The following is a 57,671-nucleotide window of genomic DNA, read 5'->3' on the forward strand; positions in this document are numbered from 1 at the left end:
ATGTCTTCTCATTTGCTCCTCATTTGTTTCTCTTTGTGGATTATTTCTTAATTTAAAAAGCTGCGCTTTTCACGTGAGCAAGCTCTACGCCTACCACCAAGGTGTAGGTATGGGTTTTACTTTTAGACGCCAAGCTTGCTTGCGTGACGGGCAAAGCCCGTAAAGTGATTTATTCACAAAGAGGGTAAGAGACGCTGCGCTTTCAGAGGAATTGTTAAAGCTAAAAAGATTATTGCTTTTATGTCTTCTCATTCGCCTCTCTTTGTGCAGAATTTTTGGCTTTTCTATAGTAATGAAGTTATATAAAACAAAAAACGCGATACTTTATTGCTAAAGCATCGCGTTTTAAAAGTGCTCTACACAAATTTAAATTACATGCTTTGTGCGTAATTATATAAAGCCTTTAAAATGGTCAGGTTCTTTTCGCTGTCGTCGTGCTCATGGGCCAAGTTTTCAAGGGTGATCATAAAATCTTGTGCACTGATAGAAGGTTGATCTTCTCCGTGCATTAGCTTGTTTTGACAATACTGACGCCATTGGTCAAGTTCTTGTTGGTTTAGTGTTTCTGGCCAGTTTCGTGCACGGTATCTAAATAGTAATGTATTGAACTTTTTATCTTCAAAATCTAAATTTAAGCCAGCGAGTTCCTCTGGTTTAGCATCACGTATAATCGCAAATTTAGCTTTGTCGGCATGGCTGGTAAAGCCATCGTAAAGTAGGTAATCAACGTTAGTGGTGGCACTGTAATCGCCTTTTTCGTTAAACACTTCAGTTACTTTATCGCGAAGTTCAGTATTGGCTTTTAAAATAGCTAAATTAGCGAGGCATTGCTCGCGGTCAATGCCTAAACGGGCGGCGTTTTCAGGCAATAATGTTTTAGCAGGCGCTAAAATAGGGCACTTGTTTAAATGCACCAGTTTTAAACCAACAGGTAAATCACCCTCGGCTAAATCAATACGTTTTGTATATAAACGGGTGCGTAACTCTTCTACATTTAAATCAATGAGTACTTGCGGGCTTTGGGTTAAATCAAAACAAATAACCGCGTTTTTATTTACCGGGTGAAAGCTCATAGGCGCAACCCATGTGGTACAGCCTTGTGTGGCTGGAATGCGTGACGAGGTATGTACCAGCGGCGTCATATTAAATACATCTACTAACTCACCGAGCGCTTTTTTATTACGCAGCCCAAAAAAGAAGTTATAAAGCTTTGGCTGTTTTTCTTTTATTAGTTTAGCCAGTGCAATAGTGGCGGTTACATCGCTTAGCGCATCGTGCGCAGCAGCGTGTTCAATACCATTCGCTACCGTTAAATGCTCAAGCTTAAAGCTTGGGCTACCGTCTTCTTTTAGTGGCCATTCAATACCCTCAGGGCGAAGCGCATAGCAAGCACGTACTAAATCAATAATATCCCAGCGGCTATTATTGTTTTTATATTCACGCTCGTACGGGTCGTAAAAGTTGCGATAAAAGCTATAACGGCTAACTTCGTCGTCAAAGCGAATACTGTTATAACCAGCCACACAGGTGTTTGGCACACTAAATTCGGCATGAATTTTTGCAATAAACTCAGCCTCAACTAAGCCTTTTTTCATCGCCACTTGTGGTGTGATACCCGTAATTAAACACGCCTCAGGGTGGGGCAAGTAATCCGCTTGCGGCTTACAATATTCAATAAGCGGCTCGCCAATTATATTTAAATCAAGATCGGTACGAATACCCGCAAACTGGCTCGGCTTATCCTTTTGAGGGCTTGCTCCCCATGTCTCATAATCGTGCCAGTAGATTGTTGCTTGATTTTGCTCTTGATATGCCATGGTAAAACCCTGAATAGTTAACTTAAATACGCCTAAATACGCGCCAAGTTACTAAAATAATGAATTATTTAGATTATGGCATATGGGCGAGGGAGTTTATAGGTTTGCGATTGATAAGGGAGTTAAATTAGGTGGTGTTTACTAATTATAGTTAATGCACTTGCTATGAATTGCTTACTAGTTTGGCATTAGACTAAAGTCTATAAGTTAATTTTCTTCACTTATTGGTTTTGTTTTAATCGTTTGTCGTTTTTATTGTAATTCTCTAAAGTTCAGTTGTCGGCAACAAGCACGACTAACTCAACAGGAATATAATCATGAAAAGCTCACTTATCAAAACCATCGCTCTTGGCTCTTTATTAACTTGCTCAGCTGCTGTAATGGCTGATACAAGTGACTACAAATTAATGGTTATCGAACAAGCCACTGCACCACAGCCACTTGAGCAGTCATTTAACAGCTGTGCTCTTAATGTTAAATCTAAGAATTATGCTGAGGCTGAAGCAATTTGTACAAAAGCAATTGCACTATTAAAAGATGCAGATGGCCCTAAATTTAAAGTACGCCAACTTACGTCATTCGCGTTAAGTAACCGAGGGGTTGCGCGCTTAAAATCAAATAATGACACAGCAGCTATTGCTGATTTGTACGAGGCAGCGCAAATGTCTAACAGTACAATGGTATCTCATAATTTAACACTTGCTAAAGAAGAGCTTGCACTATAAAAAAGTGCTAAACATGCTTTAATTAAGCCAGTGTATAAAAAGCCCATGTTAAGTTTGTACTTAACATGGGCTTTTTACGTTACGGGGCTTAAAAGGGCAATGTAAAAAGTGAACACTAGTTGGTTTATACATATAAGAGAGTAAGACTATGGATGTCACGAGTACGTTGAGTATATTTGAAATCAGCGCGATTTTTTTAACAATAACCGCATTACTTGCTTATATTAATAACCGGTTTATTGGCTTGCCAACCACCATTGGAGTGATGGTTATCTCGCTTTTGGTATCTATTGCTGCGATATTTTTGGGCTTTTTAGGGTTTGATAAACTTATTGATTACGAAGTAAGCCTACTTGATCAACTCAATTTTACTCACGTTTTGCTCGATGGCATGCTCTCCATGCTGCTTTTTGCAGGGGCGCTGCACGTAAATGTAAGTGACTTAAGGCGTTATAAATTACCCATAGGTATTTTAGCGTGTGCCGGTACGCTAATTTCGACAGTTATTATTGCTGCTGCGTTATACATTGTGGTGCCTTTATTAGGGTTTAACCTATCGTTTATATGGTGTTTATTATTTGGTGCGTTGATTTCGCCAACAGATCCCATCGCAGTAATGGGGATTTTACGCTCTGCGGGCGCCCCTAAAAGTATTGAAACTGTTATAGCGGGGGAGTCGTTATTTAATGATGGTATAGGCGTGGTCGTGTTTGCGCTTTTATTAGGCATTTTAACCAGTGGTGAAATACCTACTACTTATTCTGTTGCTCATACGCTCGCTGTTGAGGCAGGCGGCGGTATTGCATTTGGTTTAGTATTAGGGGGCGCTTTAAATTATTTATTAAAGGCGATAGATAGCTACCAAGAAGAAGTATTACTTACGCTCGCGGGTGTTATAGGCGGTTATGCATTGGCGAGCCACTGGCACTTATCGGGGCCACTTGCAATGGTTATGGTGGGGTTAATGGTGGGTAATCACGGCCGTAATTTAGCAATGAGTGATAAAACCCGTCACTATGTTGATTTGTTTTGGGAACTTATTGATGAAATTTTAAATGCCATTTTATTTGTGCTAATTGGCCTTGAGGTGGTGATGATTATGTACTCCGCTAATCTGCTGGTGGCGGGCGTTTTAACTATTTTTATTGCGCTAGGCGCACGCTTAATTGTGGTTGGCTTAACAACAAGTGTTTTTAATAAACAGCTTGAACTGCCCTGCGGTGCATGGAAAGTGTTAACCTGGGGAGGTTTACGTGGCGGGATTTCAGTGGCGCTTGTATTGCAGTTACCTGATGGAGCGCAGCGTAATATATTACTTGCTTTAACATATGCAGTAGTGGTTTTTTCAATTTTAGTGCAAGGCTTAAGCGTAGGAAAAGTCGCAACAAGCATAAAAGCTAAATAATTTTAACGCTTTATTTTTGTACAGTTTAGTGGCGTGTGTGCATAGCCACTGCATACCACTTGTTTTAAAACTTTTTTCAAAACAAGCAGTAACTACACTAGTTTACATGCTGTTAAACATTTAAGTTTGTACGTATATTAGACTAAAGTCTATAGGTTAAATTTCTTCACTTATTGAGTTTGTTTTTCTCGTTTGTCGGCGCTGAGCTATTACTCTAAAGTTCAGTTGTCGGCAACAAGCGCGACTAACTTAATTAGGAAAGATAAACCATGAAACGTACACTTTTAAAAACCATCGCTCTTGGCTCATTACTAACTTGCTCAGTAGCTGTAATGGCTGATTCAAGTGACTACAAACTAATGGTTATTAAAACCGAAACTGCCCCGCAGCCTCTTGAACAGTCATTCAATAGCTGTGCGCTTAATGTTAAATCAAAAAACTACGCTCAAGCTGAAGAAATTTGTACTAAAGCCATTGCACTGTTAAAAGATGCACAAGGCCCTAAATTTAAGGTACGCCAGCTTACATCGTATGCGTTAAGTAATCGTGGTGTTGCACGCTTAAAAGCACATAACGATACCGCAGCATTAGCTGATTTATATGAAGCAGTACAAATTTCTGAAAACACATTAGTGTCTCATAACTTAACTCGTGCTAAAGAAGAGCTTGCCTTATAAAGCAATTTACTTAGCGAGAGTCACAAAAAAGCCTCTACCTATTTATATTAGGTAGGGGCTTTTTTGTGTGTTATTACGCCCTTAAATGGCCTTATAAATTTTGGGCTTACTTATGAGTAAGAAAGATTCTACGCGGTTCAATTAAACACAACGAGATTATTAGATAGGCTTTGTTTAAATGATTAGCTCTAAGTGCGGAAATAAATTTATAAAAATGCTGACTGATATAAATCAACGTTTTGATTAAGTGTATTTTGCTATTGTATTATTCTGATAAGCTTAGCTTGTAAAAGCAGGTTAGTTTAATTTCAAAATTAAAGAGTGAGTAGTATTTATGGGCTCTAGCAAAAATCAGCTTAACTTAGACTTAGGACAAGAGCATATTACTATCCAACGCCGTTATGAAGCATTGGGCGCAGTTAACGATTTTTTAATTGCGGTGTGGTTTTTAATTGGTAGTTTTTTCTTTTTAAATGAGTCATTAATTGAAAGCGGTACCTGGCTTTTTATAGCGGGCAGTGCGCAATTAATTATAAAGCCTGTATTAAAATTAATGAGTTTAGTGCACGTTAAAAAAGTGTTTCATTCTAATAATACTCACTAGGCGTTAAGGTATTGTCATTAATAATTTAATGACTATTTGCAACAAAGGGAATGCAATGAGAGTCTTAAAGTGGACTTTGGGCGCAGTTTTAATTTTGTTAATAATGGGTTTACTCATTCCTGAGAAGCTAGTAATTCCTGTGCAAGGCGCTACAAGTAAGGATTGGAATCACAATACATTTTGGTATGCGCCATGGGGGCGCTCAGGTGTGCATAAAGGCATTGATATTTTTGGCGCTAAAAACACGCCTGTGGTTGCTGCAACAAGCGGTATTGTTATTTTTTCAGGCAAACTAAACCAAGGTGGCAAAGTGGTTGCGGTATTAGGTGCAAAATGGCGCGTGCACTATTTTGCACATTTAAATGACTACCATGTAAGTGCAGGGGATGTAGTTAACATAAACAGTCAAATTGGCTTACTGGGTGATACCGGTAATGCTGCAGGAAAGCAACCTCATGTGCATTATTCTATACTATCGCTTGTGCCTATACCGTGGCTTTATACAACACAAAGCCAAGGGTGGAGACAAATGTTTTTTTTAAACCCGCATAAAAAGTTGACTGCTCACTAACCCAGTTTTATGCATAGATGGCTTTTACTAATTAACTGCCATAGTAGCTAAATCGTTTGTTTTTACAGTATTTTTTAAAAGTGAAAGAAACGCTATTTACAGTAGGCATTAGACTAAAGTCTATAAGTTAGATTTTCTCACTTATTAGGTTTGTTTTTATCGTTTGTCGCTGTAACCAAAATTATCTAAAGTTAAGTTGTCGGCAACAAGTACGACTAACCAAACAGGAAGATAATCATGAAACGTACACTTTTAAAAACCATCGCTCTTGGCTCATTCTTAACTTGCTCAGCTGCTGCAATGGCTGATCAAAGTGACTACAAATTAATGGTTATTGAAGATTCTGTAACCGCAGCGCCGGAGTTTGAACAGCCATTTAATAGCTGTGCACTTAATGTAGAGTCTAAAAACTACACAGAAGCGGAAGCCATTTGTACACAAGCAATAGCCTTATTAAAAGAAAGCCGCGGCCCACGTTTAAAAGTACGCGAACTAACATCGTTTGCATTAAGTAACCGTGGAGTAGCTCGCATGATGGCCAAAAAAGATACCGCAGGCCTTTCAGATTTATACGAAGCGTACCAAATCTCTAAAAACTCACTGGTATCTCATAATTTAACGCGTGCTAAAGAAGATTTATCTTTATAAAAACCGTTATAGCGCGATAAAAAAGCCGATGAAAGGATAACCCTGCATCGGCTTTTTTGTATTCAATTAAAAGTGTTATAGCGTGTTTTTATCGAATAGGCCAAAACTGTTATAAATAGATTTTTGTTTGGGAAATTGGCTTGTTTGAGTTGTTGAGCAACTATTATTAGTTAATAGGTATAGCGCCTCGCTTAGAAGAGGGTCTTTGGTATCGCCCCAATCAGAATTAATTGTATCTTCGGCGTAACAATCTGCAGGTAAACCATCAAAGTAATCACCATAACCAGCTGAGTTAGTCATTTTAAAGTTTATTGCAAACACAACGTGGTCACAAAGTTGATTAATATCCATGCCAACAGGCTTTCCTCCTGTGCTTGTGCCAACTACCTGAACATCAATGTAAGGTTCTAGCGCATTTATTACCACTTCGCTAGCAGACAATGTTTGTTCAGTGGTAAGTATTACTACACGAGGTAAATTAAGGCGTGGTTGGTTATTATTCAACTCAAAATCTACGCTGTTAGTTTCACGGTTTTTATTATATTCGTAATTAAACATAGGCTTGCCAAGCACGTTCTCAGCAGCAATTTGGCTTGCTAGCTGTTTAGCTACATTAAGGTAACCGCCGCCGTTGTAGCGTAAATCAAGTACTAGCTCTGAAACGTCCTCTTGTTCGAATAACGAAAATGCGTCATCTAAGTCTTGTGCACTGCGTTCAATAAAGCTATTAAAGGCCAAGTAGCCAACCTTACCTGTGTTAGATTCTAAAATGCGGGCATCTAGTACAGTGTTTGTGGTAACTGTGGCGCGTGCCATACTGCCGGTTTGTTCTTCGCCGTTTAAATCTATCCATGTTACGTCTACTGTATAGCCTTCTTCTTCAGGCCCCAATAAGGCATCGTAGTCAAACGTATTGTTGGTTATTGCTTCTTCAATATTTATACCATTCATTATGGTAATTAATGAGCCTCTGGTTAACCCCATAGCTGCTGCGTTACCATTGTCAAATACATACTTTACAAGAAGACCGTTAGATTCTATTTTGTTTGCTAAACCATAACCAAAATAACTCGCGTTAAGGTATCGGTCTTCATATTCTTGCGCGGTGACTACATAACTGTATTTATCTAATTCTACTTGCGATTTAACTTCGGTCATTAAATCGCTTAATGAATCAAATGTAGATGGGTTTGTTGAGGTATTTAGCTGCTCACTCCAAAGGTAATCTGTTTGAAGGTAGTCCCAAAGGGCTTCGTTTTGTGCGGTTTGACTAGCGCATACTGCAGGGTCGGAACTTATAGCATTGCCTTCGTTTTCTGAGGAACCCCCACATGCACAGAGTAATAAAATTGAGCTAGATAAAATTATATTTTTTGTTTTTTTAATCATGACAATCCTTGTAAGTTTTGGGTTAATTAACAAACCTACAACACTAATGCTTTTATGGCAACAGGTAACTATTGTGTAAATTATTGAGTTTATTATCGCTTTTATAAGATTAATTTTTTAAAAAAACGAGAGGTTTTACTAAAGGCTGTGCATATATCAATATGCTAAGAGTATTAAATTTCTTTATATTTGCGGCTATTTTCATTAAAGTACCTAAAATAACAAATTCAGTTAATATTAATTTTTGTAAACAAGCTTATGTTTAATGACATTTAGCTGTTTTGTGCATTTTTCTAATTAAAACTAAAGATAAATAAGTAATTGCACTTTGAATGGAACTGCGTGATTTTAGCGCAGATAAAAGGATTTAAAATGAAACTCAACTTCAATCGCATTGTTGCCTCTTTTGTTGCAGCAACTGTTAGCCTCTCTGTAACTGCTGAAGATATAGAGCTGTACGTTAACCATAACGTAGAAACCGATGAAAACCCCCGCGTAGTGATTATTTTTGATACCTCAGGAAGTATGGGAAGTAAACTTCCTAACAACGGGCCTAAAAAAATAGATGCGGCTAAAGATGCCATGACCCAACTAGTCAACGATAATAACACCATCGACTTTGGATTAATGCGCTTTAATGGTGACCACGGGGGCTATGTTATGGCTGGCTTGGGTTCATCACATGACACTATTTTATGGCAGATAAATAAGCTTCCTGCCAGTGGTAATACCCCAGTTACAGAAACCCTCTGGGAAGCCTACCTATACATGACAGGGCAAACCGTTTGGTATGGACAAAATACTAATCAACGAGACTTTAGCGTAGAGACCAATGATAACCCCTTAACGCCACCGGACTATATATCACCTTTTAAACAAAAGTATGGAGCAGCGGAGCGCTGTGATAACTCTATAAATTTAATTTTAATGACCGACGGCGACCCGACTCAGGATAATAACCGTAATAAAGATATTAAAGATTTATACAAACAAAAATTTGGTTACAACCCCAGTAAAACAAGTAGTAGTTATTTAGCGGCTCTAGCCCAAATTATTCATGGTACAAAAGATGTTGAAATAGATCTTTACGAAAACACACCCGAGGTGGCAGACACAGGACGCGTATTTACTATAGGCTTTGGTAGTGGCATGAGCAGTAAAGGTAAAACGCTACTTGAAAAAACCGCTGAACTTGGTGGAGGCGAGTATCTTCACGCAGATACCTCAGCAGAGCTCTCCGAAGCATTAAATAATACCATTTCTAGAATACGTGAAGTAAACGATAGCTTTTCATCGCCTACGGTTGCCAGTAATAACGTTGACCAAACCCGCAGCCGAGACGCAATTTATTTTGCAATGTTTTATCCTGAAACAGGCGCTCGTTGGGGCGGGAATTTAAAAAAACTAGCTATGTCGGGCTCTACCATTGTTGACTCAACAGGTAATGAGGCAATAGGTGACGATGGCTTAATTAAAGAAGACGCTCGCACGTTTTGGCTACCCTCAAATAAACCGGCCGATGGTAATTTAGTCGCACAAGGGGGCGTAAACTACTTACTTTCAAGTTTAGATTCACAAAGCCGTAAGCTGTATATAGATTCAGGCGGCAAAATTGTTGATTTTACCTTTGATAGAGTAAAAGAAATTTTAAATATAGTGTCAGATGCCATCGGGGGCATCATACCAGGTACTGATATTGCTATATCGAGCACTGATATTAGCTGGGCAAGAGGCATGGATGTAGATAACGAAGATGGTGATGCCTCATCAGTAGATCAGCGTGCTAATATTTTTGGTGATCCTTTGCACTCTAAGCCGGTATCTATTGATTATGGTGATGGCAACATACGTATTTTAGTGGGTACTAATGCTGGCTTTTTACACATGTTTAACGATAAAGGTGACAGCATTGAAGAAGAGTGGGCATTTATACCTGCTGAGCTTTTAAAAAATATACCTGCACTTCGTACCAATCAAGCCAATACCAAAGTGTATGGTATGGATGGGCCCATTAGTGTGTTTTTTAACAATAAAAGTTTAAACAGTGACGGCTTAAATGACGGCGTAATAGATGCCACTAAAGGTGATGAAGTATGGGCGTTTGCTGGCATGCGCCGCGGGGGGGAAAACTATTACGCACTTGATATTAGCTCACCAGATAAACCAAAACAGTTATGGAATAAACCTATTGTTGGTGGCTCGCAAGGGTTTGAATACTTGGCTCAAACTTGGTCTAAACCGCAAATAGCCTATATTAAGGCGTTTGGCGATGAGCCTTTACTGGTATTTGGTGGCGGATACGATACAAACAAAGACAACGCAATTCGAAGTGAGGATAACTCTGGTACAGCCATTTACATTGTTAAAGCTAAAACCGGTGAAAGAGTATGGGCACTAACACCCGATGATAACAATTTTCAAGGTAAGCACAGTATAGCTGCCGATATAGCAACGCTTGACTCCGATTACGATGGCTATATTGACCGTTTATATGCCACTGATACTGGGGGGAACATTTGGCGTGTTGATATGCCAGGTGCTGACAAAAATAGTTTTTCTCATTACAAATTAGCAGAGCTTGGCAGTTCATTAGCAACGCAAGACCGACGCTTTTTTTACAAGCCATTAGTCGCACGAACTATGTTTAGTAAAGTAAGTAAAACGAGCTATGGTGGTGAGGAAATAACCACACGGTTAGACACACCTTACGATGCAATTGTGGTAGGCAGTGGTAATCGCTCAAACCCGCTTGCAACCAATGAGCAAGATCACCTTTACATGATTCGTGATGAGCATACCGTGACTCAAACCTTCGATTCACAAAATACACCAGAGCCCATACTGCCAGGTGATTTAATGCTTATGAATGACGACCCATTTGGTAATGCACTAGATAATGTTGATGAGTTTGTAGAACTTGAAGCCGATTTAGCTGGCTTTAAAGGGTGGCGATATGAGCTAAGTAATGGTGAAAAATCATTGGCTGCAGCCACCGTGGTAGGAGGTGTAGCTTATTATACATCGTTTACACCTGCTCTGGAGTCTGATAAAAATCAGTGCTCTTTAACGGGGGGCGGAGGTGCAATGTACGCTTTTCATTTACACTATGGCACAAAAGTGTACGACCAACTTAAATTTACTACCAGCTACGATGTACCCGATACCGCTCAGTTGTATTTTGGTGAAGGCGACTCATGTATAGATGCTAACAATAATGGATTATGTGATGTGCCAACACCTGATGATGGTATCCCAGGTGATGGCTACGAGTACGAAGAAACAGTACCTGTTAGCCAAGTGAGCCAGTTTTATTTAATTGGCCCAAGCCTAACTGGTGAAGGCGCCGTAAACCCAATCAAACCGCCTGAAATTAACGGCCCAGGGCTAACTGTTGTTGATGGTAAAGTGAAACTTGTAAATGACAGCGATACATTAGGTTTTGGCTTCAAAACACAGCAAACTTATATCTACAAGCGTGAAGAAAACGACTCGTCGTCTGATTAGGTTATCTTAAGCTTTAGGATTACGTGTTGTTATTATTTACTGCGCATGCCTTTAAAAGGCATGCGCTAACTTACTCGCTAATACGACTGGAGCCCAAAATAAACCTTGCTACGTTAAAGTGTTCTGATTAAGAAAGATCACCGCAGCGCCTTCTATCTCAAATAAATTACCTACCACAGCCTGTGGCTATAAATAAAAGCTCAGCTCTTAGCCGCTACTAAATTGCGTTAGCTCATAAAAAAAGCGCATTATCCTAATATTAAAAATAGATATACGTATATCGGCTTGTTTATGAATTGAACGTAAATAAACCAGTTTATGTGTAAATGAATATTAAATAAGTCACTAAATAGTAAAGCAATATTTGCATAACATGACTAAAAAAATGTTTTATAAAACTTACCAATTTTAATGGTTGCTAGTGCTTAATTTTGCCGCTATTTTAAGGTTAAGTTGTATTAGATGGAATTAGTATGAGTTTCAAATTGATCTCTTTTTGCTATTGTATTCCCGTACTCTTTTTAAATGGTTGCGATGAGGAAGTGGGTTTATTTAGTAGCAGTAAAACACCGTTAGTGGCTAAAAAAGAAAACGCTAATTTACCGGTGGCTGCTGTAGAAAAACAGCGACTTGCTGTAGAAGGCCTAATAGAGGGAGTTGTACCAAGTCATTGTAAACGCGGGGAAACAGCCTATATAAATGCTAAAATGCAAAAGGTGATACGAAACCCAACCGCAAAAGTGACTTATACACTAAAACCCACTGACAATATTTTGTCTGTGTGTGTGGCTAATGATAACTCGGCTATTACTTATCGTTATGGCACGGAGCAAAAAATTGGCCTAGAGTACACTGCCACAGCAGCGCAGCCATTTGGTAGCTACTATCGCCAAATAGGAAAAATAGGCGAAAGCATTTTGTTTTTTAACAAAGGCAATTACTATTACTACATTATTAATGCTGGTGGTATGGGCAGTGGTGTTACAGTGAATGTATATAAAAATAAAACGCTTATAGGGGAGTTTTTCTCCGGTAATGAAGCCTATAACGATTTTGTTATTGCCAGCAATTTAGACCTACCAAAGTCGTTAGCTAAAGAGCTAAAACCACATATAAACACAATGCAATGAAAGAACTTAGCAAAGCACAGTGTCACATTATTGAACAAGGGCAGTGGTTTTCTGGCCGAGATACACACTTAAAGCAGTTTTTACTAAGCCACGCAAAATGTTTGAGCCTTAGCGCGCACCAATCCCTTTTTTTACGAGGTGATAAACACGACGGTATTTATGCTGTATTAAGTGGTGTGGTGCGTATTAGTGGGGTAAGTAATAATGGTAAAGAAGCTGTTTTAAGCTTTGTTGACGCCTCGCTGTGGTTTGGCGAAGTCACTTTATTTGACCGCGGAATGCGCACCCACGATGTTTATGCGCAAACCGATGTAACACTGTGTTTTGTTCCTCATCGTGCACTTGAGCAACTGTTAAAACAATATCCGCATTATTGGCAAGACTTTGGGTTACTCCTTGCCCAAAAATTGCGGGTTATGTTTACTAGCATGGAAGATCACGCACTATTAAGCGCCGAGCAACGTGTAGCAAAACGCTTACTCATATTGTGTGCACACTTAGCGCAAAGTAATGGCCATACGTTTACTCTGTCGCAGCAACAATTGGCTGATATGACATACCTTACACGGCAAACCGCCAATCAAATCCTCAAAAAATTAGCAAAGCAGCAACTCATCGAACTTGGCTATAACAAAGTAACCATTTTAAACCAATCAGCTTTAGAGCAACTTTGTAGCCAGTAAATGTCGGCAACCCGACAGAGTCATATTTTAAAAGCCTGATATAGTGTAAAAAAACACAATAAAAGGCACACATATGAAAACCCTACAGCAACAACTTGGTACATATGGTTTGTACCATCGCTCTAAACGCAACGTCTTAACTCATTTTTTTGGCATTCCGCTTATTGTATTTGCCGTGCTGTGCTTGTTAGCACGTATTCAAATACCCATTGGCAGCTTACTTATTGATGGCGCGCAGCTTTTTGTTTTTGCAAGCGTGGTGTATTACTTAATGCTGAGCGTGTCGCTTGGTTTAATAATGGGCGTACTGTTTACATTATTACTTTTAGCGGCGCAGCCAATCGCGGCAATGACTTTTTGGCCTTGGTTAAGTATTGGCGCTGGCGTATTTGTATTTGGTTGGGTATTACAGTTTATTGGCCATTATTATGAAGGTAAAAAGCCCGCGTTTGTGGATGATTTAATCGGTTTAATTATTGGCCCTTTATATGTAACCGTTGAACTTTTATTCTTAATGGGTTTTTATAAAACCTTAGAAGATGAAGTTAACGCCATAGCAGGCCCAACTAAAGCATAATAATAAGCGACCTAATACGATAAGTATTAGCACCAGAGAACATAAAGGTAAATAACGCATGGATTATATAAATAAAACCGTATGGATCACAGGTGCATCATCAGGTATTGGTAAAGAGCTCGCAACTCAGTTTGCCCAGCTTGGGGCTAATGTTATTTTATCCGCCAGAAGCGTTGATAAACTTAACAAACTAAAGCAAAGCTTACACGGCGATGGCCACATTGTACTGCCACTTGATTTGTCAGCACCGGAGGCTGTTTTGGATCAGGTTACTAATTTACTCGAGACATTACCTGCTATCGATATTTTAATTAATAACGGCGGGGTGTCACAGCGCAGCCTATTTTTAGAAAACGACTTTAATGTTTATCGCCAATTAATGGAAGTTAACTACTTTGGCCTAATAGCACTTACCAAAGCGGTAGCGCCTAGTATGGTAGCAAGGCGCAGCGGCTCTATTGTTTCTATTAGTAGCGTTGCGGGTAAAGTAGGCTCTAAATTTAGAACGGGCTATTCAGGCTCTAAATACGCGGTAGTAGGCTTTATGGATTGCCTGCGGGCTGAGCTTGCAGAGCATAACATTCATTGCTTAACTATTTGCCCTGGCTCTATTAAAACCGCCATTGCACATAATTCGTTAAACGAGCAAGGCATAGCGCAAAACAAGCCAGAGCACTCAATAGAAAATGGCATGGATGTAAGCGTAGCCGCTAAAAAAATGATCCTCGCAATTGGTAATAAAAAAGACGAAGTAATTGTTGGTAAAGGCTTAAGTGGCTGGGCCCCGACCATTAAACGGTTTTTCCCTCGCTTATTTAATCGATTAACCGCTAAAACAAACTATAGGTAGCATCGGGCGATTTAGATATATAAAATGCTGTAAATTCAATCAATTTAGACAAGGATTCTAAATGAAGTATTTATGGCTTGGCCTGTTTTTTATTGTATTAATTTGGTCCGGAATTAACCCAAAAGATCAGTTTACTTGGCTGCTTGAAGTTATCCCCGCAATCATTGGTTTAGTACTTATGGCAAGCAGCTATAAGCATTTTAAACTCACCCCCATTTTATATGGCTTTATATTAGCGCATTGCATTGTGCTAATGGTTGGCGGGCATTACACCTACGCCGAAGTCCCTTGGTTTGATAACTTATTTGGCAGTGAGCGTAACAACTACGACAAAGTAGGGCACTTTTTTCAAGGGTTTGTGCCTGCATTATTAGCGCGTGAAATATTACTACGCAAAAACGTAGTAAATGGTAAAGGCTGGCTAAATGTGTTCGTTGTATCGATATGTTTAGCGTTTAGTGCTTTTTACGAACTAATAGAGTGGTGGGTTGCAGTATTAAGCGGTGAAAACGCAGAAGCATTTTTAGGTACGCAAGGGTACGTATGGGATACTCAATCTGATATGGGAATTGCGTTACTTGGGGCTATTTGCTCGCTGTTAGTGCTTTCAAAAGTACACGATAAACAGTTAAAAAATGTTAAAGATTACTGATTCAAATTTTATGATAAAAAGACAATAAGCTATGACTGTAAATACCCGCAATTTCACAATAAGCACAGATAAAAGCAAGCTTAATATGAGCCTTATTTATAACTTTATTGCTAATAGCTATTGGGCTAAAGGAATACCCAAAAGCGTGATGCAAAAAGCGATTGATAACTCAATGTGTTTTGGTGTTTACAGTGCTAATAACGAGCAAGTAGGCTTTGCCCGTGTAGTAACCGACAACGCCACTTTTGCCTATTTGGCTGATGTATTTATTATCCCAAATTTGCAAGGTAATGGTCTGAGCAAGTTACTTGTTAAAACGATAGTAGCGCACCCTGAGCTGCAAGGGCTTAGGCGTTTTTTATTAGCCACTTATGATGCCCATGGCCTGTATGCGCAATACGGGTTTAAACCGATAGACAACCCAGTGCTGCTAATGCAAATTAATACTGAAAATGTGTATAGTAAAAATAATAGTGAGATCTAATAAATGGGGTGGAGAGTTTAAGAAGTTTTCTGTGTGCCTAATTTACCAAGACTATATTGTTCTATACTACCAGCGGAAAAACAAATACCAACATAAAGCCAAACAGTACTCGCTACAATTTGCCAAGTATCTAAACCTGAAGGCGTTACAAATGTAGGAACAGCAATTAATCCCCGCAATAAGCAGATCATTGCAATGGTAATTAAAGCTGATTTGAGCAGAGGAACTTTGCGAATTAAACCAACTGCTGAAAAAGCAAAAATAGTACAAGCAAACATTAAGCTTGCAACGATTATTGTGCCAATTGGAGCAAGTAAAGTTCCTTGAATCGAAGAGTCGATTATTTGTTGAGGTGCCCGAGCAAATGCAAACCAACTAGGACCGCCCAAAATACAGAGTAGGTGCCAGATCGCAGAAGCGGAAGCTATAACACCTGCACTAATTAATAATTTGGATTGGATATTAAGACTCAATGCCAACTCCATTTTGCACTGGCTTGTTAGGTGCTTTTTGGTGTAAGAAGCACAAAATCATGCTTACTCTCCCAGCCAATAACATTTCTCTCCGCCATTCTCAGCAAATAGGAGGTTCTATGTGTGCCTTCTATAAGATGATTAGGCCTTCCATAAACTCGCCAACCATTAACCTTTAAGTTAGAAGAATCTAGAATGATTGGAGGAAATGGTGGCGTCTTATTTTTAGACATTTCCTGATAGATAGGATATGGATAGTCCCTTTTCTCGAAATCATCGTATTGAAGGCCCCACATCTCAGACAAATCAGGGCTGGGAAAAAACCGAACCTTTTCTCTAACTTCGGAAACGCTTAGTTGAATTAACGAATATTCATAATCTTCGATTTCGAAATCTGGATAATGATTATTATGGTGCTCAAAGTGGTCATAGACTACATGCCGGAAAAATTGCCGCTTAGCTTCATCATCAGGCAAACCTAAACGAAGAAAGTACTCATCCCATCTTTCCTGATTCCATTCGTGATAATTTTGTGCTTTATATTCGATCGGTAACACGACAACCCTTTACGAACGCCGCGCTAAACGGCTAAGTAATAGTTGGCTAAAATTGAAGCGAAGCGGAAACGAGCCAACTGTTACGTGTCCGAATTTTTAAGCGTTTTGTTAGCTGTGCTGTAATCCGTAACTACATACAAACCAAAAATATTTTCTTGCACCGAAATCATGAGCGTATTGCCCACTGATTGAGAATTCCAAAATTCTTCGCCAACTTTTAGATCTAGCGTGCCGAGTTTTTCTGGAGCTATAGCCAATATATAACTAGTCGATTTCCCCCTGCTGATTCTTTTTTCGATTATTTCAGTATCCAAATACTCCGGCTCACCAACTAACATGTAAGAGTTCAAGAAACCTACAACGGCGAGAAAAAAGAACATATAAGTTGTTCTACGCTGACTTCTAAAAAAACTCCTCTTATCTACAAAACTATCCCAAAGCTCAGATGGGTTACGCTTTTTGTGTAAGACAAGCCCTATAATTAAACCAAACAGAGCAGTACCTATTGCTAGCTCAAAGCCGAAAAAGGTACTGTTCACGGTTTCGATTGAAAACCAAACACCTAGTATTAGGAAAATGAACCACAGAAATTGAGACGTTTTATCAGTTTTCATGAGTACAGCTAACGCCCAATTAACAGGCAAAAAATAGTTGGTTAAAATTAGCGACGAAGGAGCAAAAAGCCAACTGTTTTTTGTCCCTGTTTAATGACTTGTTAGCTTTTTAAATTTATTACCTTTGGAAGAGAGCCTCCTATAGGTAACGATCCCGTAGTTTTAGGTTTACGACTTTTTTTTAAGATTCGGAGACTGTAAGTATTTAATGAAGGCAGCTCATCTATTATCGGTTTTTGTGGTTTAAGAATCTTCTCTCCATTTTCATAAACCCATTCATTACCGGATGAATCCTTAATAGATATAGGATAAAACTTATAACTAGTTAACTTAGTTTCCCACAGCACAGTCTTTACATCCGAGGAAGCTGATATTTCACAACTTACTGAGTGATTGAGCCCCCCATAATAAATATCACGTTGTTTATCATAAACTAATCTATCACTTATAAGACACTGATATTCATAATTTTCTAGATCAAGTTCATTAATTACATACTTAAATTCAGTACTAATAGTTGCAATTTCTGTGTTCACGCTAACCACATTATGTTTAATGATTTCAATTTCAGCTTCTTTGAAGACATAGTTTGGAGAGTGGATTAAAAATTTATTATTAGTTGTAGTTTTACAACCACTCAAAACTACTAATGTAAATATACAGATTAAAATTTTTAGATTCTTCTTCATCTCCACTCCTGATAAAAAGCTAACGCCTCACTAAGGGGCGAATAATTGTTGGCTATAATAGCGAGGTACGAGCACAGCCAGCTGTTTGTGTCCGTTTAAGCAACTTGTTAGTCGGTTTTTTAAAACTTAACTATTTAATTGATTTTAAATGCTTTTTCTTATTTCTCTTATCTATAGCAATATCTTCAGGAATTGACTTCTCAGGCATTATATCTGAAATATCTTTTGGGCCTGCAATTAGACCTTTTTCTAATTCAGCTAATTCAGGAGGCATTTCTTCAGCAAATAACTTTTCAGCTCTTTCTTTTGCTCTTTGCTTTAACCATTTTTCGAACTCAGGAGTGCCAGGCTCTGGTTTATCTGTCATATCAGTACCCATTTATAAATTACGCCATAAATATGATGGTGTATTACTAGCTTTACCTTGTCGATAAGTAAACCCATGACTTTGGTAATAGCGGATAAGCTCTTTATTTAAAGGTCTCATTATGCGTATTTGATCTGCACCAATTAAATCAGCGTAAGCTTCAGCAGCAGATATAGAAATTGAAACTATTTTCCCTTTTAATGGATGATTTAATGGAGAGCCTTCAATTACATCTAACCGTAACCTCGCACCTGTAAAAGTGGGTTTACCTATACAAAGGCCACATAGCTGAGCATTGGCATACCATATTGCTAAATCAAATCTTTTAGGATTGCGGTATGAATAATCAGGTATACTATCTTCCCATGACCAATTTGCATCATCTTTTCTAGTCTCACTAATTTCCCACCTTTTTGAGTGACTTAAAGATAGATTATCTACAGGCTTTAAATTAACTACGTCAATTAGACCAGCTGGTAAAGCATCTTGCGCAATTTGACGACTTACATCCCTAAATTCTTGATACTTATCTTCCGTTTTTTTATGTGTAACTTGCATTATAATTCCTTTATATTCCTTTGCTTAAAATTTCAAAATACTGAACTTAAATTACGAAACCGACTAACGCCTATATCAGTTGCGTTTTGGTTGAAACGGAGCGTAGACCAAAACGTCAACTGGATATACTTGTTATGTTTATTTTGCCCAAACATTTGTAATATTTTTTACATATATATTTTCCGGGTCATCTTCATCACGATAAAGATAACCAGAATCTTCTAGTATTTCTTGCTCTATCAGCTGTTTTAACACTAGTTCTGTTCGATCAGGGTATGAAAAACCCCCTTCTCGATTACCACTTGTAAAAGGCCAATCGTCATAGGTGTCAGATACAAATTGAATTTGGTCGCCCTGATTTTGTAACATATACCACGTAACAATTGAAGACTGCGCAGAGTTGCCAGCAAGCTCTCTCTTTTTACTACCATTCAGATGATTAAAAGAGATCATTTCTTTTTTGGTTTCATTTATCAGAACGTATTCAACACCCATGGGACCTCCTTAAACATAACGCCGCCTTAAGCGGACAAAAAAAGTTGGCTACACTTGTTGAGGCACGAAACAAAGCCAACTGTTTTTGTTCCGTTTAAAGGCCTTGTTATAAGGTTGTAGCTACCCACTCGTCCTTTGTTATTTTATATAGGACGTGTTCTTTTAATTGAGTATTACTAACTAATGGATGTTTAAAGTTTTGCTCAGTATTAGTCATTTTTAAACGGCACATAACTTTCTGTGAAGGTTTATTCACAACAGCAGTAAATGAAATAACACTCTCAATATTTAAATCATTAAACGCAAACTCTAATACTTTTTCTGCAGCTTCAGTAGCATAACCTTTACCCCAAAATTGTTTTGATAAACGCCAACCAATTTCGGTTGCAGGACTTACCTCAAGTTCTGCAGATGAATTATGTAAACCAACAAAACCAATAAATTTACTTGTTTTTTTCTCTTCTACAGCCCAAAGCCCCCAACCTCGCTCAGATATAAGCTGCGCAAGCTTTAAAGCTAAATTTGTACTTTCAACTTCATTCAATGTGTTTGGAAAATACTCCATAACTTCCTTACATGAATTTAGTTCGGCAAAAGGGGCATGATCTTCGCTTTTCCATTGTCTTAAGATCAATCGTTCAGTAGTTAAAATTTTATTTGAATTCATATGCAACTAGGATGACCTTATAACGCCCACATAAGGGGCCGTAATGTAGTTGTATGTTTTGTTGTAGCGTAGCGAAAAACAACAAAACATACAACGGAATGGAGGTCCCAGCCGCTTGCGGCGTCTTGATGTGATTGTTAGGCCTTTTTCCTGATACTGTAACGATCAACCTCGATTAAAAACTTCTGGTCCTGTGAAAAGTCAGCACTCCGACTTTTACATGTCCCTGAAAGGAGCTTACCACGGACGGAAATTGAAGAAGCATCCATTGACACATTGCGATCACTACAGATTTCTGAAAACCCGATCAGCCTGTATTTAGGCTCCCCTATGGGTGTGAACGGAGGTTCGTCAATTGTTTTGTATTCGGGCGTATAAATTGCCAAATACTCTTTCACATTATTTCCGTTTTTAAATCCCTCCATGGCGAAGGTTACAATGATATTGCCCGATTCCTTACTCTCTTTTAAAACTAGAGAGTTGATAAGAAATTTAGAATACTGGTCAGAGATCATCCCACCCAATTTCTTAGCTTCGTCAGCCACACCTGAATATACATTCAGGCTAAAAGTAAGTGCTAATAAAACCAAAATAAAAATAGAATGCTTCATATATTCCTTCAGGGCCTAACAGCTTTATCAGAGGACACTTTCCTCTTTTTATGAGCAAAGTATGTCCTCTTTATTATTTTTAATATTAATAACAAATACTGTAAAACATTGCGAGTATTAAACTTTAAGTTAGGTTGTTCTTTTAATAATATGCAGAAAAGAGGAAAGCGTCCTCATTTTATGACTTAGGAGGAAAACCGTCATTGCTTTAGTAAAAGCAGCAACTAACGTTTAAAAATGAAAACCAAAACACTTTTTAAATTATTTAATATTCATTAAAAACAGTGGCAATAACGTGAGTAACCACCTTAAGCACACTTGTTTATGTAAGCCTATTATAAAAGGTGGTTTTTGGCTGGTGGAGGCTATAAAACGAGGTGATGAATTATTTACTAAACGCGTCTTTCTACTTTTAAAACAGTACAGACACGATATTTATACCAATCGACTTAAATATTTAGCCTCTCTCGCGTGCTAAATAAAGCGTTAACTGCGTTATAAATTTCTCATGTTGAACAACTACATGTCGAAATTTATGCCTTGTTATCACTCTATTTATCCGTCGCTATAAATGTCTAATTACTTAACACGATTGGTATTATCTGGCTTTTTTGCTTCAAGCGCTTCTATTTTACTCCAGATTTTTTCGGCTTCTGCGCTTAACATGGCGTAGCTTTTAATGTCGCCTTTACGCTGTGCTTGCATGCCTTGCTCAAGTTTTGCGTCGTACTCTTTGCGTAGTTTTTTTGTCGGGTCTGATTTAAATAGTGAAAACATGTGGCTCGCTTAGTTTTATAAAAGTATTAGCATTACCATACGCTACAAAAAGCTAAATAGTTCTTTTAGCCGTAGGGCGTTTACCTTGTTAATAAAAACAAGGTAAACGCATTATTTGCTATGCTGCGGTTATTAACGGTTTTACAGCTCAGGCTCAAGGCGTTTAATTCCTTGGCCATCAATGCCTAAGTAAATATAGCCATCACTGCCTTGTGCTAAGCTGCGAACGCGGCCTATTCCTTCTAAAATTTTATATTGTTTTGAAACACCTTTGTTAGATATTTCCAGTGCACTTAAAAACGAAAACTTCATAGACGATAGCAAAAGCTTGCCTTTTAATTGCGGGTACTTATCGCTGCTAACTAATAACAAGTCAGAAGGGGCAATGGAGGGGGTCCAGTGCAGTACGGGCGATTGCATGCCGTCTTTTTCTTGTATGTCGGTAAACGACGTACCGCTGTAATTAACTCCATAACTAACCACCGGCCAGCCATAATTAGCGCCCGCTTTAATTATGTTTAGCTCATCGCCGCCACGTGGGCCGTGCTCATGAGACCATAACGTTTGTGTTGTTTTATCAAACCACATGCCTTGCGGGTTACGGTGTCCGTAAGACCAAATAGCGTGTTTAGCGCTTTTTTGATTTACAAACGGGTTATCTTTAGGAATACGGCCATCAATGTGTAAGCGATAAATTTTACCGCCATCACGGCTTAAGTCTTGCGGATTTTTATCGCGCGCGCCGCGATCGCCAATAGAAAAGTAAACATAGCCTTGGTTATCAAACACAATACGGCTGCCGTAGTGCTGGCCTTTTGTGCTGTTATGCTCACCTTTATAAAGTAATTGTGTGTTTAAAAGCTCAGTGCGATCGTCACTAAGCTTGGCGCGCATTAGGGCTGTATTACTGCCACTTTTAGCGCCTTGGGTACTTGAGTAAGTTATGTAAAGCCATTGGCTATCGTCTGGTCGGCTATGTAGGGCTAAATCGAGTAAACCGCCTTGCCCGTTGGCGTCAATTTGTGGCAAACCCGAGAGCTTAGTTAAGGTTGATGAGTTTTTAGGCAGCAAATAAAGTGTGCCGCTTCGCTCGGTTATAAGTAAATCACCATTACTTAGCGGCTCAATAGCCCAGGGGATAGTTACTCCTTTAGCCACACTGACGGCTTTTACATTGAGTTCTAATACATCAAGGTTTTTGTAATCAACAGCCGCCACTGGCATTGAAATGAGTATAGCTATAAACGCCGTGGATACTGTTTTAGCAATCGTTTTTATAGGGAAAAACACAGTTGTTGTCCTGTCCAATAAATAAGCAAGTAATACCTACATTAGCATGCTGCTGCTGATTTTGCTAAATGTGGCAATTTAATAAAAACTATATATATTTCAATCAACAAGAGTTTATCTGCAGTGCTACATAGCTACCTTTAGTATTTAAAACAGCTACTTGTTGCACCTTTATTAAGGCTTTAGTACTGCACTTTAAATTTAAGCTTTGCATATAAATTACACTAAAAAACTGACTATTTACTCTAATACTATTGAAATTAATTTTTTTGGGCGTACACTTGTGCGCTGAAGTTTGAGCGTACACATGTAAGTTCAAATTCAATATTTAATATCCAAGAGATTAATAGTGATGATTACTAAAGTATTAGACCAATTTTCGAAGTGGTTTTTACACCATCAAAGCTTTGCAGGCTATATTGAGCCCATTATGCAAATGGTTAAGCCTGCGTGGCGTGCTGGTCTTTATAGAGCAAAAATTGAAGAGTTAACGCAGTACAATGGTGACTTTTTAAGTATTACCTTAAAGCCTACTCAGCACTGGCAGGCACACATTGCTGGCCAACATATTAGTTTAACGGTAGAAATAAATGGGCGTTTATTAACACGTGTGTTTACGGTTGCCTCAAGCCCTGAGCAATTTAAAAAAACGGGGTTAGTGCGTTTATTAATTAAAACTAATGAACAAGGGCGTTTTACAAGCCTTTTAAGCAGTGCTTTACGAGTCGGTGAGTGGTGCAATATTTCAGCGCCTAGTGGCGACTTTGTTTATAAAAACACCCAAAACAATACAACGTTTATAGCGGGCGGCTCGGGTATTACACCTATGCTTGCCATGATTGGTGAGCATTTAAAACATACCACACAAAAAGTATCGTTAATTTATTATGCCAAAGCCGCAGCACACCAATGTGTAGATGAGCTAAGTGCATTAGCAAATCAGTTTTCACATTTTTCATTTTTATTGCTCACTCGCGAGCAATCAGGTGACATTACACGCCATGTAAATGTGTGGGAAAACCCAGATATTTACTGCTGTGGGCCAGCAAACTTTATGAAAACGGTGAGTGATTTTGCTAAAAAGCACCATTTAAATTATTACCAGGAGGCATTTGGTTTAACACTGCCAAGCCAAAATGACGACAGCCTATTTAACGTACAGATTAATAGCACCGCTCATGTCGTCAATGCTAACAACCCTTTGTTAGCACAGTTTGAGGCAAAACAACTACCAGTTAAACGCGGGTGTGGCATTGGTATTTGCCACCAGTGCCAGTGCATTAAAAAGTCAGGCGTGGTGCGTAATTTAAAAACTGGCGAGCTGAGTGATAGTGGCGAGCAGTTAATTCAACTGTGTGTTAGTCAACCTGTTAGCGATTTGGAGTTACAGCTATGAAAAACATAAACTTTGATCAGTTAGCCCACGATTTAGATAGCATAAAAATGAATACACTAAGCAAAGTAGGGCAACAAGATGCAAACTATATTCGCTCGGTTGTTAAAAAGCAGCGGCTATGTGAGTGGAGTGGGCGTATTTTACTTATGCTGGGCTTTATTCAGCCAATTTTATGGGTTGTAGGTGTGCTGCTATTAGCGGTTGCAAAAATTTTGGACAATATGGAAATTGGCCACAACGTTATGCACGGCCAATACGATTGGATGAACGACAAGCAGCTTAACTCGCAAAACTACGAATGGGATATTGCATGCGATGGCCAAAGTTGGCATCGCGTTCATAACTTTGAGCACCACACCTACACTAATATTATTGGTAAAGACCGCGACTTTGGTTATGGCTTATTGCGTTTAAGCAATGATTTTAAATGGCGGTTAAAAAATGTGTGGCAGTTTATTACGTATATTAATTTAAGTGTGCTGTTTCAGTGGGGGGTGTCGTACCACGAGCTGGCTGCAGAGCGTGTGTTTATAGGTAAAAAGAAAGAAAACCGCGAAGGGGGTGTATCGCATTCTACCCTAAAACAGCGTTTTTTTAGTAAAGGCGCGCGCCAATTAATAAAAGATTATGTGATATTTCCTTTATTGGCAGGGCCTTTGTTTTTATGGGTATTAGCAGGCAACTTACTGGCAAATTTAATCCGTAATTTATGGACCTCAACCATTATTTTTTGTGGCCACTTTACTGAGGACACCGAAACCTTTAAACAAGAAGACTGCATAAACGAAACGCAAGGGCAGTGGTACTATCGCCAAGTGTTAGGCTCATCAAATATCAAAGGCCCGCATTGGTTTCATGTTTTAACTGGGCATTTAAGCTGCCAAATTGAGCATCACTTATTTCCTGATATGCCGTCCTCTCGCTATCAAGAGGTAGCCCCGCAAGTGCAAGCCGTTATGCAAAAGCACGGTATTGATTATCATACAGGTGGTTTTTTTAAACAGTACGGCTCGGTATTAAAACGTATTATTAGGTACTCGTTTAAATAAATAATGTGCCTTTAAAAAGCCGATTAATGAAGATGCATTAATCGGCTTTTTTGTATGTGCTTAGCAATGTGGCTAATTTATAAACAGTAGTTGCAAAAAATTCTTTTTGATAATTAAAAAAGCCTCAGTTTTGCTATGGTTAAACGATGCATGATTGTCATACAATGGAGAAAAATAGACCACACAAGAGAGATTAAAATGGCCGCATTCGGTACTGTGTTTATGCCGCAGATGATTCAAGCTCGTTTTTCAGATAACCAATGGAGCGAAAGCTCAATCGTCCCTTCCGATAAACTTGAACTTCATGCGGGTGCGCACGTTCTTCATTATTCGAGTACGTGTTTTGAAGGCTTAAAAGCCTTTCGCCACGAAGATGGCTCTATTTATATTTTTAGAATAGATGCAAACATTGCGCGTATGCAGCAAAGCTCTGCGTTATTAAGCCTACCAAGCTTTGATGGGCAAATGCTAAAAGACATGATTATCAAAATTGTTAAAGAATATGCTGATGAAACGCCATTACCACCGGGCTCTATGTACATTCGCCCAACTCACATAGGAACAGAGGCTGCCATTGGTAAAGCGGCTGCACCGTCAATGAGCTCGTTGTTATATACACTTTTATCGCCTGTTGGCGATTACTTTACAGGTGGCGCTACTGCGCTGCGTGTATTACTTGAAGAAGACGGCATGCGCTGTGCCCCGCACATGGGCATGGTTAAAAGTGGTGGTAATTACGCCAGTGCACTTGCACCAATTAGCGCAGCGCGCGAAAAATACCAAGCCGATCAAATTTTGTTTTGCCCAGGCGGCGACGTACAAGAAACAGGTGCTGCTAACTTTATTCTTATTGATGGTAATGAAATTATTACCAAAGCGCTCGATAGCACCTTTTTACATGGCGTAACGCGTAATAGCATTTTAACCATTGCAAAAGATTTAGGCATGACGGTAAGCGAGCGTAACTTTAGCGTTACCGAGCTTTTAGAGCGCGCTGCAAAGCCGGGCACAGAAGCTGCGCTTTCAGGTACTGCTGCGGTGTTAACGCCGGTAGGCACGTTTATTCATAACGATAAAGAATACAAAGTAGGCAGTGGCGAGCCAGGCCCTACAACAGCGCGTTTACGCCAAGCATTGAACGATATTCAATGGGGTAAAAGTGAAGATAAACACGGCTGGTTAACTAAAGTCTAATTAATTTAACCAGTTCACAGTAAAAAGCCACCGACTAGGTGGCTTTTGTGTTTTGAGTACTTTTTGAAATGTTGAGCACTTAAAATTTCATTTCTATTTTGCCGTACACGTAACGGCCATTAAATCCGTAGGGCGAAAAGCTTGAATATGCAAACAAGCGAGAAAAAGTAGAGACTTCTTCTACATTTTTGCGGGTTGGATCTGGGTATACATCAAAAATGTTATTGGCACCTAAACTAAGCGTTAGGTTATCGGTAGCGGCATAGGCGACATCTAAATCAGTGATCCACTTAGGTTTTAATACCTCGTTTAGCTCAGGCGTTGATGATGGGTCTTGGGTTTCACCGTAACGCGTAGTTCTTAGTGTGGCGCGAAGTTCATCATGAGTCCAAGTAGCGCTTAAATTGTATTTATTGCGCGGGGTGCTTACTTCAAAGCGACGCAGCTCTGTACCTGAGAACAAGTTGTATAGCGTTTAAAAAGGTTACGAATGATTTTTATAAGAAAATAATATAAAAATTAAAATTTTATTTTACCGATAAGTATATCTTTAAACATAACCCAATCTCCCCATAAGCTATAAAATGGGTGCTTAAATGTAGCAGGGCGGTTTTTTTCAAAGAAGAAATGCCCAACCCACGCAAATCCATACCCAATAATCGGTAATAGCCACAGCAAGCTATATTGTTGTTTAATTAAGGCAATAGTAATAACTACAAGCACTAAAGTGCTGCCTATAAAATGTAGGCGTCGGCAGGTTACATTACGGTGCTCTTTTAGGTAGTAGGGGTAAAACGCTTTAAAGGAGTTAAAAGTGTGTGGTGTGTTCATAATCCATGCTCTTATTTTTATAGTTTAATAAATATACAAAAGTTTAATAATCTTTGCAGGTAAATTTTGAGTAAGAAAGCGCAATACACACCAATGCACGTAGTTAAATTTATTGAACTGGCGAAAACAGCCTTTGGTACGTTTTATAAGCGTATTCGTCACTCATGCCGCTTAGGTAATCGCATATTATGCGCATCCCTTGGTTTTGTTTTTCAGCGTCTAGATACAGTGCTTGTGTTGTTTCGGGTAATAAACGCAGTGGGTCGCTGGCAAAAGCGGTAAATAACTCAATTAGTAAGTTTTGACCTTTAAACTCTATCTGCTGCATTTCGGGGTCACGTATTAAGCGCTTAAATACAAAATGCTTTAATATTTGCAAAACGCGCTCGTACTGCGGGTCCAGCTTTGCGGTGTACTTTAAAATAGGGCATTCAAAATCACCATGCTGCACATCTAAATGAATATGAATAATAAACATATTGACCAGCTCGCCTATGGCGTCTTTACGTTCAAAATCGTTTTTTGAAAACAAGCGTTGGGTGAGCGAGTCTAATTTAGTGTTTAACCAATCGTAATTAAGTGCGTTTAAGTGAGGTAATGCATGTGTTTGCCAATCATCTAATGTGAGCACTTTAGTAGCTATGGCATCTTCTAGGTCGTGCACTGCATATGCTATGTCATCGGCATGTTCCATTATGGCGCTATCTAACGATTTATAACGGGTTTTTGCTCGGTACTGATCTACTGGCGTATGGCTTGTTAATAGGGCCTTATCGTTGTTGCTTAAAGGGGCAATGATCCACTCAAATATTTGCGCGTCATCGTGGTATAAGCCTTTAGCGGGGCGCCAATCATCTGCTTTTATAAATGAGCGTGCGCTATTTACATCAGGAATTGTGTGCCATAAATCATTTATATAGGCAGGGTATTTTATAAATCCTAGCAAGGTGCGGCGGGTTAGGTTCATGCCGTGGCCATCAGAGTATGGCTCAAGTTTAGCGACTATACGTAGTGTTTGTGCATTTCCTTCAAACCCTCCGTGCTCACGCATCATGTAATTTAAGGCTATTTCGCCGCCATGGCCAAACGGGGGGTGGCCTATATCGTGCGCTAAACATAAGGTTTCTAATAAACCAGTAGAAGGAAAGTGTGTAAAGTCGCTGTGCTGTGCTTTTAAATGCCGTAATATGCCAGTACCAATTTGCGAGACTTCTAACGAGTGGGTTAGGCGTGTACGATAAAAATCGTTTAAGCCTATTCCCATAATTTGGGTTTTTGCTTGTAAACGCCTAAATGCTGCAGCATGTATTATTCGAGAGCGGTCTACTTGCCAAGGTGAGCGATTATCGTTAGGGCGGTGTTTTGCTTGCTCTATTATTCGTTGTTGCCATTGCTTATCCATACTGCCTTACCTAAAACGTTATCAAACAAGAGGTTATTTTAATTATAGCGCGTTTAATGATCATAATTGGCTACTCGCTCAGTATACCTTTGTGCTTATAAATTGCGAATGAACGAAGCAGGTTATTCGCGTTTATATAGTGGCTTAGGTATAATGGGCGTTCATATGCGTGTGTTTTTGCCACGCATAATTTGTAGTTAGATTGAGAGAGTACATGCTAAAAACCATTTTAAAGCTGTTACTAAGCGTATTTTTTTTATGGGCGCTTGCATACCCATTTATGCAAAGTAATGAGCATGAGGTTGAAGAACAGACCACAGATGAACAACCTAAAAAGGTGCAAAAAAAAGAAAAACCCCTGCACAATGTTACCTTACCTAAGTTTTCTGAATTTGCTGATGTGAAAGAGAAAAAACAGGCATTTTTTGATTTTATTCGCCCACATGTTGAGGCTGAAAATAAAAAAATATTACAGCAACGTGCTAAGTTAGAAATTGCGCTGATGATGCTTGAATACAACGAACCGCTTGAGAAAAAACAACAGCGCGACATCGTTAATATTTTAAAAGCCTATGGCTTGCCTGAAACGCTAAACACCCTAATTTTAACGCAAGCGCTGCGCCGTGTTGATATTATTCCTAAAGAGCTTGCGCTAATGCAAGCGGCGAATGAGTCGGCGTGGGGTACATCGCGCTTTGCACGCATTGGACTTAACTTTTTTGGCCAATGGTGCTACTCAAAAGGGTGCGGTATGGTGCCAAGACGCCGCAATACTGGTGCTGCGCACGAAGTGGCTGCATTTAAGTCGGTACGCGCGGCAGTTAGCTCGTATTTTAGAAATATTAACACGCATAATGCCTACAAAGAGTTACGCCTGATACGTGAAGATTTACGCCGGCAACAAAAACCCATAGCGGCTACAGCACTAACCCATGGTTTAATGTCGTATTCAGAACGCGGCGAGGCCTACATAGAAGAGTTAAATACTATGATTAACCAAAACAGAGCTTACTTTGATGAATAAAAAACGACTTATTAATACTAATGCATTACTCATTTTACTGAGCCTGGCGGCCAGTACCGTTAATGCTAAAGAGTTTGTTATGTCGTACGATGGCTTTTACGATAGATTAAAAGTGGTAAACAAGGGCGACTTTCAGTATGCACGGGTTAACTTTTACATTAGCGATATTGCTACAAACGAAGCATGTGCCATTAAAAGCGGCACAATTTTAACTGAAAATAACGAATACCCGCTTAATTTTACTGATAAAGCGCAGTTACTTTTACCGTTTGATAAGCAGCTCGATACGGATAAAGCCGTTATTGTTGTTGAACCACAAAACCCTGATCACGATTGCCAGTTAAAACTACAAATTGAGGCCAGTGAGTTTGAAGGGTTAAACTTAACTAAAGATTCGTTGTACACAATTAATAACGAGTTAGATGAGCTTTTAACTGATTTGTCGGGCTTTTTTGTTAGTAAGCTCATGTGGTTTTTATTACCTGAGCAAAAAGGCGTTGCTGTCACGTTTAAAGAGCCTGTGGCTTTTAATAATCCACATATACAATGCGAAAAATCAGTATGTTACTTTGCAGTACAAGATAACTGGGAAGGTGACGTAAATCTGCTCGGCAATGTAGAAAATGTAGTCAAAGTAACCCCGTGGATAGCAAAATAAGTTATACCAATCCGCATAATTAAATGATTAAGTATTATTGCAGATTGGTATTATTGGGGGTTAATAAAAACGGCGCTTAAATAGCGCCGTTTTTTATGCGTTATTTTGGCAGTGGTTGGGTTGAGTCACGTTTTATAAGGGTGGGTTCAAACACGCGGTTTATGTGTAAGTTTTTATGCTGATAGACATCTTGTAGCACCATTTTAGCAGCCATTTCACCCATTTCTTCCACTGGGTTATCTATGGTAGTTAGCGTAGGGTAAAGGTAGTTGGCAAATATAACGTTATCAAAGCCTATAACCGATAAATCCTCTGGTAAATTAAAGCCGTGCTCACGGGCGTATTTCATTGCGCCTGATGCCATTTCATCATTAGCACACACCAAAGCACTAAACGGAATACGTGTATTGAGCAGTTTTTCAAGGCCTTTGCTGCCGCCAATTTCGTTAAAATCGCCTTCGTAAAATAGCGCCTCATTAAAGGGGATATTGTTTTCGCGCAGTGCTTTTTTATGCCCTTTTAAACGGTTTCTGGCATCGGCCTTGACCTGCGGCCCAGCAATATAGGCAATATTTGTATGGCCCTGCTCAACAATAGATTTACTGGCTAAGTAACCGCCAAGTTCGTTATCTAGGCTAATGCAGTTACTTTCAAGTGAGTGTACGTAACGGTTAATTAGGTAAATAGGGGTTTTGCCTTTACTAAGCTCAACTAGGTAATCATCACTGACTGACTCTACATGTAAAATGAGTGCATCGCATTTTCGGCTAATTAAAAATTCAATGCCGTTTTTTTCTTTATCGTCTTCACTGTGGCCGGTGGTAATAATAACGTGCTTGCCGGCAGCGCGTAGGGCTGATTCGATCCCCGCCATCATTTGAGCAAAGAAAGGACCATGAAGCTCTGAGACCAATATACCCACGCTGTTGGTTCTGTTTGAGGCAAGCGATTGCGCAATAGAGTTAGGTTTATAGCCTAACTGCTGCATAGCATCGAGTACTTTTTTAGTGGTTTTTTCACTGACTCGTGTATTTTTATTCATTACCCGTGACACAGTCGCTAACGATACGCCAGCAAGTTCTGACACTTCATAAATTGTGGCCATGTTATTGTTAACTCACTTATATCCTTTATTTTGGCGGGCAAATAATACCGTACCCATCAAATGTTAACTAGCACTAGTTTTTAGCGAGGCCTGTATAGAGGCCAACTGTGCATTATTGAGCGTGTATTTACGCATAATAAATGCAACAAACAAAGAGCCAAACGCAGGTATAATAGTGAACGACAATAAAATACCCTGTTGCGTATCAAAGCTCTGCATTGTTTGCGCTTGGTAATTATAAAAAGCCAGCAGCCAGCCTGCAATTGCACCGCCTAATGCCACTCCCATTTTTATAAAAAATATAACGCCCGAATACACAAGGCCGGTAATTCTTACCCCAGTTTTGTGATGCCCGTAGTCTATGGTGTCAGCCATTTTTGCCCACAGTAGCGGGGTAGCCATATCTAAAAAAAACTTCCATAAAATAAAAGCGGCAAATGCCAAGGTAATGTTATCAGAGGAGATAAAATAGCTCGCACTACATATGCCCGCAGCGATTAACTGTAAACTAATATAAGCTTTTATTTTACAAAACCGCTTAGCCAACGGCTGAGCAAAAGCACACCCAATCATACTGGCAACCACCCCTAGGGTCATAAAGGAGGTAATTAAATCTTCTTGCCCTAAATAGTATTTAACGTAATAAACCCCTAAGGTTAGACGTATTACTTGGCCCGTAAGTAAAAAAAGCGCGGCAGCGCACAGGACTCGCCATTGATCGTTTTTAACTAAGGTTTTTAAACTTTTGAACAACGAGAGGTTTTGCTCTGGCGGTTGCTCTATACGCTCTTTTGTACCAAAAAAACACAGTAAAAATAACACTAAGCCAAGCAAGCTCATTGCTGTCATAGTGTATTGATACCCTTTGGCAGTATCGCCTTGGCCAAAATATTCAACCATTGGCATGGTACAGCCCGCAACAATAACGCCGCCTAACATACCAAATACAAATCGATACGATTGCACGCTAACACGTTCTTTTACATCGCTTGTGAGCACGCCGCCTAATGCACAGTAAGGAATATTTATGGCGGTATACGCCACCATAAGCAAGGTGTAGGTTGTAAAGGCGTAAATAATTTTATCGGTGCCTTCAAGCTCTGGTGTGGTAAACGCTAAAATACTAATAAGCGCAAAGGGCAGGGCAAGCCATAATAAATAGGGCCTAAAATGGCCAAAGCGAGACTGAGTTTTATCGGCTAAATTACCCATAACTGGGTCAGTGATGGCATCAAATAACCTAACCACTAAAAATAGGGTGCCTACCACAGCAGGAGAAAGCCCTACTACATCGGTGTAGTAAAGCATTAAAAACATCATAACTGTTTGAAAAATAATATTGCTTGCCGTATCACCAAGGCCATAGGCTATTTTTTCTTTTACACTTATCATGATGTTAGGTTCTCGCTTTTTGATTTTTATTTATGCGATTAATCGAATAGACTTCATTGGTTACTTACGGCTTTGTATCAAGTGTTTATAAGCTTGGCCACTGGCTTTTATAGTACGTTGCTGAGTTTTATAATCAACGTAAACAATGCCAAAGCGTTTTAAATAGCCTTCTGCCCATTCAAAATTATCCATTAAGCTCCACGCAAAGTAACCAATAATATTAACACCTTGCACTGTGGCATTATGCACCGCATTTAAGTGGCTGTTGTAATAGTTTACGCGATCTGCATCATTTACCTCGCCATTTTTAATGGTGTCGGGCATCGCTGCGCCGTTCTCGGTAATATAAACAGGCGGTAAGGTATAGGTATTATTAAGTGTTACAAGTAGATCGGTAAACGACTGCGGGTAAATTTCCCAGCCCATATCGGTTAACGGCCCTTGTGGAGCAAGTGGCTCGTATATTTCGCTCGGGTGTGCTTTGTATACTTGGCGCGTATAAAAGTTAATGCCCAAGTAATCTATAGATTGTGAAATTATATCCATGTCGCCTGGGTGGATTTCAGGCTGCTGATTGCTGGGAAGCTGCTTTATAATATCGGGGTATTGGCCGTTCATAATTGGTTTCATATACCATTGATTTAAATAATCATCGGCGTAGGAAGCGGCGTTAATGTCTTCTGGTGACTGTGTTAATGGATAACAAGGTGTAAAATTAAGCACAATACCATTTTGAGTATTAGGGGAGGTGTGCTTTAGCACATCCATTGCCAAGCCATGGGCAAGTAATAAATGGTGCGCTGCTTTTTTACCATATTGTTTGCCTATTAAACCTGGGGCATGTATGCCTACTTCGTAGCCTAAAAATGCACTGCAAAATGGCTCATTTAGGGTCGCGTACGAAAATACCCGTTCGCCAAATGCTTGGCTAATAAGCTTTACATACCGAGCAAATTCATAAGCGGTATCGCGATTTAACCAGCCGCCTTTATCTTCTAAATGTTGGGGTAAATCCCAGTGATATAGCGTTACAAATGCTTTAATGTTGCGCTTATTAAGCTCATCAAGAATATTAGTATAAAACTTTACGCCCTCAGGATTTAGTTCTCCCGATAAGGTCATTACTCGCGGCCAAGATATAGAAAGTCTATAAGCATCAACACCGAGAGAGTCTATTAATTCAATATCGTTATGCCACTGGTTGTAATGATCGCAGGCAACATGTCCATTTGAGTTGTCGGCTATTTTGTTTGGTGTTTCGCAAAAGGTATCCCATATACAGGGCAGGCGATGTTCAATTCCACCTTCAATTTGAAATGATGCCGTAGCCACACCATAAACAAAGTTTTTTGTTAATAGAGGTGAATGAGATGGTAACGATAATTTTGTCATTAGTAACAAACCTTTTTAAACCTTAAATGCATAAATAGCCACTGTATTTAATGCGATGAAGCGTAAGGGCGCATTTATAAAAAAATAAAACTTGTTGAAATATGTTACAGGTTCGTATTTAATTACACGTGAAAGCGCTTACATTTTTAGATTAGTGTTAATTGATACGAAGGTCAACTCTTTAATGTTGCTGGGTTACACGGCAATTTTTAATAACGACTTTTGTATTAGGGCGTATTAATCTTTGATGGTTGAATTTGCAGCTGTATGTTTGGTTTTAGGCAAGGCAGAGCCTATGAAGTGTGGTTATTCCCCATAAATAGGCGATAACGCAGCATAAATGCCAAACATGCGTTGCCCTTCGGGTTCTTTCTAGGGACGATTAACTCTTTGTTGCTTGGTTTTTACTTAGCCCGCTAGGTTACAAACCTCGCGCCGCGATTTAATCTCCCCTAGATTGAACAAATTTCAATCCGCAAAGAACAACACGCCCTAATTTATAATAATAAATTGCGGAGAGCCTATGGCCAGTTCAGCACCACTGACGACACACACACAATCGCAAAGCTACCCAGATAAAAACTATGGCTTTGCATTAACGTCTTTAACGACTTTATTTTTTATGTGGGGATTTATCACCTGCTTAAACGATATTTTAATTCCGCATTTAAAAGCGGTGTTTAACTTAACTTATGTTCAAGCAATGCTGGTTCAGTTTTGTTTTTTTGGGGCTTATTTTTTAATGTCATTGCCAAGTGGCCACATAGTTAAAAAATTAGGTTACAAAAAAGGCATTGTAGCGGGGTTACTTATAGCTGCATTGGGTTGTGTGCTTTTTTACCCAGCCGCGGCACTACATAATTACCCGGTATTTTTGTTTGCTTTGTTTGTTCTGGCAAGCGGTATTACCCTGTTGCAGGTTTCGGCTAACCCTTATGTAAGTTTACTTGGCGCCCCTCAAACAGCCTCTTCTCGCCTTACCTTAACGCAAGCATTTAATGCGCTAGGCACTACGGTTGCCCCTACATTTGGTGCATTTTTGATTCTTGACTCTGCCTCTGAAGCGTTTTTAACACCGGCGCAAAACGCAGAATCAGTACAACTTCCTTATTTACTATTAGCTGGCATGCTTATTTTACTAGCCGGTATTTTTGCATGGCTTAAATTGCCAGACATAATGAGTGAGCAAAAAGAAGCCGCACAAAAGTCAGAGACAATAGAGGGCAGTGCATGGCAATACCGCCATCTTACACTCGGTGCTGTGGGTATTTTTATGTATGTAGGTGCAGAAGTTGCCATTGGCAGTTTTTTAGTCAGCTTTTTAGCGCAAGAAAATATTGCCGGTTTAAAAGAACATGTGGCTGCTCATTACATCACCTATTATTTTGGTGGTGCTATGGTAGGGCGATTCATTGGTGCAGCGGTAATGCAAAAATTACCTGCTGGCAAAGTACTTGGCTTTAACGCAACTATGGCTATTATTTTAGTGGTTATAGCCATGAGCACGTCGGGTCAATTAGCAATGTGGTCAATCCTACTGGTTGGATTATTTAATTCTATTATGTTCCCTACTATTTTTAGTTTAGCGCTAAATGGGCTTGGAAAGCACACCGCGCAAGGTTCTGGCATATTGTGTTTGGCGATTGTAGGGGGGGCAATTGTGCCACTTTTACAAGGTGCGCTTGCTGATAATGTGGGTGTTCAGCTTTCGTATGTTTTACCAATTTTTTGTTACTTATTTATCGCGTTTTATGGTTTAAGCGGAAGCAAACCAGTTCAAGTTCAGGAGACTCTATAATGAAAACCCCTTTTTCACTTAACAAAATAGCACGTGCCTCATTAATTGCATCAGTAGGCATTTTATCGGCTTGTTCAAATGACGCGACAACAACTCCTGAGGCGAATAATGGGGTGTCTAAAACAGCGCAAATTTGGCCAAAACTTAATATTGCCGTAAAACAAGACCCACAAATTGAAGCCAAAATAGCAGATTATTTAAAAACAATGACGCTTGAGCAAAAAGTAGCTCAAATGATTCAACCAGAAATTCGCGATATTACCGTTGAAGACATGCGCAAATATGGCTTTGGCTCATACCTAAACGGGGGAGGAGCGTTTCCTAATGGTGATAAACACGCAACCCCCATGGATTGGGTAAAATTGGCTGAAGATTTTTATCAGGCGTCGGTAGATGATTCTATCGATGGCAGTAAAATACCCACAATGTGGGGTACCGATGCGGTGCATGGTCACAATAATGTAATTGGCGCGACTTTATTTCCGCATAATATTGGTTTAGGGGCGGCAAACAACCCTGCATTGATTGAGCAAATAGCAGCTATCACTGCGGTTGAAGTAATGGCAACGGGTATAGATTGGGTATTTGCACCTACAGTGGCTGTTGTGCGCGACGACCGCTGGGGCAGAACCTATGAAGGTTATTCAGAAGACCCTCGCATTGTACGCGATTATTCAGCTGCAATTGTAAATGGTTTACAGGGCAAGGCCGATGGCGATTTTTTAAGTGATAAACGTGTTATTAGTACTGTTAAACACTTTTTAGGTGATGGCGGCACAGTCGATGGCGATGACCAAGGTAATAATATCGACAGCGAGCAAGATTTGTTTGATATACATGCGCAAGGTTATGTAGGCGGCTTATCGGCGGGGAGTCAGTCGGTTATGGCATCGTTTAATAGCTGGCATGGAGTTAAAAACCACGGCAACAAATACCTGTTAACCGACGTGCTTAAAACCCGCATGGGCTTTGATGGTTTTGTTGTAGGTGATTGGAACGGCCATGGCCAAATTAAAGGCTGTACAAACGAAAGTTGTGCACAGGCTGTTAACGCGGGGCTTGATATTTTTATGGTGCCAACTGGCGCTTGGAAGCCATTGTACGAAAACACCATAGCGCAAGTGAAAGCTGGCGAAATCAGCATGTCGCGTATTGATGATGCAGTAAGTAGAATTTTACGCGTTAAATTACGTGCCGGTTTATTTGATAAGCCAAGCCCGGCTAAACGTCAGTTTTCGGGTAAAACTGAGCTAATTGGTGCTCAGCAGCACCGCGAAGTTGCGCGTCAAGCAGTACGCGAATCACTTGTTTTACTTAAAAACAAAAACAATATTTTGCCTCTTGATGCAAACCAAACTGTATTAATTGCTGGCGATGGAGCTGATAACATAGGTAAGCAGTCGGGTGGTTGGAGTATCACTTGGCAAGGGACTAATAATAAAAATGCTGATTTTCCTGGTGCCACGTCTATTTATGCAGGCCTTGAAAAACAAATTACGCAGGCGGGTGGTCGTGCCATTTTAAGTGTGGATGGCTCATATGAACAGCGCCCAGATGTGGCTGTTGTGGTATTTGGTGAAGAGCCTTATGCAGAAGGGCATGGTGATAGAGATAACCTAGAATTTGAGCGCGGTAATAAAAAATCGCTCGCATTATTAAAGTCGTTAAAGGCACAAGGTATACCCGTTGTATCGGTATTTATTTCGGGTCGTCCTATGTGGGTTAACAGCGAGCTCAATGCCTCTGATGCATTTGTTGCAGCGTGGCTGCCTGGTACAGAGGGTGGCGGTATTGCCGATGTTATTTTAAAAGCCAAAGATGGCAGTATTCAGCATAACTTTAGCGGTAAGCTTTCGTTTTCGTGGCCTAAAACAGCAGTACAAGCAACGGTTAATAAAGGCGATGACGATTACAGCCCTCTATTACCGTACGGTTTTGGCTTAACGTACGGCGATAAAAATGTTTTAGCTGATAACTTAAATGAAGAGTCTAACTTGGATAATTCGGCGCTAACTAGTATGGATATTTTAGTTGGCGCACCGGTTGCTCCATGGCGTTTATTACTTAAATCTGGCGATGAACTATTAGATGTATCAAGTAGTACTCATCAACTGGGTGCACTTAAATACCGTACTGAGGATAAAACAGTTCAAGAAGACGCGCGCCAATTTAGTTTTAGTGGCGAGCAAAAGGCAAGTGCTGAAATAGTCACAAGTTTTGCTGAAGATACCATTACGTATTTAGAGGCTAATGGCGTGATTAGTTTTGATATTAAACTCAATGAACCACTAACCGATGACGTAAACCTTGCTATGACTTGTTCAGGTGAGTGTGGTGGTGCGATTGCCTTGAGTAAAATGGTTGATCAAACAATCGCAAATAAATGGCAGTCGGTGTCGGTAGACTTACGTTGTTTTGCTAACCAAGGTGTAGACTTTGCAAGCCTTACAAGCCCGTTCAGTTTACATGCAAGCAGCAAGACCTCAGTGTCGGTAGCAAACATTCAGTTTGTGCCAAATAAGGCAGACTCTGCTGGGCTTAAATGTCAGTAATCATTTTGTTTTAGTGTGTATGTCAAAGCCCTTCAATTGAAGGGCTTTTTTTATGTGCATACGGATTTTTTACTTATAAACGGGTTTTGTGCAGATTCATATATGACTTTGTCGCGTCCTGTGGTTTTAGCAATATACAAGCGCTTATCTGCTGCACTAAGTAGCGATTTAAAAGAGCTTGTGTGCGTATTGCTGCATGCAACCCCTGCGCTTATTTTTAAACAAATGGTGTTGTCGAAATAGCTAAAAGGCTTATTTTTAATGTTTTTCCTGAGGGTGTTTGCCGCGCTCTGCGCCTCATTTAACGTACAGTGGCTAAGTAAAATAGCAAACTCTTCGCCGCCAACACGCGCGGTAACCGCGCTCTTAGAAAAAAGTGCTGCAATATGCTGTGCAATCCATTTTATTGCTTCATCGCCTGCATCGTGCCCATATTCATCGTTAACACGCTTAAAAAAGTCTATATCGACCATGATTATGCTAATAGGGTGTTCGGCATTATTTTTACTAAATAACGTATTGGCAATTGCATTTAAGCCGCGTTTATTTAATAGCTGGGTTAATGGATCGCGATTAGCGAGTGAGTTGAGCGTATGCTCTGTATTGGCAAACACTAAAAAAGGCAGCAATAGGGCGGCGCTGGTGGCAAGCATTAAGTGCACGCTCAAAGTAAATTGCAAAACAGAGGTAAAGTTAAAGTTTATCGCAGTAACAAACGGCAGCAGTAATAAAACTCCCTGTATTAGCATAACGAGCGCATGCAGTAATAGGCAAAGCAATAACATACGTTGTTGTAATTTTGCTATAAAGCGGGCGTTTAAAACAATATACGAAGCATACACAAATAACCCTGCCACAGTTAAACTGACCAATATTTGCTCTGCTGCAGTGTTGTAAACTGCGAGTAAAAATACCGCAGCCACAATGAGTAAAGAGCTAACTTGCCTGCATGTGCCTTTATTTAACGGATTGAGTGCTTTTAATCCCATAATTAAAAAAAGTGGGCAAGCAATAATAAATAGACTGGCAAAATAATGGGTAATAAACGGCCATGCAATGATCACGCGTAAGCTTGCGCATAGAATGGCGAATGTAAAGGTGACACAAGCAAGGCCCAAATATAAAAAGCTTGTTTGTTTTTTATATTGATAAATAGAGACAAAATACAGCCCGATTATAAGGTTTAAAATAAAAGAAAGGCTTATAACGGTTGGTAAGTGCAGCATAGAAAAGTTCTTTTATTATTAAATGGCTACTTTAAATTATGGCGAGATACTAAGGCTTACATTGATTACAACAGCTTAGCTTTAAGTAGTATTTTATAACCTTTGTAAGGTGTATCTATGCTGAATCCCCTTATTTTATTAAGCTGCTTAATGCAGAGTCTATATCTGTAAAATGAAAACGATAGTTATGCGCTAACGCTTTTTTGGGTATTACATACTGCCCTGTTGTAAGCAAATCTGACATTTCACCCATTAACACTTTTAGCACTGGGGTTGGCATAGTGAGAGCGGATGGGCGAGACAATGCTTTACCCAAGCTTTTGCTAAATGTTTTATTGCTTACGGGGGCAGGAGCAGTCGCATTAACAGGCCCAGATACCTCTGTGTGCTTAATAATAAATAAAATAAGCTGAATCATGTCATCAATATGAATCCACGACATACCTTGCTCCCCATCGCCAATGGGACCACCTGCAAAAAATTTAAACGCAGGAAGCATTTTACTTAACGCGCCGCCATTTTTGCTTAAAACAATGCCCGTGCGTAATAAGCACACCCGTGTTTTGTCACTTTGTGCTTTTAGTGCTGCGTGCTCCCACTCTTTACAGAGTTGATGGCTAAATTCATCATTAACATCGTTAGTGTCTTCGTCTACTGGGGTATCACCTTGGCGGCCATAATAGCCAATGGCACTACCAGATATAAATGTAGCCGGGGGCGTGGTGCAATTTAAAATAGCATCGCTGAGTTGCGTGGTAAGATTTATCCTACTGTTTTTAATTATTTGTTTTTGTGCCTGCGTCCAACGTTTGTTGACGATAGGTTCGCCGGCTAAATTAATCACGGTATCTACATGGTTAAAATTAACCTCATCAACGGTGCTTACTACATCAATATTATGGCCAAGCAATACATGAGCTTTGGTTTTATTTCGGCTAAGTACCGTTACTTTATGGTGATGTAGCAAAAATGGCGTTAGGTGTTTACCAATTAGACCGGTGGCGCCTGTAAAAAAAATATGCATAAAAACCTTACCAAAAATAAGTGTACGATTTGTTTAAAATGTATACTATTTAAACTATCTTAATGCAAATTATTACGTTAACTAAAAAACAACGATCACTTTGTAAATATTTCATTTAATTAGTTTTTGCCTTACACTAAAGCGAATTTCATAAGAAAAGGATTGGCGCGTTGGCAAGTTTAACTGGCGTAAATAAAAGTTTAATAATATTTGCCGCACTGGTGGTTGTATTAGCCGGTATTAAGGCCGCAAGTGTTATTATTATCCCCTTTATTTTGGCAGCGTTTATTGCCATTGTATGTAATCCGCTGATTAAATTCTTTGGCCGATATCGTATCCCCAAAGGGGTTTCTGTAGTTATTGTGGTGCTTATAATTGTCGGCTTAGGTGTAAGTTTAGGTGGCTTGGTAGGACAATCAGTTAACGACTTTTCTCAGCAACTTCCAGAGTATAAAGCCCAGTTAAAAGAAGAGTTTGTATGGTTGGTCGATCTTGCATCGCAATACAACATTTTAATCGACAGAGATCAAATTCTCTCTATGTTTGACCCAGGTAAAATGGTCGATGTAGCCACTAATATGCTTACCGGCTTAGGTGGCGTAATGGCAAATATGTTCCTGATTATTTTAACTGTTGTATTTATGCTATTTGAAGGCCCTACGCTTAGCAAAAAAATCCACATGGCACTTGCCGACCCAGATAGAAAAATGGAGCAAATAGACCGCTTTTTGGCTTCTATTAATTCATATTTAGCCATTAAAACATTGGTGAGTTTAGGCACCGGTGTGATTGCTGCGCTGTATTTATGGATTTTAGATGTTGACTACTTTGTGTTGTGGGGAGTTTTAGCCTTTATGTTTAACTATATTCCTAACATAGGCTCTATTATTGCCGCAGTACCCGCCGTATTGTTAGCACTTATCACACAAGGCCCCCTAACTGCAGGCCTCGTAGGCGCAGGGTATCTAATTATTAATACGGTAATGGGTAACATTGTAGAGCCTAAATTTATGGGTAAAGGGCTTGGGCTTTCTACCTTAGTGGTGTTTTTGTCGTTAATATTTTGGGGCTGGTTATTGGGGACTGTAGGTATGTTGCTATCAGTACCGCTAACTATGATTGTTAAAATAGCTCTTGAGGCAAGTGATGAAGGGCGGTGGGTCGCCACGCTACTTGGTACAGGTCAGTCGATAGACGAAAAATAATATCTAATTGTTTCCATAGCTTAAAATGACGTGTTTGATAAATCTAAAAAAGCGATTAATACGCAGTATTAATCGCTTTTTTATGGGGGATACCCCTTATTAAAGTGGTTTCTTAAGTACTTGCGTAAACTGTTCAATAAGCGCAAGTTCACATAATTTGTAATCAATAGCAGCTTGGCTGGCATTAGGTAGCTTTAATAAATAGCGCCATTGGCAACTTGATTCAATATACTTTTGGTGGTTGTCCACGCTGCGTTTAAATAGCATCAGTATTTGCGTGTTTCCGCTTTGTTCTTCTAGTTTAGTGAGTTCATATTTACGTTTTTGAATCCATGTCCCTTGATTGTACTTAGCCTGATTTATTTGCGTGTCTAAACACTGCGTGTAACGTTTGGTTTGACTTGGCGTTGCGTTTTGCGCAAGCGTGCACTGAGCTTGTGCGTTGGCATTGCCACTTAAAGCTAATAGGCTTGCAAGTGTGATTAGAAGGCTATTTTTTATCATTGTAATTAAACTCTAAAATAAATTGTGCGCCGCCCAAGGTATCAGACTTATTAATGGTTAAGTGCCCGTTATAAGATTTAACCAAGTCAGAGACTATCGCCATACCTACACCGTGGCCGCTTTCGTAAGTATCAAGGCGGGTACCACGGGTTAATAAAGACTCGCGCTTATCCTCGGGTACACCAGGTCCATCGTCACTAATGCCTATGCACAGTGTTTTACTTTGAATGACTTGTATTTCTACTTGCGAGCGACACGCTTTACAGGCGTTATCAATTAAATTACCCAGTAATTCCATTAAATCTGTTTGGTCACCTAAAAAGTAATCTTTATCGGTCACGGTGCAATTAAATATAATGTCTTTATCGCGGTATACCTTAGCCATTGCACTTAAAATAGAGTCAATAACAGGTTTAACTGGGGTTTGTTTTTTCCATGTATCTGAGGCGCCAGTAGCGGCACGCTTTAACTGATGCTCGATCATCACATTAATTCTATCAAGTTGCTCTTGGGCATCGGCATCATTAGCAAGCGGGCTTGATTTTAATACAGCAAGGGGGGTTTTTAATGCATGTGCTAGGTCACTTAAAGAGGCTCTGTAGCGCTCTTTTTGACGCTGCTGTGATTCTAGCAGTAGATTTAAATCTGATTTGATCGTTTGCAGCTCTACAGGGTATAAGCCTTTAATCTCTTGAATATCGCCCGACTCAATGGCTTTTATTTCTTTATCAAGACGTTGTAATGGTCGGCCGCTCCAAATAAACCCAATTGCCATTAAACCGGCAATCGCAATACCCATTATAAACATCCAATCGACTAAGGTTTGCTTAAAGCCATCCATTAACCTTAGCAATGCATCGTTTCGTTTGAGTAATATAAAACGTGCCTGCTCAGATTGATCAATATTATTTAAAATGACCGTTAGGCTTAATTGCCAATAAACCGCATTGTTATAAACCACGCGTCTAAAGTCGGCTGCACCTGCTTTAGGCTCTATGTACTCGGGTTTAAAGTTCACGTTTACTGCAGACTCTGAGTGCCACACAGGTACATCATCGCGGTAAATCATTGCGTAGGTATCTGAATTTAAGTTATTAAGCTCAGGCGTTAAAATTGTGCTGGGCATAATAATGCCGCGCTCAGTAAAGTCGACTTCAGAAATAAGGGAGTATAAGTGGGCTTCTAGATTTTTTTCGGTGGTTTCGACTAATGAGGCGTAATACGCTTTCCCAATCGAGTAAAACAAAATAGGCAGTGCCACCAATAAAACAAAGACAAGGATAAATCCTTGCCTTATTTTAAGCGATATTTGCGATGCTACCACTGACTTTTAAGCCTGTAACCACGCCCACGTAGTGTTTCTACTGGGTTTAATGTGCCTTCAGGGTCTAATTTTTTACGCAGACGAAGTACAAATACTTCGATAACGTTAGAATCAAGATCGAAATCTTGGTCGTAAATGTGCTCAGTAAGTTCTGATTTTGAAATTACTTTTTGCGGGTTAACCATTAAATACTCAAGTACTTTGTACTCATAGGCTGTAAGGCTAAGTTCTTTGTCGTTAACCCATACTTGTTGCGAGCGAGTATGAATTTTAATTGGACCCGCTGTCATTTCTGGATTTGCTTTACCCGCACTGCGGCGAATAAGTGCGTTACAACGCGCAATTAATTCTTCAACATGGAACGGTTTGGTTAAGTAGTCGTCAGCACCTGCATCTAGGCCTTCAACTTTGTCTTGCCAGCGATCGCGCGCCGTTAAGATTAAAATAGGAATAGTCACGCCCTGTGCACGTGCTTTATTGATTAGCTCAATACCGTCAATTTTTGGTAAGCCTAAATCAACCACCGCCATATCTAGCGGGTATTCTGTAATATGGAATAGGCCAGCTTCGCCATCGTGACATAAATCAACACTGTAACGTTCTTTCTCTAAAGCATTACGTAGGTTGTCTGCTAAGTGTAAATCATCTTCTATAACTAAAATTCGCATTTGCTAATCCTTTTTCACTTCGCCGGTTTTTTTATTTATATGTAAATCAACGACGTGGCCGTCAGATTTGAGTATACGTACAGTATAAAATTTTGCTTGTTCTGTAATTTTTAAGGTTTTACCGTCAGTTTCTTCTTTTGCAAGTATTACGGCTTTCTTTTTGCTGATCTCAGTTTTTTTAACTGCTTTAATAGCAGTTGTATTTGCGTGTACGGCGCCACTGACGCTAATACAGGCAATTAAACCAAGGGTTAATAATACACGCATGACGGGAACTCCTAGATCAAACCCAGCTATTCTAATTAACTAAGCTACTAAAACTCAAGTAAAAACGTCCAATATGCGCTTTTACATCCGCCAGCTTAATTAATTAGCAGTGAACCAACCCTGAATTAAATAACGTTTTAAATTCAGGGAGTTCGTTACGCCGGTAATACTTTTTTATATGGTTTTACAACGGTGTTTGCGTAAACGCCGGCTGCAACGTAGGGATCTGCTGCTGCCCATTCACGTGCTTTTTCAAGAGATTCAAATTCGGCAATGACCAATGAGCCTGTAAATCCAGCATCTTGCGGGTCTTCACTATCAATTGCTGGTAGTGGGCCGGCAACAAATAAACGGTTTTGAGATTCAAGTTCGCTTAGGCGTGCTAAGTGGGCGGGGCGGGCTTCTTTTCTTAGCGGTAAGCTGTTTTCAACGTCGGTTGAGTAAATCATGTACAACATAGTCATTCTCAAAAAAATGTTAAGTTTAATAACGCAAATACTAGCACAACGTTGATAGTTGGTGAACAAATTACCGTTAAAGCTAGGTTTACAGTTATTAATTATTTTTAGTGGGTAATTGCTTGAAAAGCGCGGCACAACACTGGTAGAGTCGCTTGAATAACTTAAAAATAACAAGGTTAATACATGAGCAATAATAGAGAGCACTTTAGCTCCCGTCTTGGCTTTATACTGGCTGCAGCAGGTTCGGCAGTAGGTATTGGCAACTTAGTAGGTTTTCCTGTTTCAGCAACTAAAAATGGTGGTGGTGCATTTTTACTTGTATACGCTTTGTTTGTTGCTTTTATTTGTTTACCGGTCATGATGGCTGAAATGGCTATGGGTCGTAACGCGCAAAAAGATCCACTAGGTTCTTACAAAGCGCTGGCAAATAACGATAAAAAATGGAAGTTTGCTGGCTTTTTGGCAGTATTAACGCCGTTTATGATTGCCGTATTTTACATGGTTATTACCGTGTGGATCTTTGGTTACTTAAGCCAAACTGCCATGGGTAATTTAGATGCACTGGCCGATCCGAATCATTTTGGCAGTTTTATAAATAGCTACACTGTTTTTGGCTACATGGCTGTGGTAGTTATTATTGTTAACCTTATTTTATTGGGTGGGGTTAAACAAGGCATAGAAAAAGCCGCTAAGTTTTTAATGCCGGCTTTATTTGTTATGTTGCTTGCCCTTGTTGCGTATGTATTAACGCTTGATAACGCCATGGCGGGTGTTAAATATTATGTTATTCCTGATTTTTCTAAAATGAGCGCCAGCGTCCTTAATGGTGCACTAAGCCAAGCGTTTTTCTCATTATCGTTAGGTATGGGTATTTTAATGACGTACGCCTCTTACATATCTAAAAAAGATGACATTGTTGGCAGTGCAAAAATGGTCGCTATTACCGACTCATTAGTGGCATTTGTAGCTGGTTTAATGGTGCTACCGGCAATATTTAGTTTTGATCCAAGTACTGACCCAGCGGCACTTTCTGATTCGTCTGTATCGATGATATTTGTATACTTACCTAAAATTTTATTAGCACTACAAAATGACATTGGTTATTTTGGTGCATCAGCCGTGGCGTTTTCGTTCTTTTTATTAGTGTTTTTTGCTGCGATTACCTCGCTTGTATCAATTGTAGAAGTACCTACAGCAACCCTAAGTGACCGTAAAGGGATAAGCCGTAAAAAAGCCTTAGGTATTTTAACGCTAGCTACAGGTGTATTAACTATATTATGTACTATGTCGTTTGGCATGGTTGATAGCCTAACGTCGTTTACGAGTTACGGCAGCGGTAATAAAAGCTTTTTTGATATTGTTTATGATGTATTTTACGACACTATATTGCCATTTAATGGTTTAATGGTGTGTTTATTTGTTATGTATCGTTGGAAAAAAGCGCGCCTAACAGATGAGTTAAGCCAAGGCTCACCAAATTACGCCGGCAGCTTTATGGAAAAATACGTTAACTTTTCGCTTTCTACGTTTATTCCGGTTATTTTATTAGCCATATTTATAAACACAGTAGCGACTAAGTTTTTTGCCTTTAAGTTATTTGGATTTTAGGCTAAAAAATTGCCAAAAGCCGCGTATTAACGCGGCTTTTTTTGTTGTTGAAAATAGCGGCTTAGCTTATAGCCCCTGAGTCTAGAGAACTGCCAATCCCCAGTGTAAACATCCACAAGCCCCATAAACTATGCTCAATAACACACACTATGGTTGAGCGGCTTTGCGCATAGGTAAACGAGAATAATAACCCGCCTAAAAATGCTAAGCCTACAGCCACCCAATTAGCATACACAATATGGGCAAGGGCAAACACTACTGCGCTTACCACTATACGCACTCTTTTTTTGGGCATAATGCGTTTATAGCGATGAAAAAAGTAGGTTCTGAAAATTAGCTCTTGTGGTAATACCGATAGCAGCGGGTATAGGAGTAGTAAAAGTAACCAGTTATAAAATGAGTGCAGCGGCATATTAAACCAGTTTTCTTGATGAATAATGCCGTAAAACACGCCTGAGAAAAGCGCGCCTAAAAAAAAGAAACTAAATAAACGCCGCTTTACTGCAGAAAACTGCCCCAGGCTTGTGAGTCTAAATCGCTTAAAGTGGGGGTCGTTCAGTAATAACATGCAGCACACGGTCATTAAAACAATCAGTGCGGGTATAAGCCAGTTAGCTAGGTAACTACGAAGGGTAAAGCCTATTAAAGGCAATAAAACAAATATGAGGGTAAATTCAAACCAGCGGTATTGATTGGCGTTCAAGGTCGTCTCTGATTGATTTTTTTTACACGCTATCAAGCAAAGACGACATTTTTATGACGAAGATGTTTTACTTTGCAGGTTCCTCTTCATCAGGGAAGTACTTATACAAAGCAAAAATAGTGATCAAAATACTCACAAAGGTAATGGCCATTAAGCCAAACACTTTAAAGTTAACCCAAAAATCGAGTGAGAAATTATACGCAATGTAAATATTCAGCACCGCAATACTTGCGGTTATGGTAATCCACATTAAGTTAAGTTTATTCCACACAGGTTCTGGCACTTCAATCGCCTGTTTAGAGTCGTTAGCGTTTTCGAGGATTGAGCTAAGAGCTTTTTTAACAAGATTTTTATTCAGCACGTAGCGGCTAATTAATAAGGTGAGGCTTAAGCCGGCGTAAATTAGCGTGGCTTTCCATTTTATATATTGTTCATCGTGGAGTACTAAGGTTAATGTGCCAAATACCGCTGCAATAGCAAAAAATAACCATTGGCGAGTAGGTACATGGCGGTGCTTAAAGTAGCTATACGCAACTTGAATAAGCGTAGTGACCATTAAAAGGCCGGTTGCCCAATAAATATCAACTAATTTAAATACCGCAAAAAATAATATTAGCGGGATGTATTCAATCAATGCGTGCATATACTACCTAAATTATACAAAAAGAAGTCAGAGAAGTTTTTACCACATAACACTAGGCAACTACAAGGTTGACTTGTTGCCCTGTAAGCCTTAGCCTGCGTGGCTTTATTTATTCATCATCATATCCCCACGCTTAACCAATACTGATTAAGTGTGCATTTAGGAGCCTACAATGAACAAAGCACAACTTGTTGCCAAAATGGCAAAAAGCAGTGAGCTTACAAAAAAAGACACACAAGCAGCACTTACAAGTTTACAAAAAGTAATCACTAAATCGTTATCTGAGGGCGACCAAGTACAAATAAGTGGATTTGGTACATTTGCATTAAGCTACTACCCAGCACGTACTGGGCGAAATCCTCAAACAGGCGAAAGTATTGAAATAGAAGGCGCTAACAAGGCTGTATTCAAACCTGCTAAAGCATTAAAAGATCGCCTTTAAGTAGCAACTTGCATAGACCTGTACCAGTACCAGCGACTAGTGCCTGCAACCCATACTTGCTAATAGCCCAGTTACCTTTTTAGGTTTAGTTAGCGCTATTAATCACAAAATTATAGTTCGGCGCATCCCGCTAATAGGGTGCGTCTACAAAATAAATACCCAGTTTTTAGTTAATGCCTAACTACTTCATCTTATAAGCAAAGCTTGTGTGTTGTTTTTTATATGCACTTTTAAATTAAGCTATGTAGATTATTCAAACCCTCTAAATGATTTACATAGCTTTGACAGCTTGAATTTACATTATTCATAATTTTCAGTACCTTAAGTTTGGCATTGCTTATGCTTTTAATAGGATGATTAAAACATTTTATTTAACGCAATAAGGAGATCTCTATGTCTACATTACAATCAAGCACACGATTACAAGGTAAAAAAATTGCTATTTTAGCCACTGATGGCTTTGAGCAAAGTGAGCTATTATCTCCACGTGATGCTTTACTAAATGCTGGCGCTGATATCGATATTGTGTCGGTAAAAGAGGGTGAAATCACCGGTTGGGACGAAGATAAATGGGGCGACAAGGTAAGCGTAGATAAACTTGTTACAAATGCCAGTGCCAGCGATTACGATGCGCTTATGCTGCCAGGTGGCTTATTTAACCCAGATACGTTACGCCAAGATAAGCACGCAAAAGCGTTTATAGACGGTTTTTTTGGCGCTGAGAAAAATAAACCTGTTGCAGCTATTTGTCATGCACCTTGGTTACTTGCCGAGATTAATAAATTACGCGACCGTACCGTTACATCATTCCCGAGCATTAAAAGTGATTTAATCAATGCGGGTGCAAACTGGGTTGATGAAGAGGTGAGTGTAGACCAAGGGTTAGTAACAAGCCGCAGCCCAGCAGATTTAGAAGCATTTAATGCAAAATTTATTGAAGAAATTTTAGAAGGTAAACATCAAGCTCACTAAGCTTGCTAAGTTAGGTTTTAAAAAAAGGGCATTTAAAATGCCCTTTTTTATGCGTAAATTGTAAGCATTTTACAATGTGGTTGCCGCTTTCATATCAGCTACAAACGCTTTTAACTGTGCGGTCATCGCGTCTAAATCATTAAGGTTTGCTTCAATAATCTTAACCACGGCTGAGCCTGAAATAGCACCTGCTGCGCCTGCTTTTAAAGCGGCTTTTACATCATCGGGTGTAGAAATACCAAAGCCTAATAAAGCAGGGGCTGCATGGTATTCTGTTAATTTAGTAACAATATTGCCTGCTGGCATTTGCGCTTTTGTATCGGTACCGGTAACACCCGCACGCGATAATAAATACGTGTAACCACGGCCATAAGATGCACATTGGCGCAGGGTATCGTCATCGGCATTAGGTGTGGCAATAAATATAGGGTCTATACCATTTGCCATGGCTGCTTTTCTAAACATTTTAGACTCGTGCAGTGGTACATCTGCAACTAAAATAGAATCTACGCCAGCTGCTTTAGCATCTTTATAAAATGTTTCTAATCCGCGCTTAAACACAAGGTTTGAATACAGTAATAAACCAATAGGAATATCTGCATTGTAATCGCGTATTTCTTTAATAATATCAAAGCAATCTTGCGTGTTAATGTTTACATCTAACGCGCGAATATTAGCGGCTTGAATAACAGGGCCATCAGCGATTGGGTCCGAAAACGGAATACCAAGCTCTAGTGCATCAGCGCCACCGTCAATTAGGCTTTTAATAATCGCAATACTTTGCTCTTTACCTGGGTCACCAATGGTCACAAATGGCACAAATGCACCTTGTTTTTGTTCATTAAGTGCAGCAAAAGTTTTACCGTAACGATCTGTATTTAACTGGCTCATAGTTGACCTCCTTGTGATAAAACACTGTGTACGTGGGTTAAATCTTTATCGCCACGGCCACTTAAGTTAACCACTAAAATGCTTTCTTCTGTTTGTTCTTCGGCGTATTTAAGCGCATAAGCAAGGGCATGGCTTGATTCTAAAGCTGGAATAATACCTTCGTTTTTAGCAAGTGCTTGGAATGCATCAAGTGCTTCTGTATCGGTAATACCGACATATTCAGCACGGCCTGTTTCGTGTAAAAACGCATGCTGTGGGCCAACTGCTGGGTAATCAAGACCGGCAGATACTGAGTATGACTCTTCTATTTGACCATCATTATTTTGCATAATGTACGTATAGGTACCGTGCAGTATACCTTTAGTGCCTTTACAAATTGTAGCGCCGTGCTCGTGGGTATCTAACCCTTTACCCGCAGGCTCCACACCAATAAGTTTGACACTTGGCTCGTCTATAAAGTCAGTAAACATACCAATGGCATTAGAGCCACCGCCAACACACGCAAGTACGGCATCTGGTAAGCGACCTTCTGCTTTTAGTACTTGTTGTTTAGCTTCTTCACCAATCACTTTTTGATACTCTCGTACAATTGTTGGGAATGGGTGAGGACCCGCTGCGGTACCAAGTAAGTAGTGAGCGTCTTGGTAGTTTGCAGACCAGTCGCGTAGCGCTTCGTTTACTGCATCTTTTAATGTGCCAGAGCCGGCTGTTACCGGAATAACCTCTGCGCCCATTAATTTCATTCTAAATACGTTAGGCTGCTGGCGCTCAACATCTTTAGCCCCCATATAAATGCGGCATTTTAAGCCAAGTAATGCACAGGCAAGCGCTGTTGCCACGCCATGTTGACCCGCACCTGTTTCGGCAATAACTTCTTTTTTACCCATACGCTTAGTTAGCAATGCTTGACCAAGAACTTGGTTGGTTTTGTGTGCGCCGCCGTGTAATAAATCTTCGCGCTTAAGGTAAAGTTTTACCTTAGGGTTTTTAATTAAATTACGCGTTAATGTGAGCGGCGTAGGGCGACCGGCATACTCGTTTAATAGCTTTGTAAACTCAGCCTGAAACTCAGGGTCTTTTTGTGCTTTGTTAAATTCGTTTTCTAACTGCTTAAGCGCAGGGACAAGTAGCTCAGGTACAAACATACCGCCAAACTCGCCAAAATAAGCTGGATTTTGCATTATAACCTCAATAATTTCTGATGCTTGTAAAAGCATTTTGTAATTTGATAGGGCACTTTTTACCCGCAGATTCTTCAACGCCTGAATTTAGATCAAGGCCCAGGGCACCTTGAGAAAGTGCGTCTTTTATATTGTCTGGATTTAAGCCACCCGCTAGCATAAAGGGGGTTGTTGCATCTTGCAGTACCGCCCAATCAAATGCTTTACCTGTCCCACCGGCTTGTGTATCGCTGTGTGTATCGTATAGGTGGCGGTCTACGCCTTTTACGGGGGCTGGCAATGTATCTTTAATTGCCTGTGCTTTCCAAATTTCACACCCTTTAGGTAACTGTGTACGCAGTGCTGTAATGTAATCGTCAGTTTCTTGACCGTGTAATTGTACTGCGGCCAGTTTTAGTTCGTGCGCGTATTGTACCACTTGCTGCGTGCTTGCATTAACAAACACGCCCACAAATTTAAGTGGTGCACTTTGGCTTAGTTCAATAGCGCAATCTAAGTCAACATAACGAGGTGATTTAGGATAAAAAATGAGCCCACCGTAGATAGCTCCATTGTTATAAGCGGCTTGAACGTCTTGTGTTCGGGTTAAACCGCACACTTTGTTATCACCTAAAATTACTTTTTTGCAGGCTTGCTCTAAATCGCGCTCAGCCATTAAAGAGCTGCCAATTAAAAAGCCATCGCATAACGGCGCTAAACGTTTAACATCTTGGTGGGTATAAATGCCTGACTCGGAAATAACCACTTTATCTGCAGGGATGAGTTTACGTAATTTTTCGGTGGTGGCTAAATCCGTGCTTAAATCGCGAAGGTTACGGTTATTAATACCAATAATTTGTGCATCAAGTGCAAGGGCGCGGTGCACTTCTTCTTCGTTACTGACCTCGGTTAATACCGACATCTTAAGCGAGTCGGCGACTGCATGTAGTGCTTTATATTGCTCATCATCAAGCACTGAGAGCATTAATAAAATAGCATCGCCGCCATAAATACGTGCCATGTACACTTGGTATTCGTCTATAAAAAAGTCTTTACAAATAAGAGGTTGCTCGACTTGGCTACGTACAAATTCTAAATAATCAAAGCTACCTTGAAAGTATTTAGCATCAGTCAGTACGCTCATGCAGGTAGCGTATTTTTTATAAACAGAGGTGATCTCAGTTAAATCAAACGGCTCTCTTATTAGCCCCTTTGAAGGCGATGCCTTTTTACATTCTAAAATAAATTGCGTTCCCGGCTTTGCCAGCGCTTCATAAAAGCTGCGGCTAGTTGGCACTGCTAGGTGTTTAAAGCTCTCTAGAGGGCGCGTGGCTTTGCGCTCTATGAGTTCTTGTTTTTTATCAGCAACAATTTTGTCTAATACATTAGCCATGACTTACCTCAATAATTGCATTTAATGTGTTCATGGCTTTGCCTGAACTGAGTAATGTGTGTACCTGTTGTGCGCCTTCTTTTAATGACTGTACTTTACCGCTTAGGTATAAAAGTGCAGCCACATTGACCGCGATTGCAGCATTGTGCGCATCACTGCCTTTACCTTGTAAAATAGCAAGGCTTGCATTTGCGTTGTATTGTGGGCCTTCACCGGCTAGTTGTTCAAGTGAATAGTTTGCAAGGTCAAAGTCGCTTGGGTTTAATGTGTACTGGGTTATTTCGCCATTGTTTAGCTCAACTACATTGGTTGGGCCGTGCAGGGCTATTTCGTCAGTGCCAGAACCATGCACTATCATTGCGCGCTGAGTGCCTAATGTTTTAAGTGTTTGTGCCATTGGCATACATAAAGACTCATCGTAAACACCCAGTAATTGCACTTGTGGTGCAGCAGGGTTAGCAAGTGGGCCCAAAATATTAAAAATAGTCCGTGTTTTCAGTGCAGTGCGTACGCCCATCGCATGGCGCACACCACTGTGATAATGCGGGGCAAACAAAAAGGTAAAATGTGTTTGCTCAAGGCAGTGTGCAGCCTGTGCTGGGCTCATATCAATATTAATACCCAATGCTTTTAATAAATCAGCAGAGCCCGAGTTACTCGATACGCTACGATTACCATGTTTTACCACATTAATACCTGCGGCAGCGGCAACAATAGCCGCGGTAGTACTAATATTAATTGTGTTTGAGCCATCGCCCCCGGTGCCACAGCTATCGGCAAGTTGCGTACTTGAGGTTTTAAACGCCACTGCGTTTTGACGCATTGACGCAGCAGCACCAGCAATTTCATCGCTTACTTCGCCTTTCATTTTAAGGCTAATTAACAATGCTGTGAGCTCTATTTCGCTCATGTTACCTTGCATTATTTGGTTAAATAATGCGTTTGACTGGGCATAGTTTAACGACTTGCCTTGAATAAGTTGCTCAATAGCGTATTGAACATTTATGGTCTCTTTTGTTTGTGTACTCATAATGTCCTCTATTAGTTGGTGCGCGTTAAGTACGCAACGCTTTGTTGAAGTAGCATTGCACCATTTGGCGTCAGTATTGACTCAGGATGAAATTGATAACCTAATGCTTTATCGTCGTGGTGATATATGGCCATAGGAATATCGTCAAATTGTGCAATTACCTCTATATTTTCAGGTACTTTGGTTGCCATTAATGAATGGTATCGCGCTACAGGCATGGTATTGCCTATTCCTTCAAACACCGGGTGCGGGTTTAAATTAATGATTGATGACTTACCATGTACGGTTTCGCCCGCGTGGCCGATTACTCCACCGTAACTTTGGGTAAGTGCCTGTTGCCCAAGACAAATGCCCAGCATGGGGAAGTGACCTTTAGCCAGTTCGATTAATTCCATTAAGCAACCTGCATCACTTGGTGCCCCAGGCCCTGGCGAAAGCACTAATAATACTTGCCCTTTCTCTTGGCGCATTTTATTAAAAATAACCTCTGCGCTTATATTATTTCTGTATACCACAAGCTCACAGCCCAGCATGGTTAGTTCATCAACAAGGTTGTAGCTAAACGAATCAAAGTTATCTAAAAAGTATATTTTCATTGGGTTTGCTGTACTCATTTTATACCGCCTTATAAGTTGATTTTATGGCGGTGATCACCGCTTGGGCTTTAGCGCGGGTTTCGTTCGCTTCGGCTTGCGGATCAGAGTCGTACACAACGCCAGCACCTGCTTGTACATAGGCGGTATTATTTTTTACAAACGCTGAGCGAATAACAATGCAGCTATCCATTGCACCATCGCCGGTTAAATAACCTACCGCGCCCCCGTAGCTGCCACGGCGTTTGCCTTCGGTTTGGCGTACAAGTTCGGCGGCACGCACCTTAGGAGCGCCTACCAGCGTGCCCATGTTCATACACGCTTGGTAAGCGTGAAGTGCATCAAGCTCTGGCTTTAATGTGCCCACCACACGAGAAACCAAGTGCATGACTTGCGAATAGCGGTCTACTTTTAATAGCTCTTTTGCATGGCGCGTACCGGCTACACTTATGCGTGCCACATCGTTACGGGCTAAATCAACCAACATTAAATGTTCAGCACGCTCTTTTTGATCGTTTCTTAGTTCAAGTTCAATACGGCTGTCTAAATCTGGGTTGATTGCCCCATTGGCAAATTTTCCGCGTGGACGAGTACCGGCAATAGGGTAAACTTCAACTTGTTTGCTATTTACTTCGTACTTAAGCGCCGACTCAGGAGAGGCACCAAATAAAGCAAATTCTTCATCGCGCATATAAAACATATAAGGGCTTGGATTTTGCTTTTTAAGCTGGCTATATGCGTGCAATGAATCAGGGCAGGGCAGTGAAAATGTACGCGAAGGCACAACCTGAAAAATATCTCCATCAACTATGTTCTTTTTAAGCTTAACTACTTGTTCGCAGTAAGTTTCATCGCTTATATCAACACTTACATCGCAAGTGCCTGTTTGCATAGGGGCGCTAAATTCTTCAGCTTTGTCACATAAGGCATTTAATCGTTCAAGTTCTTTACCTACCTCAAAACAATTAGCGTGTACGTCTGGGCCATTAAATACATTACCAATAAGCTCAGTAGTTTGCTTTTGATGATCGATAACCACTAAGGTTTCGGCTAAGTAAAAAACGTAGTCTGGACAGGTGTTTTCGCCATCGGGAACGTCGCTTAGCTGCTCAAAATTAGCCACCATATCGTAGGCAAATACGCCACCTAAAAATACCGAAAACGGGTTTTCGGTGGTGCTTTTGATACTGTTTATACAGGTGCGTAACGCGCTAAATGCATTGTCGGCAACCAGTTTACTTGCCTCGTCAATGTCGTTTGAGCAGCCTTTGTAAACAAGGGTTAGGTTGGTGTCGGTTAAGGTCGCATCGCAGCTTTGTACATTGTCTCTTAAATACGGCAGTAACTGTTTTCCGTTATTAGATTGAGCACTTAGCGTCACGGTTTTACCTTGGCATACAATGCGCAGTGCACAGTCAACTAAAATTAAGCTTTTAACACTGTCTTTAGAATCAATTTCGGCTGATTCAAGCAGTAGCGAGTTAGGCTTATCAAGTGAAGCATAAAGTGCAAGTGGGCTACTAATGTAGTCGCGTACTTGCGTTATGCTAGTAACTTCGCCTGGTGTGGTAGTTATATGACTAAAAATCAAACCTCATTCCCTCAAAAAATAAAACCCCGCAATGCCTTGGCAGTGCGGGGTTTGAATAACGATATCTAAATTACAAACAGATCATTACCGTCCCGCTATATCAGGCGCCACCACCAACGATGTGTAAGAGTAAGACCGTTATTCATGTTTTTTTGCCTCAAAATAAAAAATTAAATACGTAAAATTTAGTTATAAAAAAACCCGCATTATGCGGGTTTTGAATTTTTGCTAGACACGACAATTCATCACCCAAAAATTATGAGTGCCACCACCAAATAGTGTGTTGAATTGAATTGATCATTATTTTTAATTCTTAATGTGTCTTAAAGTGGCTACAGTAAAACGTATTTAGCGCTTTTGTGTCAAGTGTTTATTTAAAACAATTTAGTCAAAAAAGTTGTTATACTTATATAAACATTCATTCCCCTTAAATTTAAGCAGTTTCCTTTTGATAAAATACGATTTACACAGTCATACAACACATTCAGACGGGCAGTTAACGGTTGAGCAATTATTAAACCGGGCTGTAGAAAAAAACATTGATGTGTTTGCAATAACCGATCACGACACTGTGGCTGCTATTGCGCCGGCAAAAGCGTATATCGAAACCCAAAACCTACCGCTTAAGCTTATATCTGGCGTAGAAATTTCTACCAAGTGGGAAAGCTTTGAAATACATATTGTCGGGCTAAATATTGATATAAATAACACTGCCCTTACATCGTTACTATTGGCGCAGCAGCAAAAGCGGGATGAGCGCGCGATTGAAATTGGTAAAAGGCTGGCAAAAAACGGCTTTGATGGTATTTATGAGCAAGCCAAGGCGCTGGCAGAAAACGCCCAAATTACCCGTGCTCATTTTGCGCGTGCATTAATAGAGCGAGGGGTGGCTAAAAATTTTCCTGGAGTATTTAAAAAGTACTTAGGGCGCAGTAAAACAGGTTACGTACCTAGTGCTTGGTGTGATATGCAAACAGCCATTAGTGCCATACATGCTGCAGGTGGCGTGGCCGTACTTGCACACCCAGGGCGTTATCAAATGTCTAATAAATGGTTACGTAAGTTACTTGTGCAATACAAAAGTGACGGGGGCGATGCCATGGAAGTTGCACAGCCACAACAAGCGCCCACTGAACGCCAATTTTTAGGGCAACTGAGCCAAGAGTATGGTTTACTGTGCTCGCAAGGTTCTGACTTTCATTTTCCAACTAGTTATTTAGAGCTAGGTAAAAACTTATACTTACCCAAAGACTGCCAAGGGGTTTGGCAAGTGTGGGAAGGGCAAGAAGGAGCATTATCATGAGTCAATTAATTCATATTCACCCAGCAAACCCACAGCCACGATTGATCAGCCAAGCG

The 57,671-nt window shown here is 40.0% G+C and carries 59 protein-coding genes and 1 pseudogene (1 of these 60 running past the window's edge); 26 read left to right on the forward strand and 34 right to left on the reverse strand.

All coding sequences use genetic code 11. The annotated features are described in order from the left end of the window. Window positions 1-371 precede the first annotated feature (371 nt). Window positions 372-1,817, reverse strand: coding sequence for an exodeoxyribonuclease I (gene sbcB, locus AN389_RS14795; RefSeq protein WP_055018607.1), 1,446 nt, complete (start codon window positions 1,815-1,817; stop codon window positions 372-374). Window positions 1,818-2,134: 317 nt separating this feature from the next. Between sbcB and AN389_RS14800 the strand changes: the two genes are divergently transcribed. From AN389_RS14800 to AN389_RS14825, 6 genes are all read left to right on the forward strand, one after another. Next, a complete protein-coding gene (locus AN389_RS14800) occupies window positions 2,135-2,542 on the forward strand; it encodes a hypothetical protein (RefSeq protein ID WP_055015177.1) in 408 nt (135 codons plus the stop codon). Window positions 2,543-2,690: 148 nt separating this feature from the next. After that, the gene (locus tag AN389_RS14805; RefSeq protein ID WP_055015176.1) at window positions 2,691-3,947 is read left to right on the forward strand and encodes a sodium:proton antiporter; all 1,257 of its coding nucleotides are present in this window, start codon (window positions 2,691-2,693) and stop codon (window positions 3,945-3,947) included. 269 nt (window positions 3,948-4,216) lie between these two features. Further along, window positions 4,217-4,624 carry a hypothetical protein gene (locus AN389_RS14810; protein WP_055020140.1) on the forward strand — a complete coding sequence of 136 codons (408 nt, stop codon included), beginning with the start codon at window positions 4,217-4,219 and terminating at the stop codon, window positions 4,622-4,624. Window positions 4,625-4,958: 334 nt separating this feature from the next. Beyond that, window positions 4,959-5,228 (forward strand): YrhK family protein, encoded by a 270-nt coding sequence (locus tag AN389_RS14815; protein WP_055015174.1) that lies wholly within the window; start codon window positions 4,959-4,961, stop codon window positions 5,226-5,228. A gap of 55 nt (window positions 5,229-5,283) precedes the next feature. After that, complete coding sequence (locus AN389_RS14820; RefSeq protein ID WP_055020141.1) at window positions 5,284-5,799, forward strand: M23 family metallopeptidase; 516 nt, start codon at window positions 5,284-5,286, stop codon at window positions 5,797-5,799. Window positions 5,800-6,036: 237 nt separating this feature from the next. Beyond that, the gene (locus tag AN389_RS14825; RefSeq protein WP_055015172.1) at window positions 6,037-6,447 is read left to right on the forward strand and encodes a hypothetical protein; all 411 of its coding nucleotides are present in this window, start codon (window positions 6,037-6,039) and stop codon (window positions 6,445-6,447) included. 75 nt (window positions 6,448-6,522) lie between these two features. On the opposite strand, the gene AN389_RS14830 is transcribed toward AN389_RS14825, so the two are convergent. Next, entirely contained in the window at window positions 6,523-7,836 is a 1,314-nt protein-coding gene (locus tag AN389_RS14830) for a S41 family peptidase (protein ID WP_055018611.1), read from the reverse strand. A gap of 372 nt (window positions 7,837-8,208) precedes the next feature. On the opposite strand from AN389_RS14830, the gene AN389_RS14835 reads away from it, so the two are divergent. From AN389_RS14835 to AN389_RS14865, 7 genes are all read left to right on the forward strand, one after another. Beyond that, window positions 8,209-11,340, forward strand: a complete 3,132-nt coding sequence (locus AN389_RS14835) for a pilus assembly protein (RefSeq protein WP_055020142.1) — start codon at window positions 8,209-8,211, stop codon at window positions 11,338-11,340. 473 nt (window positions 11,341-11,813) lie between these two features. Next, the gene (locus AN389_RS14840; protein WP_055018613.1) at window positions 11,814-12,470 is read left to right on the forward strand and encodes a hypothetical protein; all 657 of its coding nucleotides are present in this window, start codon (window positions 11,814-11,816) and stop codon (window positions 12,468-12,470) included. Beyond that, a complete protein-coding gene (locus AN389_RS14845; protein WP_055020143.1) occupies window positions 12,467-13,153 on the forward strand; it encodes a Crp/Fnr family transcriptional regulator in 687 nt (228 codons plus the stop codon). The genes AN389_RS14840 and AN389_RS14845 overlap by 4 nt, the downstream gene beginning before the upstream one ends. A 73-nt stretch (window positions 13,154-13,226) precedes the next feature. Continuing rightward, window positions 13,227-13,730, forward strand: a complete 504-nt coding sequence (locus tag AN389_RS14850) for a DUF962 domain-containing protein (protein ID WP_055018614.1) — start codon at window positions 13,227-13,229, stop codon at window positions 13,728-13,730. Between the two features lie 58 nt (window positions 13,731-13,788). Next, window positions 13,789-14,580, forward strand: a complete 792-nt coding sequence (locus tag AN389_RS14855; RefSeq protein WP_055015167.1) for an SDR family oxidoreductase — start codon at window positions 13,789-13,791, stop codon at window positions 14,578-14,580. 61 nt (window positions 14,581-14,641) lie between these two features. Continuing rightward, window positions 14,642-15,232, forward strand: coding sequence for a DUF2238 domain-containing protein (locus tag AN389_RS14860; RefSeq protein ID WP_055015166.1), 591 nt, complete (start codon window positions 14,642-14,644; stop codon window positions 15,230-15,232). A gap of 31 nt (window positions 15,233-15,263) precedes the next feature. Beyond that, window positions 15,264-15,716: a GNAT family N-acetyltransferase gene (locus AN389_RS14865; RefSeq protein WP_055020144.1), complete on the forward strand. Its 453-nt coding sequence runs from the start codon at window positions 15,264-15,266 to the stop codon at window positions 15,714-15,716. Window positions 15,717-15,733: 17 nt separating this feature from the next. Here the strand turns inward: AN389_RS14865 and AN389_RS14870 are convergent, their stop codons facing one another. The 11 genes from AN389_RS14870 to AN389_RS14920 all read right to left on the reverse strand — a co-directional run bounded on the left by AN389_RS14870 (window position 15,734) and on the right by AN389_RS14920 (window position 22,748). Beyond that, window positions 15,734-16,189 carry a hypothetical protein gene (locus AN389_RS14870; RefSeq protein ID WP_055018626.1) on the reverse strand — a complete coding sequence of 152 codons (456 nt, stop codon included), beginning with the start codon at window positions 16,187-16,189 and terminating at the stop codon, window positions 15,734-15,736. A 26-nt stretch (window positions 16,190-16,215) separates the two neighbouring features. Then, complete coding sequence (locus AN389_RS14875) at window positions 16,216-16,746, reverse strand: hypothetical protein (RefSeq protein ID WP_055020145.1); 531 nt, start codon at window positions 16,744-16,746, stop codon at window positions 16,216-16,218. An 80-nt stretch (window positions 16,747-16,826) separates the two neighbouring features. Beyond that, window positions 16,827-17,360, reverse strand: coding sequence for a hypothetical protein (locus tag AN389_RS14880; RefSeq protein WP_055020146.1), 534 nt, complete (start codon window positions 17,358-17,360; stop codon window positions 16,827-16,829). A 101-nt stretch (window positions 17,361-17,461) separates the two neighbouring features. Continuing rightward, the gene (locus AN389_RS14885) at window positions 17,462-18,049 is read right to left on the reverse strand and encodes a hypothetical protein (RefSeq protein ID WP_055020147.1); all 588 of its coding nucleotides are present in this window, start codon (window positions 18,047-18,049) and stop codon (window positions 17,462-17,464) included. A gap of 130 nt (window positions 18,050-18,179) precedes the next feature. After that, window positions 18,180-18,416 carry a hypothetical protein gene (locus AN389_RS14890; RefSeq protein WP_055020166.1) on the reverse strand — a complete coding sequence of 79 codons (237 nt, stop codon included), beginning with the start codon at window positions 18,414-18,416 and terminating at the stop codon, window positions 18,180-18,182. 12 nt (window positions 18,417-18,428) lie between these two features. Further along, entirely contained in the window at window positions 18,429-18,974 is a 546-nt protein-coding gene (locus AN389_RS14895) for a hypothetical protein (RefSeq protein WP_055020148.1), read from the reverse strand. 138 nt (window positions 18,975-19,112) lie between these two features. Beyond that, window positions 19,113-19,469, reverse strand: a complete 357-nt coding sequence (locus tag AN389_RS14900) for a hypothetical protein (RefSeq protein WP_055020149.1) — start codon at window positions 19,467-19,469, stop codon at window positions 19,113-19,115. A gap of 106 nt (window positions 19,470-19,575) precedes the next feature. Beyond that, the gene (locus AN389_RS14905) at window positions 19,576-20,136 is read right to left on the reverse strand and encodes a GNAT family N-acetyltransferase (RefSeq protein ID WP_055020150.1); all 561 of its coding nucleotides are present in this window, start codon (window positions 20,134-20,136) and stop codon (window positions 19,576-19,578) included. Between the two features lie 137 nt (window positions 20,137-20,273). Continuing rightward, window positions 20,274-20,747, reverse strand: a complete 474-nt coding sequence (locus tag AN389_RS14910; protein ID WP_055020151.1) for a hypothetical protein — start codon at window positions 20,745-20,747, stop codon at window positions 20,274-20,276. A gap of 579 nt (window positions 20,748-21,326) precedes the next feature. After that, window positions 21,327-21,524 carry a DUF6435 family protein gene (locus AN389_RS14915; RefSeq protein ID WP_055020152.1) on the reverse strand — a complete coding sequence of 66 codons (198 nt, stop codon included), beginning with the start codon at window positions 21,522-21,524 and terminating at the stop codon, window positions 21,327-21,329. Window positions 21,525-21,665: 141 nt separating this feature from the next. Further along, window positions 21,666-22,748, reverse strand: coding sequence for a PQQ-dependent sugar dehydrogenase (locus AN389_RS14920; protein ID WP_235575984.1), 1,083 nt, complete (start codon window positions 22,746-22,748; stop codon window positions 21,666-21,668). Between the two features lie 418 nt (window positions 22,749-23,166). On the opposite strand from AN389_RS14920, the gene AN389_RS14925 reads away from it, so the two are divergent. The 3 genes from AN389_RS14925 (at window position 23,167) to AN389_RS14935 (ending at window position 26,453) form a co-directional block, all read left to right on the forward strand. Continuing rightward, a complete protein-coding gene (locus AN389_RS14925) occupies window positions 23,167-24,210 on the forward strand; it encodes a flavin reductase family protein (RefSeq protein ID WP_055020154.1) in 1,044 nt (347 codons plus the stop codon). Next, window positions 24,207-25,259 carry an acyl-CoA desaturase gene (locus AN389_RS14930; RefSeq protein WP_055014402.1) on the forward strand — a complete coding sequence of 351 codons (1,053 nt, stop codon included), beginning with the start codon at window positions 24,207-24,209 and terminating at the stop codon, window positions 25,257-25,259. The genes AN389_RS14925 and AN389_RS14930 overlap by 4 nt, the downstream gene beginning before the upstream one ends. A gap of 150 nt (window positions 25,260-25,409) precedes the next feature. Beyond that, window positions 25,410-26,453: a branched-chain amino acid aminotransferase gene (locus AN389_RS14935; RefSeq protein ID WP_082430569.1), complete on the forward strand. Its 1,044-nt coding sequence runs from the start codon at window positions 25,410-25,412 to the stop codon at window positions 26,451-26,453. Between the two features lie 79 nt (window positions 26,454-26,532). On the opposite strand, the pseudogene AN389_RS14940 reads toward AN389_RS14935, so the two are convergent. The 3 genes and pseudogenes from AN389_RS14940 to AN389_RS14950 form a co-directional block, all read right to left on the reverse strand. Continuing rightward, window positions 26,533-26,919: pseudogene (locus AN389_RS14940) on the reverse strand (TonB-dependent receptor domain-containing protein); the annotation flags it as partial. A gap of 53 nt (window positions 26,920-26,972) precedes the next feature. Next, window positions 26,973-27,284, reverse strand: coding sequence for a DUF962 domain-containing protein (locus tag AN389_RS14945; protein WP_055014399.1), 312 nt, complete (start codon window positions 27,282-27,284; stop codon window positions 26,973-26,975). Window positions 27,285-27,393: 109 nt separating this feature from the next. Further along, window positions 27,394-28,686: an anti-phage deoxyguanosine triphosphatase gene (locus AN389_RS14950; protein WP_055018704.1), complete on the reverse strand. Its 1,293-nt coding sequence runs from the start codon at window positions 28,684-28,686 to the stop codon at window positions 27,394-27,396. 214 nt (window positions 28,687-28,900) lie between these two features. On the opposite strand from AN389_RS14950, the gene AN389_RS14955 reads away from it, so the two are divergent. After that, the gene (locus tag AN389_RS14955; RefSeq protein ID WP_055018705.1) at window positions 28,901-29,710 is read left to right on the forward strand and encodes a glucosaminidase domain-containing protein; all 810 of its coding nucleotides are present in this window, start codon (window positions 28,901-28,903) and stop codon (window positions 29,708-29,710) included. Next, window positions 29,703-30,368: a DUF2987 domain-containing protein gene (locus AN389_RS14960; RefSeq protein WP_055018706.1), complete on the forward strand. Its 666-nt coding sequence runs from the start codon at window positions 29,703-29,705 to the stop codon at window positions 30,366-30,368. The genes AN389_RS14955 and AN389_RS14960 overlap by 8 nt, the downstream gene beginning before the upstream one ends. Before the next feature lie 100 nt (window positions 30,369-30,468). Here AN389_RS14960 and AN389_RS14965 read toward each other — a convergent pair whose 3' ends face one another. The 3 genes from AN389_RS14965 to AN389_RS14975 form a co-directional block, all read right to left on the reverse strand. Beyond that, entirely contained in the window at window positions 30,469-31,473 is a 1,005-nt protein-coding gene (locus AN389_RS14965) for a LacI family DNA-binding transcriptional regulator (RefSeq protein ID WP_055018707.1), read from the reverse strand. A 63-nt stretch (window positions 31,474-31,536) separates the two neighbouring features. Then, on the reverse strand, window positions 31,537-32,865 hold the full coding sequence (locus tag AN389_RS14970; RefSeq protein WP_055020157.1) for a glycoside-pentoside-hexuronide (GPH):cation symporter: 1,329 nt from the start codon (window positions 32,863-32,865) through the stop codon (window positions 31,537-31,539). Window positions 32,866-32,925: 60 nt separating this feature from the next. Further along, window positions 32,926-34,257 carry a GH1 family beta-glucosidase gene (locus AN389_RS14975; RefSeq protein WP_055020158.1) on the reverse strand — a complete coding sequence of 444 codons (1,332 nt, stop codon included), beginning with the start codon at window positions 34,255-34,257 and terminating at the stop codon, window positions 32,926-32,928. A gap of 523 nt (window positions 34,258-34,780) precedes the next feature. Between AN389_RS14975 and AN389_RS14980 the strand changes: the two genes are divergently transcribed. Together AN389_RS14980 and AN389_RS14985 are read left to right on the forward strand one after the other, a co-directional pair. Beyond that, window positions 34,781-36,055 (forward strand): sugar MFS transporter, encoded by a 1,275-nt coding sequence (locus AN389_RS14980; RefSeq protein ID WP_055018710.1) that lies wholly within the window; start codon window positions 34,781-34,783, stop codon window positions 36,053-36,055. After that, window positions 36,055-38,607 carry an exo 1,3/1,4-beta-D-glucan glucohydrolase gene (locus AN389_RS14985; protein WP_055014392.1) on the forward strand — a complete coding sequence of 851 codons (2,553 nt, stop codon included), beginning with the start codon at window positions 36,055-36,057 and terminating at the stop codon, window positions 38,605-38,607. Before AN389_RS14980 ends, AN389_RS14985 begins: the two co-directional genes overlap by 1 nt. Before the next feature lie 50 nt (window positions 38,608-38,657). Here the strand turns inward: AN389_RS14985 and AN389_RS14990 are convergent, their stop codons facing one another. Continuing rightward, on the reverse strand, window positions 38,658-39,833 hold the full coding sequence (locus AN389_RS14990; RefSeq protein WP_055020159.1) for a GGDEF domain-containing protein: 1,176 nt from the start codon (window positions 39,831-39,833) through the stop codon (window positions 38,658-38,660). A gap of 130 nt (window positions 39,834-39,963) precedes the next feature. Beyond that, window positions 39,964-40,857 (reverse strand): TIGR01777 family oxidoreductase, encoded by an 894-nt coding sequence (locus AN389_RS14995; protein ID WP_055014390.1) that lies wholly within the window; start codon window positions 40,855-40,857, stop codon window positions 39,964-39,966. 170 nt (window positions 40,858-41,027) lie between these two features. On the opposite strand from AN389_RS14995, the gene AN389_RS15000 reads away from it, so the two are divergent. Further along, window positions 41,028-42,062 carry an AI-2E family transporter gene (locus tag AN389_RS15000; RefSeq protein WP_055018713.1) on the forward strand — a complete coding sequence of 345 codons (1,035 nt, stop codon included), beginning with the start codon at window positions 41,028-41,030 and terminating at the stop codon, window positions 42,060-42,062. A 99-nt stretch (window positions 42,063-42,161) separates the two neighbouring features. Here AN389_RS15000 and AN389_RS15005 read toward each other — a convergent pair whose 3' ends face one another. From AN389_RS15005 to AN389_RS15025, 5 genes are all read right to left on the reverse strand, one after another. Further along, window positions 42,162-42,566 carry a hypothetical protein gene (locus AN389_RS15005; protein WP_055018714.1) on the reverse strand — a complete coding sequence of 135 codons (405 nt, stop codon included), beginning with the start codon at window positions 42,564-42,566 and terminating at the stop codon, window positions 42,162-42,164. Beyond that, a complete protein-coding gene (locus tag AN389_RS15010) occupies window positions 42,553-43,890 on the reverse strand; it encodes an ATP-binding protein (protein WP_055018715.1) in 1,338 nt (445 codons plus the stop codon). Before AN389_RS15010 ends, AN389_RS15005 begins: the two co-directional genes overlap by 14 nt. After that, complete coding sequence (locus AN389_RS15015; RefSeq protein ID WP_004586804.1) at window positions 43,884-44,558, reverse strand: response regulator transcription factor; 675 nt, start codon at window positions 44,556-44,558, stop codon at window positions 43,884-43,886. Before AN389_RS15015 ends, AN389_RS15010 begins: the two co-directional genes overlap by 7 nt. A 3-nt stretch (window positions 44,559-44,561) precedes the next feature. Continuing rightward, window positions 44,562-44,825, reverse strand: a complete 264-nt coding sequence (locus AN389_RS15020) for a PepSY domain-containing protein (RefSeq protein ID WP_055014386.1) — start codon at window positions 44,823-44,825, stop codon at window positions 44,562-44,564. Between the two features lie 155 nt (window positions 44,826-44,980). Further along, window positions 44,981-45,283, reverse strand: a complete 303-nt coding sequence (locus AN389_RS15025; RefSeq protein ID WP_055014415.1) for a YciI family protein — start codon at window positions 45,281-45,283, stop codon at window positions 44,981-44,983. 186 nt (window positions 45,284-45,469) lie between these two features. Between AN389_RS15025 and AN389_RS15030 the strand changes: the two genes are divergently transcribed. Further along, window positions 45,470-46,894 carry a sodium-dependent transporter gene (locus AN389_RS15030; RefSeq protein ID WP_055014385.1) on the forward strand — a complete coding sequence of 475 codons (1,425 nt, stop codon included), beginning with the start codon at window positions 45,470-45,472 and terminating at the stop codon, window positions 46,892-46,894. A gap of 61 nt (window positions 46,895-46,955) precedes the next feature. On the opposite strand, the gene AN389_RS15035 is transcribed toward AN389_RS15030, so the two are convergent. Beyond that, the gene (locus AN389_RS15035) at window positions 46,956-47,597 is read right to left on the reverse strand and encodes a CPBP family intramembrane glutamic endopeptidase (protein ID WP_055014384.1); all 642 of its coding nucleotides are present in this window, start codon (window positions 47,595-47,597) and stop codon (window positions 46,956-46,958) included. A gap of 67 nt (window positions 47,598-47,664) precedes the next feature. Next, a complete protein-coding gene (locus AN389_RS15040; RefSeq protein ID WP_055014383.1) occupies window positions 47,665-48,240 on the reverse strand; it encodes an inner membrane-spanning protein YciB in 576 nt (191 codons plus the stop codon). 172 nt (window positions 48,241-48,412) lie between these two features. Between AN389_RS15040 and AN389_RS15045 the strand changes: the two genes are divergently transcribed. Both AN389_RS15045 and AN389_RS15050 read left to right on the forward strand, forming a co-directional pair. After that, window positions 48,413-48,682, forward strand: coding sequence for an HU family DNA-binding protein (locus AN389_RS15045; RefSeq protein ID WP_055014382.1), 270 nt, complete (start codon window positions 48,413-48,415; stop codon window positions 48,680-48,682). Window positions 48,683-49,075: 393 nt separating this feature from the next. Further along, on the forward strand, window positions 49,076-49,654 hold the full coding sequence (locus AN389_RS15050; RefSeq protein WP_055020160.1) for a type 1 glutamine amidotransferase domain-containing protein: 579 nt from the start codon (window positions 49,076-49,078) through the stop codon (window positions 49,652-49,654). Window positions 49,655-49,723: 69 nt separating this feature from the next. Here AN389_RS15050 and trpA read toward each other — a convergent pair whose 3' ends face one another. Genes trpA through AN389_RS15080 form a run of 6 tightly spaced genes read right to left on the reverse strand, consistent with a single transcriptional unit; the run spans window position 49,724 to window position 56,312 of the window. Further along, a complete protein-coding gene (trpA, locus tag AN389_RS15055) occupies window positions 49,724-50,545 on the reverse strand; it encodes a tryptophan synthase subunit alpha (RefSeq protein ID WP_055014380.1) in 822 nt (273 codons plus the stop codon). Further along, entirely contained in the window at window positions 50,542-51,726 is a 1,185-nt protein-coding gene (gene trpB, locus AN389_RS15060) for a tryptophan synthase subunit beta (protein ID WP_055020167.1), read from the reverse strand. Before trpB ends, trpA begins: the two co-directional genes overlap by 4 nt. 7 nt (window positions 51,727-51,733) lie before the next feature. Next, the gene (gene trpCF, locus AN389_RS15065; RefSeq protein ID WP_055020161.1) at window positions 51,734-53,098 is read right to left on the reverse strand and encodes a bifunctional indole-3-glycerol-phosphate synthase TrpC/phosphoribosylanthranilate isomerase TrpF; all 1,365 of its coding nucleotides are present in this window, start codon (window positions 53,096-53,098) and stop codon (window positions 51,734-51,736) included. Continuing rightward, window positions 53,091-54,128, reverse strand: coding sequence for an anthranilate phosphoribosyltransferase (gene trpD / locus AN389_RS15070; RefSeq protein ID WP_055020162.1), 1,038 nt, complete (start codon window positions 54,126-54,128; stop codon window positions 53,091-53,093). Before trpD ends, trpCF begins: the two co-directional genes overlap by 8 nt. Window positions 54,129-54,139: 11 nt before the next feature. Then, window positions 54,140-54,742, reverse strand: a complete 603-nt coding sequence (locus tag AN389_RS15075; protein ID WP_055020163.1) for an aminodeoxychorismate/anthranilate synthase component II — start codon at window positions 54,740-54,742, stop codon at window positions 54,140-54,142. Window position 54,743: 1 nt separating this feature from the next. Then, window positions 54,744-56,312, reverse strand: coding sequence for an anthranilate synthase component 1 (locus AN389_RS15080; protein WP_055020164.1), 1,569 nt, complete (start codon window positions 56,310-56,312; stop codon window positions 54,744-54,746). Window positions 56,313-56,760: 448 nt separating this feature from the next. Between AN389_RS15080 and rnm the strand changes: the two genes are divergently transcribed. Beyond that, window positions 56,761-57,615, forward strand: coding sequence for an RNase RNM (rnm, locus tag AN389_RS15085; protein ID WP_055014375.1), 855 nt, complete (start codon window positions 56,761-56,763; stop codon window positions 57,613-57,615). Continuing rightward, a protein-coding gene (locus AN389_RS15090) for an L-threonylcarbamoyladenylate synthase (RefSeq protein ID WP_004586789.1) crosses the window boundary here: on the forward strand, window positions 57,612-57,671 show its start. It continues 561 nt past the right edge of the window; 60 of the gene's 621 nt are visible here — the first part of the coding sequence; the start codon lies at window positions 57,612-57,614; the stop codon falls past the right edge of the window. The genes rnm and AN389_RS15090 overlap by 4 nt, the downstream gene beginning before the upstream one ends.

This window comes from Pseudoalteromonas sp. P1-7a (assembly GCF_001401855.1).
Taxonomy (GTDB): Bacteria; Pseudomonadota; Gammaproteobacteria; order Enterobacterales; family Alteromonadaceae; genus Pseudoalteromonas.

Excerpts from the sequence above, each read along its gene's own strand:
- sbcB (WP_055018607.1), bottom strand. The coding sequence starts at position 1,817 with ATGGCATATCAAGAGCAAAATCAAGCAACAATCTACTGGCACGATTAT.
- AN389_RS14800 (WP_055015177.1), top strand. The coding sequence starts at position 2,135 with ATGAAAAGCTCACTTATCAAAACCATCGCTCTTGGCTCTTTATTAACT.
- AN389_RS14805 (WP_055015176.1), top strand. The coding sequence starts at position 2,691 with ATGGATGTCACGAGTACGTTGAGTATATTTGAAATCAGCGCGATTTTT.
- AN389_RS14810 (WP_055020140.1), top strand. The coding sequence starts at position 4,217 with ATGAAACGTACACTTTTAAAAACCATCGCTCTTGGCTCATTACTAACT.
- AN389_RS14815 (WP_055015174.1), top strand. The coding sequence starts at position 4,959 with ATGGGCTCTAGCAAAAATCAGCTTAACTTAGACTTAGGACAAGAGCAT.
- AN389_RS14820 (WP_055020141.1), top strand. The coding sequence starts at position 5,284 with ATGAGAGTCTTAAAGTGGACTTTGGGCGCAGTTTTAATTTTGTTAATA.
- AN389_RS14825 (WP_055015172.1), top strand. The coding sequence starts at position 6,037 with ATGAAACGTACACTTTTAAAAACCATCGCTCTTGGCTCATTCTTAACT.
- AN389_RS14830 (WP_055018611.1), bottom strand. The coding sequence starts at position 7,836 with ATGATTAAAAAAACAAAAAATATAATTTTATCTAGCTCAATTTTATTA.
- AN389_RS14835 (WP_055020142.1), top strand. The coding sequence starts at position 8,209 with ATGAAACTCAACTTCAATCGCATTGTTGCCTCTTTTGTTGCAGCAACT.
- AN389_RS14840 (WP_055018613.1), top strand. The coding sequence starts at position 11,814 with ATGAGTTTCAAATTGATCTCTTTTTGCTATTGTATTCCCGTACTCTTT.
- AN389_RS14845 (WP_055020143.1), top strand. The coding sequence starts at position 12,467 with ATGAAAGAACTTAGCAAAGCACAGTGTCACATTATTGAACAAGGGCAG.
- AN389_RS14850 (WP_055018614.1), top strand. The coding sequence starts at position 13,227 with ATGAAAACCCTACAGCAACAACTTGGTACATATGGTTTGTACCATCGC.
- AN389_RS14855 (WP_055015167.1), top strand. The coding sequence starts at position 13,789 with ATGGATTATATAAATAAAACCGTATGGATCACAGGTGCATCATCAGGT.
- AN389_RS14860 (WP_055015166.1), top strand. The coding sequence starts at position 14,642 with ATGAAGTATTTATGGCTTGGCCTGTTTTTTATTGTATTAATTTGGTCC.
- AN389_RS14865 (WP_055020144.1), top strand. The coding sequence starts at position 15,264 with ATGACTGTAAATACCCGCAATTTCACAATAAGCACAGATAAAAGCAAG.
- AN389_RS14880 (WP_055020146.1), bottom strand. The coding sequence starts at position 17,360 with ATGAAAACTGATAAAACGTCTCAATTTCTGTGGTTCATTTTCCTAATA.
- AN389_RS14885 (WP_055020147.1), bottom strand. The coding sequence starts at position 18,049 with ATGAAGAAGAATCTAAAAATTTTAATCTGTATATTTACATTAGTAGTT.
- AN389_RS14890 (WP_055020166.1), bottom strand. The coding sequence starts at position 18,416 with ATGACAGATAAACCAGAGCCTGGCACTCCTGAGTTCGAAAAATGGTTA.
- AN389_RS14895 (WP_055020148.1), bottom strand. The coding sequence starts at position 18,974 with ATGCAAGTTACACATAAAAAAACGGAAGATAAGTATCAAGAATTTAGG.
- AN389_RS14900 (WP_055020149.1), bottom strand. The coding sequence starts at position 19,469 with ATGGGTGTTGAATACGTTCTGATAAATGAAACCAAAAAAGAAATGATC.
- AN389_RS14905 (WP_055020150.1), bottom strand. The coding sequence starts at position 20,136 with ATGAATTCAAATAAAATTTTAACTACTGAACGATTGATCTTAAGACAA.
- AN389_RS14910 (WP_055020151.1), bottom strand. The coding sequence starts at position 20,747 with ATGAAGCATTCTATTTTTATTTTGGTTTTATTAGCACTTACTTTTAGC.
- AN389_RS14915 (WP_055020152.1), bottom strand. The coding sequence starts at position 21,524 with ATGTTTTCACTATTTAAATCAGACCCGACAAAAAAACTACGCAAAGAG.
- AN389_RS14920 (WP_235575984.1), bottom strand. The coding sequence starts at position 22,748 with ATGCCAGTGGCGGCTGTTGATTACAAAAACCTTGATGTATTAGAACTC.
- AN389_RS14925 (WP_055020154.1), top strand. The coding sequence starts at position 23,167 with ATGATTACTAAAGTATTAGACCAATTTTCGAAGTGGTTTTTACACCAT.
- AN389_RS14930 (WP_055014402.1), top strand. The coding sequence starts at position 24,207 with ATGAAAAACATAAACTTTGATCAGTTAGCCCACGATTTAGATAGCATA.
- AN389_RS14935 (WP_082430569.1), top strand. The coding sequence starts at position 25,410 with ATGATTGTCATACAATGGAGAAAAATAGACCACACAAGAGAGATTAAA.
- AN389_RS14945 (WP_055014399.1), bottom strand. The coding sequence starts at position 27,284 with ATGAACACACCACACACTTTTAACTCCTTTAAAGCGTTTTACCCCTAC.
- AN389_RS14950 (WP_055018704.1), bottom strand. The coding sequence starts at position 28,686 with ATGGATAAGCAATGGCAACAACGAATAATAGAGCAAGCAAAACACCGC.
- AN389_RS14955 (WP_055018705.1), top strand. The coding sequence starts at position 28,901 with ATGCTAAAAACCATTTTAAAGCTGTTACTAAGCGTATTTTTTTTATGG.
- AN389_RS14960 (WP_055018706.1), top strand. The coding sequence starts at position 29,703 with ATGAATAAAAAACGACTTATTAATACTAATGCATTACTCATTTTACTG.
- AN389_RS14965 (WP_055018707.1), bottom strand. The coding sequence starts at position 31,473 with ATGGCCACAATTTATGAAGTGTCAGAACTTGCTGGCGTATCGTTAGCG.
- AN389_RS14970 (WP_055020157.1), bottom strand. The coding sequence starts at position 32,865 with ATGATAAGTGTAAAAGAAAAAATAGCCTATGGCCTTGGTGATACGGCA.
- AN389_RS14975 (WP_055020158.1), bottom strand. The coding sequence starts at position 34,257 with ATGACAAAATTATCGTTACCATCTCATTCACCTCTATTAACAAAAAAC.
- AN389_RS14980 (WP_055018710.1), top strand. The coding sequence starts at position 34,781 with ATGGCCAGTTCAGCACCACTGACGACACACACACAATCGCAAAGCTAC.
- AN389_RS14985 (WP_055014392.1), top strand. The coding sequence starts at position 36,055 with ATGAAAACCCCTTTTTCACTTAACAAAATAGCACGTGCCTCATTAATT.
- AN389_RS14990 (WP_055020159.1), bottom strand. The coding sequence starts at position 39,833 with ATGCTGCACTTACCAACCGTTATAAGCCTTTCTTTTATTTTAAACCTT.
- AN389_RS14995 (WP_055014390.1), bottom strand. The coding sequence starts at position 40,857 with ATGCATATTTTTTTTACAGGCGCCACCGGTCTAATTGGTAAACACCTA.
- AN389_RS15005 (WP_055018714.1), bottom strand. The coding sequence starts at position 42,566 with ATGATAAAAAATAGCCTTCTAATCACACTTGCAAGCCTATTAGCTTTA.
- AN389_RS15015 (WP_004586804.1), bottom strand. The coding sequence starts at position 44,558 with ATGCGAATTTTAGTTATAGAAGATGATTTACACTTAGCAGACAACCTA.
- AN389_RS15020 (WP_055014386.1), bottom strand. The coding sequence starts at position 44,825 with ATGCGTGTATTATTAACCCTTGGTTTAATTGCCTGTATTAGCGTCAGT.
- AN389_RS15025 (WP_055014415.1), bottom strand. The coding sequence starts at position 45,283 with ATGTTGTACATGATTTACTCAACCGACGTTGAAAACAGCTTACCGCTA.
- AN389_RS15030 (WP_055014385.1), top strand. The coding sequence starts at position 45,470 with ATGAGCAATAATAGAGAGCACTTTAGCTCCCGTCTTGGCTTTATACTG.
- AN389_RS15040 (WP_055014383.1), bottom strand. The coding sequence starts at position 48,240 with ATGCACGCATTGATTGAATACATCCCGCTAATATTATTTTTTGCGGTA.
- AN389_RS15045 (WP_055014382.1), top strand. The coding sequence starts at position 48,413 with ATGAACAAAGCACAACTTGTTGCCAAAATGGCAAAAAGCAGTGAGCTT.
- AN389_RS15050 (WP_055020160.1), top strand. The coding sequence starts at position 49,076 with ATGTCTACATTACAATCAAGCACACGATTACAAGGTAAAAAAATTGCT.
- trpA (WP_055014380.1), bottom strand. The coding sequence starts at position 50,545 with ATGAGCCAGTTAAATACAGATCGTTACGGTAAAACTTTTGCTGCACTT.
- trpB (WP_055020167.1), bottom strand. The coding sequence starts at position 51,726 with ATGCAAAATCCAGCTTATTTTGGCGAGTTTGGCGGTATGTTTGTACCT.
- trpCF (WP_055020161.1), bottom strand. The coding sequence starts at position 53,098 with ATGGCTAATGTATTAGACAAAATTGTTGCTGATAAAAAACAAGAACTC.
- trpD (WP_055020162.1), bottom strand. The coding sequence starts at position 54,128 with ATGAGTACACAAACAAAAGAGACCATAAATGTTCAATACGCTATTGAG.
- AN389_RS15075 (WP_055020163.1), bottom strand. The coding sequence starts at position 54,742 with ATGAGTACAGCAAACCCAATGAAAATATACTTTTTAGATAACTTTGAT.